General features: G+C 66.0%; 50 protein-coding genes and 3 pseudogenes (2 of these 53 running past the window's edge). 38 read left to right on the plus strand and 15 right to left on the minus strand.

Translation table 11 applies throughout. From position 1 onward, the window contains the following. Positions 1–148, plus strand: a pseudogene (locus EJO66_RS26160) (type 1 glutamine amidotransferase domain-containing protein) (it extends 409 nt beyond the left edge of the window). Between the two features lie 93 nt (positions 149–241). Here the strand turns inward: EJO66_RS26160 and EJO66_RS26170 are convergent. Next, positions 242–1,615, minus strand: coding sequence for a chloride channel protein (locus EJO66_RS26170; RefSeq protein WP_125966579.1), 1,374 nt, complete (start codon positions 1,613–1,615; stop codon positions 242–244). A 34-nt stretch (positions 1,616–1,649) separates the two neighbouring features. After that, a complete protein-coding gene (locus EJO66_RS26175; protein ID WP_124960985.1) occupies positions 1,650–2,195 on the minus strand; it encodes a peroxiredoxin-like family protein in 546 nt (181 codons plus the stop codon). Positions 2,196–2,206: 11 nt separating this feature from the next. Between EJO66_RS26175 and EJO66_RS26180 the strand changes: the two genes are divergently transcribed. Beyond that, entirely contained in the window at positions 2,207–3,055 is an 849-nt protein-coding gene (locus tag EJO66_RS26180) for an AraC family transcriptional regulator (protein ID WP_338067594.1), read from the plus strand. Between the two features lie 34 nt (positions 3,056–3,089). Here the strand turns inward: EJO66_RS26180 and EJO66_RS26185 are convergent, their stop codons facing one another. The 5 genes from EJO66_RS26185 to EJO66_RS26205 all read right to left on the minus strand — a co-directional run bounded on the left by EJO66_RS26185 (position 3,090) and on the right by EJO66_RS26205 (position 8,502). Beyond that, entirely contained in the window at positions 3,090–4,109 is a 1,020-nt protein-coding gene (locus EJO66_RS26185) for an alpha/beta fold hydrolase (protein WP_125966581.1), read from the minus strand. A gap of 51 nt (positions 4,110–4,160) precedes the next feature. Then, positions 4,161–6,464: a sensor histidine kinase gene (locus EJO66_RS26190; protein WP_125966582.1), complete on the minus strand. Its 2,304-nt coding sequence runs from the start codon at positions 6,462–6,464 to the stop codon at positions 4,161–4,163. Between the two features lie 6 nt (positions 6,465–6,470). Continuing rightward, positions 6,471–7,298, minus strand: a complete 828-nt coding sequence (locus tag EJO66_RS26195; protein WP_124960981.1) for a helix-turn-helix domain-containing protein — start codon at positions 7,296–7,298, stop codon at positions 6,471–6,473. Between the two features lie 273 nt (positions 7,299–7,571). Further along, the gene (locus EJO66_RS26200; protein WP_125966583.1) at positions 7,572–7,772 is read right to left on the minus strand and encodes a hypothetical protein; all 201 of its coding nucleotides are present in this window, start codon (positions 7,770–7,772) and stop codon (positions 7,572–7,574) included. 13 nt (positions 7,773–7,785) lie between these two features. Beyond that, positions 7,786–8,502: a response regulator transcription factor gene (locus EJO66_RS26205; protein WP_240648788.1), complete on the minus strand. Its 717-nt coding sequence runs from the start codon at positions 8,500–8,502 to the stop codon at positions 7,786–7,788. Between the two features lie 125 nt (positions 8,503–8,627). Here EJO66_RS26205 and EJO66_RS26210 point away from each other — a divergent pair, with 125 nt between their 5' ends. Both EJO66_RS26210 and EJO66_RS26215 read left to right on the plus strand, forming a co-directional pair. Beyond that, positions 8,628–10,694, plus strand: a complete 2,067-nt coding sequence (locus EJO66_RS26210) for a sensor histidine kinase (RefSeq protein ID WP_240648791.1) — start codon at positions 8,628–8,630, stop codon at positions 10,692–10,694. 98 nt (positions 10,695–10,792) lie between these two features. Beyond that, a complete protein-coding gene (locus EJO66_RS26215; protein WP_124960978.1) occupies positions 10,793–11,725 on the plus strand; it encodes a LysR family transcriptional regulator in 933 nt (310 codons plus the stop codon). Positions 11,726–11,756: 31 nt separating this feature from the next. Here the strand turns inward: EJO66_RS26215 and EJO66_RS26220 are convergent, their stop codons facing one another. Next, on the minus strand, positions 11,757–12,749 hold the full coding sequence (locus tag EJO66_RS26220) for a Bug family tripartite tricarboxylate transporter substrate binding protein (protein WP_124960977.1): 993 nt from the start codon (positions 12,747–12,749) through the stop codon (positions 11,757–11,759). 49 nt (positions 12,750–12,798) lie between these two features. Next, positions 12,799–14,637, minus strand: a complete 1,839-nt coding sequence (locus tag EJO66_RS26225) for a CocE/NonD family hydrolase (RefSeq protein WP_125966585.1) — start codon at positions 14,635–14,637, stop codon at positions 12,799–12,801. Between the two features lie 393 nt (positions 14,638–15,030). Between EJO66_RS26225 and EJO66_RS26230 the strand changes: the two genes are divergently transcribed. The 3 genes from EJO66_RS26230 to EJO66_RS26240 all read left to right on the plus strand — a co-directional run bounded on the left by EJO66_RS26230 (position 15,031) and on the right by EJO66_RS26240 (position 16,425). After that, positions 15,031–15,459, plus strand: coding sequence for an ESPR-type extended signal peptide-containing protein (locus EJO66_RS26230; protein WP_125966608.1), 429 nt, complete (start codon positions 15,031–15,033; stop codon positions 15,457–15,459). A gap of 343 nt (positions 15,460–15,802) precedes the next feature. Next, positions 15,803–16,009: a hypothetical protein gene (locus EJO66_RS26235; RefSeq protein ID WP_124961699.1), complete on the plus strand. Its 207-nt coding sequence runs from the start codon at positions 15,803–15,805 to the stop codon at positions 16,007–16,009. A gap of 140 nt (positions 16,010–16,149) precedes the next feature. Next, positions 16,150–16,425, plus strand: coding sequence for a hypothetical protein (locus EJO66_RS26240; RefSeq protein ID WP_124961698.1), 276 nt, complete (start codon positions 16,150–16,152; stop codon positions 16,423–16,425). A 10-nt stretch (positions 16,426–16,435) separates the two neighbouring features. Here EJO66_RS26240 and EJO66_RS26245 read toward each other — a convergent pair. Together EJO66_RS26245 and EJO66_RS26250 are read right to left on the minus strand one after the other, a co-directional pair. Beyond that, positions 16,436–17,290: pseudogene (locus tag EJO66_RS26245) on the minus strand (CBS domain-containing protein); the annotation flags it as partial. 142 nt (positions 17,291–17,432) lie between these two features. Beyond that, positions 17,433–17,849, minus strand: coding sequence for a MarR family winged helix-turn-helix transcriptional regulator (locus EJO66_RS26250; RefSeq protein WP_124961696.1), 417 nt, complete (start codon positions 17,847–17,849; stop codon positions 17,433–17,435). Between the two features lie 246 nt (positions 17,850–18,095). Between EJO66_RS26250 and EJO66_RS26255 the strand changes: the two genes are divergently transcribed. Next, the gene (locus EJO66_RS26255; RefSeq protein WP_124961695.1) at positions 18,096–18,584 is read left to right on the plus strand and encodes a tripartite tricarboxylate transporter TctB family protein; all 489 of its coding nucleotides are present in this window, start codon (positions 18,096–18,098) and stop codon (positions 18,582–18,584) included. Between the two features lie 19 nt (positions 18,585–18,603). Beyond that, on the plus strand, positions 18,604–20,121 hold the full coding sequence (locus EJO66_RS26260; protein ID WP_124961706.1) for a tripartite tricarboxylate transporter permease: 1,518 nt from the start codon (positions 18,604–18,606) through the stop codon (positions 20,119–20,121). 108 nt (positions 20,122–20,229) lie between these two features. Here EJO66_RS26260 and EJO66_RS26265 read toward each other — a convergent pair whose 3' ends face one another. Next, the gene (locus tag EJO66_RS26265) at positions 20,230–21,171 is read right to left on the minus strand and encodes a DMT family transporter (RefSeq protein ID WP_223262457.1); all 942 of its coding nucleotides are present in this window, start codon (positions 21,169–21,171) and stop codon (positions 20,230–20,232) included. Positions 21,172–21,253: 82 nt separating this feature from the next. Between EJO66_RS26265 and EJO66_RS26270 the strand changes: the two genes are divergently transcribed. Further along, positions 21,254–22,123, plus strand: coding sequence for a LysR family transcriptional regulator (locus EJO66_RS26270; protein WP_124961694.1), 870 nt, complete (start codon positions 21,254–21,256; stop codon positions 22,121–22,123). A gap of 30 nt (positions 22,124–22,153) precedes the next feature. Here the strand turns inward: EJO66_RS26270 and EJO66_RS26275 are convergent, their stop codons facing one another. Further along, on the minus strand, positions 22,154–22,429 hold the full coding sequence (locus EJO66_RS26275) for a hypothetical protein (protein WP_124961693.1): 276 nt from the start codon (positions 22,427–22,429) through the stop codon (positions 22,154–22,156). Between the two features lie 157 nt (positions 22,430–22,586). Between EJO66_RS26275 and EJO66_RS26280 the strand changes: the two genes are divergently transcribed. The 26 genes and pseudogenes from EJO66_RS26280 (at position 22,587) to EJO66_RS33415 (ending at position 53,607) form a co-directional block, all read left to right on the plus strand. Further along, a complete protein-coding gene (locus EJO66_RS26280; RefSeq protein WP_021004100.1) occupies positions 22,587–23,504 on the plus strand; it encodes a LysR family transcriptional regulator in 918 nt (305 codons plus the stop codon). A gap of 127 nt (positions 23,505–23,631) precedes the next feature. Further along, complete coding sequence (locus tag EJO66_RS32670) at positions 23,632–24,024, plus strand: cupin domain-containing protein (protein WP_164547914.1); 393 nt, start codon at positions 23,632–23,634, stop codon at positions 24,022–24,024. A gap of 43 nt (positions 24,025–24,067) precedes the next feature. Next, positions 24,068–25,141 (plus strand): TRAP transporter substrate-binding protein, encoded by a 1,074-nt coding sequence (locus tag EJO66_RS26285; protein WP_164547915.1) that lies wholly within the window; start codon positions 24,068–24,070, stop codon positions 25,139–25,141. Next, a complete protein-coding gene (locus EJO66_RS26290; protein WP_125966588.1) occupies positions 25,141–25,761 on the plus strand; it encodes a TRAP transporter small permease subunit in 621 nt (206 codons plus the stop codon). Before EJO66_RS26285 ends, EJO66_RS26290 begins: the two co-directional genes overlap by 1 nt. After that, positions 25,758–27,158: a TRAP transporter large permease gene (locus tag EJO66_RS26295; RefSeq protein ID WP_125966589.1), complete on the plus strand. Its 1,401-nt coding sequence runs from the start codon at positions 25,758–25,760 to the stop codon at positions 27,156–27,158. Before EJO66_RS26290 ends, EJO66_RS26295 begins: the two co-directional genes overlap by 4 nt. 23 nt (positions 27,159–27,181) lie before the next feature. Continuing rightward, positions 27,182–27,901, plus strand: coding sequence for a DUF2848 domain-containing protein (locus EJO66_RS26300; protein WP_125966590.1), 720 nt, complete (start codon positions 27,182–27,184; stop codon positions 27,899–27,901). A gap of 14 nt (positions 27,902–27,915) precedes the next feature. After that, a complete protein-coding gene (locus tag EJO66_RS26305; RefSeq protein ID WP_125966609.1) occupies positions 27,916–29,244 on the plus strand; it encodes an amidase in 1,329 nt (442 codons plus the stop codon). A 291-nt stretch (positions 29,245–29,535) separates the two neighbouring features. Beyond that, the gene (locus EJO66_RS26310) at positions 29,536–29,700 is read left to right on the plus strand and encodes an RHS repeat domain-containing protein (RefSeq protein ID WP_124961689.1); all 165 of its coding nucleotides are present in this window, start codon (positions 29,536–29,538) and stop codon (positions 29,698–29,700) included. 100 nt (positions 29,701–29,800) lie between these two features. Beyond that, entirely contained in the window at positions 29,801–36,082 is a 6,282-nt protein-coding gene (locus tag EJO66_RS26315) for an RHS repeat-associated core domain-containing protein (RefSeq protein ID WP_125966591.1), read from the plus strand. A 5-nt stretch (positions 36,083–36,087) separates the two neighbouring features. Then, complete coding sequence (locus EJO66_RS26320) at positions 36,088–36,717, plus strand: hypothetical protein (protein ID WP_124961687.1); 630 nt, start codon at positions 36,088–36,090, stop codon at positions 36,715–36,717. A gap of 365 nt (positions 36,718–37,082) precedes the next feature. Continuing rightward, positions 37,083–37,385: a hypothetical protein gene (locus EJO66_RS26325; RefSeq protein WP_124961686.1), complete on the plus strand. Its 303-nt coding sequence runs from the start codon at positions 37,083–37,085 to the stop codon at positions 37,383–37,385. Positions 37,386–37,698: 313 nt separating this feature from the next. After that, positions 37,699–37,980 carry a hypothetical protein gene (locus tag EJO66_RS26330; protein WP_125966592.1) on the plus strand — a complete coding sequence of 94 codons (282 nt, stop codon included), beginning with the start codon at positions 37,699–37,701 and terminating at the stop codon, positions 37,978–37,980. A gap of 116 nt (positions 37,981–38,096) precedes the next feature. Continuing rightward, positions 38,097–40,259, plus strand: coding sequence for a serine protease (locus tag EJO66_RS26335; RefSeq protein ID WP_124961684.1), 2,163 nt, complete (start codon positions 38,097–38,099; stop codon positions 40,257–40,259). Positions 40,260–40,314: 55 nt separating this feature from the next. Continuing rightward, the gene (gene gspG / locus EJO66_RS26340) at positions 40,315–40,746 is read left to right on the plus strand and encodes a type II secretion system major pseudopilin GspG (protein WP_124961683.1); all 432 of its coding nucleotides are present in this window, start codon (positions 40,315–40,317) and stop codon (positions 40,744–40,746) included. Between the two features lie 15 nt (positions 40,747–40,761). Beyond that, positions 40,762–41,961: a type II secretion system F family protein gene (locus EJO66_RS26345; protein ID WP_124961682.1), complete on the plus strand. Its 1,200-nt coding sequence runs from the start codon at positions 40,762–40,764 to the stop codon at positions 41,959–41,961. After that, positions 41,958–43,655, plus strand: a complete 1,698-nt coding sequence (locus EJO66_RS26350) for a GspE/PulE family protein (protein ID WP_124961681.1) — start codon at positions 41,958–41,960, stop codon at positions 43,653–43,655. The genes EJO66_RS26345 and EJO66_RS26350 overlap by 4 nt, the downstream gene beginning before the upstream one ends. Before the next feature lie 28 nt (positions 43,656–43,683). Then, on the plus strand, positions 43,684–44,424 hold the full coding sequence (locus EJO66_RS32675; RefSeq protein WP_164547916.1) for a hypothetical protein: 741 nt from the start codon (positions 43,684–43,686) through the stop codon (positions 44,422–44,424). A gap of 5 nt (positions 44,425–44,429) precedes the next feature. Continuing rightward, on the plus strand, positions 44,430–44,945 hold the full coding sequence (locus EJO66_RS32680; protein ID WP_164547917.1) for a PilN domain-containing protein: 516 nt from the start codon (positions 44,430–44,432) through the stop codon (positions 44,943–44,945). Next, a complete protein-coding gene (locus EJO66_RS26360) occupies positions 44,942–45,535 on the plus strand; it encodes a hypothetical protein (protein ID WP_125966593.1) in 594 nt (197 codons plus the stop codon). The genes EJO66_RS32680 and EJO66_RS26360 overlap by 4 nt, the downstream gene beginning before the upstream one ends. After that, positions 45,532–46,044: a hypothetical protein gene (locus EJO66_RS26365; RefSeq protein WP_124961678.1), complete on the plus strand. Its 513-nt coding sequence runs from the start codon at positions 45,532–45,534 to the stop codon at positions 46,042–46,044. The genes EJO66_RS26360 and EJO66_RS26365 overlap by 4 nt, the downstream gene beginning before the upstream one ends. Next, on the plus strand, positions 46,041–48,281 hold the full coding sequence (locus tag EJO66_RS26370; RefSeq protein ID WP_124961677.1) for a type IV pilus secretin PilQ: 2,241 nt from the start codon (positions 46,041–46,043) through the stop codon (positions 48,279–48,281). The genes EJO66_RS26365 and EJO66_RS26370 overlap by 4 nt, the downstream gene beginning before the upstream one ends. Then, positions 48,278–48,751 (plus strand): type II secretion system protein, encoded by a 474-nt coding sequence (locus tag EJO66_RS26375; protein WP_125966594.1) that lies wholly within the window; start codon positions 48,278–48,280, stop codon positions 48,749–48,751. Before EJO66_RS26370 ends, EJO66_RS26375 begins: the two co-directional genes overlap by 4 nt. Before the next feature lie 2 nt (positions 48,752–48,753). Then, entirely contained in the window at positions 48,754–49,137 is a 384-nt protein-coding gene (locus tag EJO66_RS26380) for a type II secretion system protein (RefSeq protein ID WP_125966595.1), read from the plus strand. Beyond that, positions 49,112–49,612: a type II secretion system protein gene (locus EJO66_RS26385; protein WP_125966596.1), complete on the plus strand. Its 501-nt coding sequence runs from the start codon at positions 49,112–49,114 to the stop codon at positions 49,610–49,612. The genes EJO66_RS26380 and EJO66_RS26385 overlap by 26 nt, the downstream gene beginning before the upstream one ends. Before the next feature lie 281 nt (positions 49,613–49,893). Further along, positions 49,894–50,805 (plus strand): annotated as a pseudogene (locus EJO66_RS33410) (hypothetical protein); the annotation flags it as partial. A gap of 627 nt (positions 50,806–51,432) precedes the next feature. Then, entirely contained in the window at positions 51,433–53,607 is a 2,175-nt protein-coding gene (locus EJO66_RS33415; protein ID WP_420856705.1) for a hypothetical protein, read from the plus strand. A gap of 105 nt (positions 53,608–53,712) precedes the next feature. Here the strand turns inward: EJO66_RS33415 and EJO66_RS26395 are convergent, their stop codons facing one another. Further along, positions 53,713–54,084, minus strand: coding sequence for a hypothetical protein (locus EJO66_RS26395; protein WP_240648795.1), 372 nt, complete (start codon positions 54,082–54,084; stop codon positions 53,713–53,715). A gap of 22 nt (positions 54,085–54,106) precedes the next feature. Further along, positions 54,107–55,000, minus strand: a complete 894-nt coding sequence (locus EJO66_RS26400; protein WP_125966599.1) for a LysR family transcriptional regulator — start codon at positions 54,998–55,000, stop codon at positions 54,107–54,109. Between the two features lie 109 nt (positions 55,001–55,109). On the opposite strand from EJO66_RS26400, the gene EJO66_RS26405 reads away from it, so the two are divergent. Continuing rightward, entirely contained in the window at positions 55,110–56,108 is a 999-nt protein-coding gene (locus tag EJO66_RS26405; protein ID WP_125966600.1) for a Bug family tripartite tricarboxylate transporter substrate binding protein, read from the plus strand. Beyond that, on the plus strand, positions 56,108–57,211 hold the 5' portion of the coding sequence (locus tag EJO66_RS26410) for an FAD-dependent oxidoreductase (protein WP_125966601.1). Its footprint extends 210 nt past the window's final position; 1,104 of the gene's 1,314 nt are visible here — the first part of the coding sequence; its start codon is at positions 56,108–56,110; the stop codon falls past the right edge of the window. The genes EJO66_RS26405 and EJO66_RS26410 overlap by 1 nt, the downstream gene beginning before the upstream one ends.

Consider the following 57,211-nt stretch of genomic DNA (forward strand, 5'->3'; position numbering starts at 1 on the left):
CACCGACCTGACGAATGCCGGCGCCAAGTGGGTGGACCGCGAGGTCGTGGTCGACGGCAACCTGATCACCAGCCGCAAGCCCCAGGACCTGCCGGCCTTCGACCGCGAGATGGTCAGGCTGTTTGCAGATGCGCGGGCGCACGCCTGAGACGACTGCTGGAGTTCGTGCGCACACGCCTGCCCATCACGACGTTGTCGCATGCGGTGAACGCCGCCATCGTGTTCCTCGCGCTCTGCCTGGTTACCGCGTCGGCGTTGTGCTGGCGGCGGGCATGACCTCCGCGGCAGCCTTCCCGGGCTGCGTCGAGTCGACGGCACGTCTCACCATGTGTTCGGCCAGCGTGTCGTACAGCGGCCGGCTGATCATGCGCGAGACCAGGCTGGACAGCATGGCGGCCGCCATCAGGCTCAGCACCATCGAATGGCCGTCGACCATTTCCATCACGATGATGAAGGCGGTGAGCGGCGCCTGCGTCACCGCGGCCAGGAAGCCGGCCATGCCCATCGCGATCAGCGCAGGGCCAAGATCGCCGCTGGCCAGCGTGGCCACCGCGTCGCCGATGCCCGCGCCGATGGACAGCGAAGGCGCGAAGATGCCGCCCGGCACGCCGCTCCAGGCCGTAAGCCAGGTGGCGACGAACTTGAGCACGGTGTTGAGCGGCGTGAGTTCGTCATGCCCCTGCAGCATCTGCTTCACCGCCTCCGACCCCGCGCCGAAGGTGACGCCGCCGGTGACGAGTCCGATGACCGCCACGGCCAGGCCGCAGGCGGCCGCGAAGCGCACCGGAAAGCGCGCGCGCCAGCGGTTGAGGCGCCCCGGCGCGCCTGTGAGCGAGGCGATCAGGAGCCGCGCAAACAGGCCGCCCGCAACGCCGCTGAGCAAGGTGACGAGCAGGCCCGGCCCAAGCGCGTCCCACCCCAGCCGCGGGACGCGGATCACGCCGAAATAGCTGCTGTTGCCAAACACGGAAACGGCCACCAGGCCCGCCAGCACGATGGCGGTGATGATCAGGCCGCTGGAGCGCGCCTCCAGGCGGCCCGAGAGTTCCTCGATCGCGAACACCACGCCCGCAAGCGGCGCATTGAAGGCGGCCGCGATGCCCGCCGCGCCGCCGGCCACCAGCAGTGCGCGCCCGTCGATGGTGGTGCGGGGCGAAAGCCACCGCCGCGCATGCTGCATCACCCCGGCCGCCACCTGCACCGAGGGGCCTTCCCGCCCGATCGAGAGCCCCGCCGCGAAGCCCGCCGCGCCGAGCCCGATCTTGGCGACCGTGAGCCGCAGCGATGCGAAGCTGAAGCGCCGTTCCTCCGGCAGGGTGGCATGCAGCGCCGCCTTGATCTGCGGAATGCCCGAGCCTCCCGCACCCGGGAAGAAGCGCAGCGTGAACCACACGATGGCGGCGGTGAGCAGCGGCGTCGTCAGCAGCACGGCCCAGGGCCATGCACCGTGGAAGCGCAGGAACGCGCCGAACACCCAGTCGCTCGCGAGCGTGAAGCCCACCACGAAGAGCCCGGCCGCAATCGCATAGCCCAGCACGATGGCACGGTCGAGCCAGATGCGGCCGCTCGAGAGTTCGGCCCGCAGATGCTCGAGGAAGTCTGGCTCGCGGTTCATGGTGCGAGCCAGTTTACGCAACCTCCGTGCCGCCTCAGGCCAGCGGCTGCTCCAGCAGCTGCTCGCCGCGCGCCGGGTAGTCGTTCTTGATGACGAAGTCCAGCGCCTGCACCATCTCGGCGAAGTTGGGGCGCACGAATGGCATCGATTGCACGGACAGGTAGTAGACAGTGTTGTCGGGCCTGACCAGGAACAGGCCGGGCTCGGAGAACAGTGCCGGTTCATCGATGCCGATGGAGGTTTTGCCCCGGCTCGCCGAGATGTACAGCCCCCACTTCCTGGCGTCCGCGAGCGACAGGCCATGGCCGATGCGCAGCTTCGCTGCGCCGATCTTGTCGGCCATGGCGCGGGCGCGCGCCTCGTCGTCGGAACTGATCGCGATGGTGGCTACGCCGCGTTCGGCGAAGGCCGGCGTCAGCCGCTCCAGTTCCTTCAGGTAGCTGGCGCAGATCGGGCAATGCAGCCCGCGGTAGAAGCACACCAGCGTCATGCGCTCGGGCTTCTCGTCGATCAGCCGGAACCGGCCGGCGACGAGAGTGTCGACACTCAGGTCCGGGGCTTGTTGGCGTGGAATCAGCATGAGAGTGCTCCTTGGAAAAAAAGTGGGGGTTGCAAAGAAGGCCCAAAGATCTCATGCTCTGCGCCATGAAACATCCGACTTTCATGATCCAAAGTCCAAATTCACCCAAGATGGACCGGCTCGCCGCCTTTGTCGAGGTGTTCAAGCTCCGCGTGGCGGTGCTTGCGCCGGGCGACACCGGCGTGGCAGCCCTGCTGCTGGCTGGCCCGGAAGACGGCAGCGAAGGCCGGGTGATCTTCCGGCCCGGCGGCTTTTCGGAGCTGCCGCCCGATGCGCGCGTCGCGGCCAGCGTCGACTTCGACAACGATGCCAATCCGCTGATGAGCGCGATGCCCGAGGAGGTGTCCGTGTCCCTGGACGGCTCGCCGTCGCTGCAGGCCACGGCCGCGGCATTCATGGCGGAAGCGGCGGGAAACCGCTGCGGCCGCAGCGCGGCGCTGAACCGGCTCGCCGAGGTGCTGGTGCTGATGGCGCTCCGGAGCGCGATCGATGCGGGCACGCAGAAGCCGGGCCTGTTCGCCGCGCTCGCGCATCCTTCACTGCACCGGGCCGTGGTGTCGATCCACGACATGCCGTCGCGACAGTGGACCGTCGACGACCTGGCGAGCCGATCGGCCATGTCCAGGAGCACCTTCATGTCGACCTTCCGCACGATCGTCGGCACCACACCCATGGCGTACCTCGGCGCGTGGCGCCTGACGCTGGCACGGCGCTACCTGATGGCCGGCGATCCGGTGAAGCTCGCGGCCCGCCGCACCGGGTTCGGTAGCGCCGAGGCATTTTCCAGGGCCTTTTCAAGAGCGTACGGCCACGCGCCCGCGGCCCTGAAGCCGGCGCGGGCCGGCCAGCCGACGGTCTGACGCGCAAGGCGTTGCCTCGCTGCCGGGCGAGGCATCAGCGGCTGTTCCTGCGAACCGCTTCGACGACGGACAGCACCGCATCGGCCACCACCTGCGGCTGGTCGAGCTGGATGTCGTGTCCGGCATCGGCCACGAGCAGGTGCCTGCCGCGCGAGGACCAGGCCGCCATCTCCTCGTGCATCTGCTTCCAGATCGCCTGGACCTGCCGGCCCTGCTCGGGCGTGATCTTCATTCCGCGCAATTCCGCGGCGGTGTACGGCGCCATCGCGGTCAGCACCACCAGCGGACGATCGCCCAGGTCGCGCAAGCCCCTGGCCTCGGCGAGCGAGGCGTCGGTCGCATCACTCTCCGCGAGCTGCGTGCGCAGCGACTTGGACGCGAAGGCGCGGATCGCCTGCATCTCGTGCGCGCTTCGATGCGGGGCCTGCGGCAGCAGCACCGGCGCGGCCGCGCGCAGCACGCCGAAGGGCGCAAGCGCCACGCCGAGGCGGGAGCGCATCGAACGCGATTCGGTCATGAAATGCGCGACGCGCTCGACCTGCTCCGGATGCGACGGATCGACCAGCACCAGCCCCGCCACCTCGGCGCCGAAGTCGCGCGTGAAGCCCACGCTGTAGAGCCCGCCCAGCGATTGCCCCACCAGCACGAAGGGTCCGCGCTCGCCCGCGCCGGCCAACGCGGCGCGCAGGTCCTGCACCGCCTGCCTTGCGCCGGGAGGATGTTCCGAAGGATCGCTCCACATCAGCCCCGCGCGGCTGTAGGCGCACGCGCGCGTGTGCGCGGCGACCTTCGGCTGCACGGCCGACCAGCTCAACGATCCGTCGACGCCCAGGCCCGCTTCGAACACGACGGTGGGGGAGCCGGCGCCCCGGCAATCCAGCTGGATCCTTCGCCCCCCGCCGATGTCGACCATTTTTCCGGGCGCAGGGAAGTCCCTCGCCGCGCGGTACCGGCCGATCTGCTCATAGGCGATGCCGCCCAGCACAGCCACGGCGGCAAGCGCCGTGCCCGCGGCAAGGCCGGTGCGCAGGGTTCGGTGTCTTGGCGTCTTCACTGTCCTGCTTTATGGCACGAAGATGCCGCCCGCGGGAACTGCCTCCTGCAATCAGGCGCTCGGCGTCACCCGCGCCAGGTGGAGGATGTGGTCGAAATCGAGGCTCTCCAGTGCCTGCCGCACCGCCTTCACGAGCGCCGTATGCTGCGGGTCTGCCGCGAGCCGGTCGGCCCATTCGTGCAGATCGGTCCATCGGCCGTCGCGCGCCAGCGTTTCGAGTTCATGGCGCAGGCCTGCGGGCAGCGGCGCGATCTCGGGCACCGGCAGGCTGCGCCGGGGCGGCCTGTCCGCTGGGGCGGGCGGCACCGGCGCCGCAGCGCCCGCGGCCGGAGGAAGCTCTTCGTCGGAAGCGGCATCCACCACCACCGAAAAGCGAAGCCGCGTGCCCAGGTGCAGGTGGCTTTCCAGCTGCAGCTCTCCGCCCATGCGCTCGACGATGCGGCGCGCAATCGCCAGCCCGAGGCCACTGCCGCCGGAGGCCGGATCGGCCTGCGTGAACGCGCGGAAGACGCGCCGCTGGTCCCGGATGTCGATGCCGATGCCGCTGTCCCAGACCTCCAGGTCCAGCCGCCACTGGCCGCCGGCGGGGTGCGGCTCCACGCGCAGGCCGATCTGGCCATCGTGCGTGAACTTGGCCGCGTTCGACAGCAGGTTCAGCAGCAGCTGCTGGAAACGCTTGCTGTCCAGACGCACGGCGGGCGGCAGCATACCGCGCACGTCGAGCACGAAACGGTTGTTCTGCCGCTGTGCCAGCGTGGCGGCGTACTGCGCGATGTCGTCGATCAGCAGTGGCAGGCGCAGGGGCCGCGGGTCCAGCGCCAGCGGCAGCAGCTCGCCCTTGGCGTATTCGAGCAGGTCGTCGACAAGGGCCAGCTGGTAGTTGGCGCTGCGCTCGATGGCCTGCAGCTGCGCAGGAGCCGACGCCAGCTCGGCGCGCAAGGCGCGGGCATGGCCGACGATGGTGGCGAGCGGTGCGCGCAGGTCGTGGCTGATGTAGGCCATGAGCCACGTCTGCTCACGCGCGCGGTGCTCGGCCTGCTCGAGCGCGGCGTTGAGCGCGCGCGTCTTGCGCGAGACCTCGTTCTGCAGCCTGTGCTGCTCGTGGGCCTGCCACTGGACCAGCTTGCGCTGCGCATCGTGGCGCTGGCGCGAAAGGTGGTGGGTCCATGCGGCCAGCGCCACCAGGCCGACCAGCAGGCCCGGAAAACCCAGCACGTAGGTATCGAAGCTCGGCACGGCATGCTCGGGCATCGCGAGTTCGCTGAGCCGCAGGCACACGCCCAGCGTGACGACCACCATCACGGGGAATGCCAGCCGCCCCCCGGGGCCGGCGCGGCGCATGTAGATGAAGCTGCTGATCGTCAGCGCCAGCACCAGAGCCAGCGCCGTGAGGATGCCGGCGCGTGCGAAGAACGCATAGCTGCCCGCCAGCGTGCCGATGACCACCAGCGCCTGCACCGCCGTCATCGCGACCAGCACGCGCAGCCCGGGCTGGCGCACCGGCGCGCCGCGCGAGAGCGCATGCAGGTAGAACACCATGTTCAGCACGCAGCAGCCCGCGATGACACCCGCCGCGCGGTAGCTCCACTCGGTGCTCTCGGGCCAGAACAGCAACCGGGCGTAGCCGCGGTAGGTGGCTTCGTAGAGTGCGACCAGCGCGAATCCCAGGCTCTGCGAGGCCAGGGCTGCGTTGCGCGCGATGGCCCAGACCGCCAGCGAATAGACCGCCAGCACGAGCAGCCCACCGATCAGCAGGCCGTCGATCAGCGCATGGCGGCCTTCGGTGGCACGCCAGGTTTCGGCGCTGTGCAGCAGGGGTGCCAGCTTGATGCTGCTGCGGCTTTGCACGCGCACCAGCACGCGCGCCTGTTCGCCCGGCCGCAGGTCGAGCGCGAGCACCGGCACGCGGTCGAGATTGCGCCCGGCGGGCGGCCTGGAGACGCCCGCGGCCTCGTGCATCCAGGCCGTTGCGGGCGCCATGCCCGGCGCGCTGCGCTGCACATGGAAATCAACGTACTGGAGCCAGGTGGTGTTCAGCACCAGGCGCAATGCCTGATCGGCGTTGGCGTTGTTCGCCAGCGTGAGCCGCAGCCAGAACGCTGAGTTCGAGAAGCCCGGCCGCATCCGGGCCTGGGTGCCCGGCACGAAGCCGCCCGGGGATCGACTGCCCAGCTTCTCGACGGCCTCGAAGCCGAGTTGTGCGCCGGGGTCCTCGAACACCTCGACCTTGTCATCCAGCGCGACGGGCAGTCGACCGGCGGCATCCAGATGCAGCGCCGCCGCCTGCACGGGCAGCATCGCGAACCCCAGGGTCGCCCACAGCAGCACGGCGGCCAGGCCGCGTCCGGGCGCCATGGCCGCCTAGACCTCGGAGGTGCGCAGGGAGGGCGCGGCCCTGCCCGCGAGCGTCTGGCGAAAACCGGTGGGCGTGGTGTCGAAACGCTCGCGAAACGCGGTCGAGAAATTGGCGGCGCTCGAGAACCCGACCGCCAGCGCCACCTCCTCGACGCTGAGGGCCGATTCGCCCAGCAGGCGCCGCGCCTGCGCGAGCCGCGCTTCGCGCACGAACTCGAACACCGTGCGGCCCATGTGCTCGCGAAAGATCCGCGACAGGCGCTTTTCGTGCGTGCCCACGCGCGCGGCCAGTTCCGCCAGCGCGGGCACGTTCACCAGGTCCGACATCACGAGGCGTTCGGCCGCCAGCGCCACCACGCGGTCCGGGCCGCACTTTCTCTCGTCGTCGGCCGCGGCATCTGTGCCGGAGGCAGCGGGCGACGCGCAGCACTTGCTGCCGGCCAGCACCAGGTGCACCGCGACGCGCGCCAGCACCTCCGCGGGTTCGCAGGGCTTGAGGATGTAGTCGACCGCACCTTCGCGCAGGCCCGTGAGCCTTTCTTCCACCGAGCTGGAAGCAGTCACGAAGATCACCGGGATGTGCGCCGTGGCGGGGTCGGCCTTCAGCAGGCGGCAGGTGGCAAAGCCGTCGGTGCCTCCCATGCGCACGTCCAGCAGGATCAGGTCCGGCTGCAGCGCGGTGGCACGGCGGTAGCCCTGCATCGCATCGAAGGCCAGGCTGATGCGGTGCTCCGCGCCCCGCAGCGCAGCGATGAGAAGCTGCAGTTCGTCGACGTTGTCATCGACGAGGAGGATGTGCGCGCGCCGTGGCGGCATGGTGGACCAGTAAGACATTCGCAAGCCGTTCGCTCCCCCGGTCGGGTTCGTGTTGGAGACCATCATCCCTTCGACCGGCTGGTTGTGCCGCTGGGCGTCCAGGTGTTCCGGCCGTTCCAGATTGACCGATATGCTTTATTCATGTAACTGACCAATCCCCTCAGATCGATGCAAGGCTGCGAGGCAGCGGTGCGCCGACGACCCGTCACGCTTGCGCGTCCTGGCTTGCACCAAAGGTCATGCGACGATCGGCATCGTGCAGACAAGCCTTGTTGCATTCATGCGCATTCCTCACCGATCCTCGCAATTTCTCATCGAATGCACGACGCTTCCGAGTGGCTTCTCGCTGTGGGAACGCGGCTTTATTGCCGTTCGGACCGACGGCGGCTGCTTGTGCAAATGCATGAAATCGATGCGCTGATTCGTGAAATGCTTCACAACCGCATCGTTGGAGGCGAGCAACGGCCGGCGGCGGCCGCTGGCCGCCTTCATGTCGCTCGGGCGGTCAGCTCACAAGCGCGTAGCCGGTGCCGCGCACAGAGTGCAGCGGCAGGGACATGCCGAGCTTCTCGGCCTTGCGCCGGATGCGGCTGGCGATGGCGTCGATGCGATGCCCGTCGAAGTCGAACACGTCGCCGCCGAGCGCACGGATCAGTTCGTCGCGGCTGACCGCTGTGCCCTGGCGGCGAAACAGGCATCCGACGAAGGCGCGCTCGCTGGTGGTGAGCTTCATGCGGCGGCCCTCGGGGTCGCTCAGGATCCACTCCCCCTCCAGCAGCCGCCACGCACCGGCTCGCGGCTTTTCCGCCGGCACCGGCGCGTTGGCCAACCGTGCGGCACGCAGGCGGCGGCCGATCGCGTTCAGGGTCTCGGCCAGTTCCTCCATGTGCACCGGCTTCACCATGTAGGCATCGGCGCCCTCGCGCAGGCCGACCAGTCGATCCTGGAGTTTGCCGCGAGCCGTGACAAGCACCATGCCGACGTGCGCCGCGCCACGCAGGTGGGAAACGATGGACAGCCCGCTCTCGCCAGGCAGGCCGATGTCGACCACGGCAATGTCGCATGGCGCAAGCGCAAAGGCCTTGTAGAACGCAGGCGCTGCGCAAAAGCCATGCATCTCGAAACCCAGTTCGCTCAGGACAAAGAGCATCTCCTCGCGAAAATCGCCGTCGTCCTCGACCACATAGACGCGCAGACGCGGCGTTGAACGTGTTGGTTGCATTGTGAATAGATTGTAAATTCGCACGCTTTGCAGTTGCTCGTTGCAACACCAGGCGAGCCATGTATCTCTTCTCCTTCTTCTCGTCCTCCCCCTCTCGCTTTCCTCACGCCGCTTCTTTCCTTGCCGTGCTGCGGCGCTGCCTGTTCGCGTGCGCGTGCCTGTTCGCGTTGAGCGCCGGCACGCCGGCCGCGGCCCTCGTGCTGATGCCTTCCGACGGGCTCGACGATGCCGTCGCCTTCTCCGGCACGCTTGGAATGCTGCGGGATCCGCAGGACCGATGGAGCGTCGCGGACGTGGCCGCCGAAACGCGGCGAGGCGACTTCGAGCAGCTGGAGGGGCCGCTGCAGGAGGGCTTCAGCCGCGACCCGGTGTGGCTGCGCTTCTCGCTTTCGCGCGCGCCCGAAGCGCCCGCGCGTTGGCTGTTGCGGGTGCGGCCCTCCGCGTTGAACGAACTCACCCTGTATGCGCCGGACGGGCAAGGCGGGTTCATCCAGACCGTGCTTGGCGACCGGCGTCCGTTCGCCGAGCGGGAAATTCCGGACCACAACTTCGTCTTTCCCATCGACGTGCCCACCACCGCCAGCGAATACTTCCTGCGGCTGCGCAACGACGGGCCTCCCCTGCGGGCCGAACTCGACTTCTGGCAACCCGAGGGCTTCGAGCGTCAGCGAACGAAGGACTACACCGTCGTCGGCCTTCTGCTCGGCGCGGCCGTGCTGTCGATCTGCATGAACCTGATCTTCATGGTGTGGCTGAAGGACAGTCTCTACGGCCACTATGCGCTCTATGTCCTGTGCAGCGCCGCGATGACGATGGCCCGGCAGGGTTTCATGGCGGAGTGGTTTCTGGACGACCACCCCGCGCGGGTCGCGCAGGCCGTGCTGGTCGTGAACTGCATCTCCAACGTCGTTGCCACGGCATTCATGGCGCGCATCTTCGGCTTCCGCCACCACTGGGTGCCGGCCGCACGCTTCTTCGATCTCGTCATCGTGTTCAACACGGCCGCGCTGCTGGTCGCGCTGACCGACCATCACACCGCGATTGCGCGCTGGGTCAGCGCTGGCAGCGCCGCATCCACGCTCTTCGGCGCCCTCTTCGTTTGCTACCTGCTGATCGTCCGGCGCCAATTCCAGTACCTGCTTGCGGCATCGGCATTCTCGGTCGGCACGGTTCTGGGCCTCTACGGCCTGCTGAAGCTGTGGCTCGGCGATCTCGTGCCGGGCGCACGGCCCGATCGGATCTACATGCTCGGCAGCCTGACGCACCTGATCCTCCTGAACATCGCCGTGGCCGACAGGACACGCCGTGCGGAACGCAACTACCGCGTCGAACGCGAGCGCGCGATGTCGATCCGGATCGAGGCCGAGCAAACCCTGGAGTCCACGGTGGTTCGGCGCACGGCCGAACTGGCGCGCACCAATGTCGCGCTGCGTGACGAGATTGCGCAGCGCGGCCGGCTGGAAACGCAACTGCTCGAGTCGCTCGACGTGCAGCGCAAGGCGGTCGAGCAGCAGAACGAATTCGTCTCGATGGTGTCGCACGAGTTCCGTGCGCCGCTGGCCGTCATCGACGCCGCTGCCCAGTCGCTCGACATCTCGAAGAGCGGGACGGATCCGGTGGTCAAGCTGCGCACCGGACGGATCCGCCGTTCGGTGCAGAGGCTGTCGATGCTGATCGAGAACGTGCTCACGGCCGACCGCTTTCAGATCGAGCAGCGGGCGCTGAGGCTGGAGCCGGTGGACCTGGCTGCCCTCGCGCGCGGATTGTGCGAAACCTTCAACCTTCCGGAGCCGGCGCGCCTGCAGCTCGACGCGCATCTGCCCATCGCCGAAATCCGCGGTGACCGGTTGCTCATCGAGATCGCACTGCAGAACCTGATGCACAACGCGCTGAAGTACTCCCCGTCCGAGAGCTGCGTGCGCGTGTCCCTGCGACAGGTCGGCGAGGGCGTGGAGATCGACGTGGTCGACCGGGGGGCCGGCATAGCACCCGCGGAAAGGGAACGCGTCTTCGAGAAGTACTTTCGGGCGGAAACGGCGACGGCCGCTTCCGGCTCGGGCTTGGGCCTTCATCTCTCGCGCGAGATCGCCCGTCGACACGGCGGCGACGTCACGCTCGTCGCCACCGGCATCGCCGGTTCGACGTTCCGGCTGGTTCTACCCACGTCTGAGCGCGTTGCCGCGGCGGCCTGAATGGCTCCGCATCCGCTTCCCGAGCACGTTGGGATGCCCGCGTCGCCGGCCGAAGACGACAATGTCTTCCTGGCTCCATCACACGCAATACCCTCCACATGGACATCCGCCAGCTGCGCTATTTCGTCAAGGTCGTCGAACTCAAGAACATCACGACCGCGGCGGAGGCGCTTTTCATTGCCCAGCCTTCCTTGAGCCAGCACATGGCCAATCTGGAGTCGGAACTCGGCGTCACCTTGCTGGAGCGCAGCGTTCACGGCACGCGGGCCACGGCCATCGGCGAGCTGCTCTACCGCCATGCGAAGACGATCCTGCGGCAGTTCGAAGACACCCGCTCGGCCATCCGGCAGGAGAGCGAATCGCCATCCGGCCGGGTGGCCATCGGATTCCCGACCAGCACCTCGCGCATCCTGGCCGCACCGCTGCTGGCGCGGCTGCAGGAGCGCTATCCGCTGATCGAACTGGAACTGGTGGAAGCCTCCAGCGGAGACCTGACGGGCCAGGTGGCGGCCGACCGGCTGGCGCTGGCGGTCACGATGGATGCGCGGGCCGATTCACGCCTGCGCATCGAGCCGATCCTCGAGGAAGAACTGTTCGTGGTGGTGGCCTCGTCGCAAAGGGCACCGCGCGCCTTCGGCATCGAGGCCTTTGCCAGGCTGCCGCTGCTGCTGCCCACGCACCCGAACTCGGTGCGCGTGGCCACCGAGCGGCTCCTGCGCGATCGCCAACTGAAGTTCCGCCTGGTGGCCGAAACCAGCGCGGTGGAAATCCTGATCCTGGCCGTCGAGCGCGGGCTCGGCGCCACGGTGCTGCCGACCGCGGCCTTTGCGCTCGCGCAACAGCATGGCCGCGTGCGCGGCGTTCCCATCAAGGGGCGACCGCTGCTGCGCGAGCTGTCGCTGAGCCTGTCGGTCCCGGCGGCGCACAGCCCCGCCGTGCAATGCGTGCGCGAACTGCTGCTGCAGGTGATCGACGAGGAGATTGCAAGCAAGCGCTGGAAGGGCGTGCGGCGGTTCAGCGACGCAGGGTAGGGCGGTGCGCTCCTTCGCGAGCGCCTCATGCTCATTCCACGCGGATGTTGTTCCTGCTGATGAAGGCACTCCAGAAGGCCTGGTCGTCGACCGCGCGGCGGCGGATCTCGGCTTCGCCGCCGCTCATGGCCGGCAGCGAGAGTTCGGCCAGCCGGGCCTTGACGGCGGGGTCCGCCATCACCTTCTGCAGCGCGGCGTTGAAGCTGGCAACGATCTTCGGATCCAGGCGCGCCGGGCCGGCAATGGCGTACCAGCCGGGCATCGGCGGCACGTTCAGCCCCGCTTCCTTCACCGTCGGCACCTGGGGCCACTGCGGCACGCGGGTGGCGCCGAGCACCGCCACCGCCTGCACCTTGCCCGACTGCACCTGCGGCAGGGCCGGACCGACCACGCTCACCATGGCGTCGACCTCGCCGGCCAGCACCGCCGTGAGCGCCGCGGCCGAACCCTTGTAGGGCACGTGCATCAGCTTGACGCCCGCGGTCGCGGCGATCAGTTCCATCGCGATGTGGGTGGAGTTGCCGATGCCGGCGCTGCCGAAGGTCAGTTCGCCGCTCTTCGCCTTCGCCTGCTCGAGAAACTGCGCGAAGGTCTTGATGCCGCTCCTGTTGCTCGTCACCAGCACGAAGGGCGTGTCGGCCACGGGCGCAAGAAAGGTGAAGTCCTTCAGCGGGTCGTAGGGCAGGCTCTTGTACAGGGCCGGGTTGAAGGCGATCTGCGACACGCCTGCGAGCACCAGCGTGTAGCCGTCGGCGGGCGCCTTGGCCACGGCGCCCAGGGCCACAAGGCCGTTGGCCGCCGGATTGTTTTCCACCACCACGGCCTGGCCCAGCTGCTGGGCGAGCCGGTCGCTGAGCAGTCGCGCGATCACGTCCGAGCCCGAGCCCGCCCCCTGCGGCACCACCAGCTTGACCGGCCGCGCAGGCCAGGGCGATTGGGCCTGCACCGCGAGGGGCATGGACAGGAGCGGCGTGCCGGCCAGCGCCAGCATGGGAACGAACGAGCGACGGGTGATGGGGGCCATGATGTGCCTCTCTCTTGGCAGGTTGAAGGAAGAACGGGGAAGCGAAGTGCTACTGCGGCGCGGCGCGCAGCGGAAGGTCGAACCAGCTGGCATCGGCACCACGCAGGATTTCCAGCCGCGGCGGCCGTCCGTGCGGCACCTGCGGGCCGTGGCCTTCGTCGCTGCCGCCGATGGACAGCCGTATGCGGCTGCCCGCGGCAAAGGTCCACGACACCGGCAGCAGCGCGAAGTTCAGGCGTGCGGGCTCGCGGGGCACGAGCAGGCGGGCCGAGGCGCGGTCACAGGTGTTCACGGGCCAGCTCGCCACGTAGTCCGGCGACTGCGACAGGCCTTCGCGGTGCAGGGCCCGCAGCAGGCCTTCGGTGACGTAGCGGCAGCTGCCGTCGGCCAGCACTTCGCTCAGATAGACATAGACGGCCGCGTCGGTCTCCGACGATGCGAGCAGCAGGCTCGCGCTCACGTGGCCCGTCAGTTCGGCGGATGCGGCCAGCGGTGCGCTGGTGTAGTGCAGGTACTGCGCCTGGCGCTCGGTCCAGTCGGGGTAGTAGTGCTCGATGCCGATGGCGCCCAGCCGTTCCAGCCGCGTCTGGCGGCCGGTGGAGACGGAGAAGTCGACCTGGTAGCTGTCGCGGCCCGGGGCGGCGGGCGCGTGCAATGCCAGCACGCCATCCGCATCGGGATGGACGCGGCGGGTTCCCGCGACTGGCGGCCATGCATCGGCGGCCTGCCACTTCTCGTCGTGGATGGTGAAGTAGTGCACCGGCTGCTCCCTGTCGAGCCCCGTGTCGATGCCGCGCAGATGGTGGTCGAAGAAGCGCAGCACTTCGGCCAGCAGCGGAAAGTCGGAGCCGGTCTGCTCGCGCCAGGGCGAGACGTTGCTGCGCGCGCCATGGTCCCAGGGGCCGAGCAGCAGGCGGTGCTGGTGCCTGGGCAGCGTCAGGAAGCGCGTGATCGCCGAGTTGCTGTAGCCGGCACCGTCGTACCAGCCCGAGACGGAGTAGATCGCCACGTCCTCGGGGATCTGGCGCGCATAGTGGCCGGGGCTGCACACGTCCAGCGTCAATGCGGGGTCGTGCAGCGTTGCGTCGTGCCGAAACGGCAGCTCGCGGGCCATGTCGTTCAGCCGGCAGTTGCTGCGGTGCTGGTGCAGCGCCTGGGCCAGCAGGCGGCCATCGGCATCGGCGTCCACCGGCTGCGGCCCCGCGAACAGCGGGTTGCCGTAGTACGCGAACTTGGCAAGGGCAGGGCGGTCGTCCTGGTCGAGCGCGACCATGAGTTCGTCGTAGCGGCCGGTCCAGATGGTGGAGAGCACGCCGCCCACGTAGAGCTGGTCGGTATAGATGTCGGTCACGGCAAACAGCGGTGCGATGGCCTTGACGGCGGGGTGCCGCGTGCTTGCGAGAAACACCGCCGCCGCGCCCAGGTACGAAATGCCGGTCGAGCCGATGCGCCCATCGCTCCAGGGCTGCTGCACGATCCACTCGGCGATCTCGTGGTAGTCGTCGCGCTCCTTCGGCGAGCGCAATGCGTCGCGCGTGCCGAAGCTCGCGCCGGTGCCCCGCACGTCCACCACCACCACGGCGTAGCCATGCGGCACGAAGAAGTCGCGGTAGCGGCCGCAGTTGGGGCTGGCCTCCACCGTGGGGTCGGTGGTCACGAAGCGCCGGTAGTAGGGCGTGAAGACGACGATGGTGGGCAGGCGGGCGGGCGGCTGCGCGCCGTCGCGCGCCTGGGGCAGGTAGTAGTCGAGCGCGATGCGACAGCCGTCGCGCATCGTGACGTAGAGCGACGCCGGCCGCCCGGGCAGGCCGAAGGCTGGCTTGCGGCTGGCGAGGTAGGCGCTGGGCGGCAGGTGCCAGGCGCCTGGCGTGCTATCGCGGTCCGACATGGGGCAAGGTACTTTCCTGAAGACAGATGGAGATGGATGGCGTTGTCACCGTCCTGTCATTCTGGGAATGCGGGCCCGCGTTGAAAAATGCGAAATCCCGATCGATCCATAGGTTGAGCCTATGGAAGGAGGCGGTGCTCGTGGCCGCTGATCAAGGAAAGACCGATGCCGTCGGCACCGCTTGTCGAGCTCAATCCGTTGTACTCGCCCGACGCCAAGCGGCAAAAGTAATGCGCATGAATTACTTGCTGCGGCTGTGATTGTGAAGTGCGCAGCATTCGTGAATAAGTACCGCGCAGATGAGAACGTGCCCCTCCCATAATTGGCCCGCCGAAGCATCCTGTCACAGAAATAACGATGCCCGGCAACAGGTCCTAGAGGGAGTACCAGAACATGAATCGCCATTTGCACCGCATCGTCTTCAACGCCAGGCGCGGCCTGCGCATGGTGGTCCAGGAGACGGCGAAGAGCACCGGCAAGGGTTCGTCCAAGGCGACCACGGTGGCAAGCGCGGCCGTCGCCGGCGCGGCCGCCTTTGCGCCGATGCTCGTGGGTGCGGCGCTCGCGGGCATGCTGTGGGCGCCGCCGGTTCAAGCCCAGATCGTCGGCGCCCCCAACGTTCCGGCCAACCTACGCCCCACGGTGCTGGTGGCGCCCAACGGCGTGCCGCTCATCAACATCCAGACGCCCAGCGCCGCCGGCGTCTCGCGCAACGTCTTCAACCAGTTCAACGTGGCGCCCAACGGCGCCATCCTCAACAACAGCCGCACGAACGTGCAGATCGAAGCCGTTGAGCTGCAACTGGCTGGGCTTCACGACTGAAGTCTTGAAGCGCTGGCACCTGGTCCAACCAGAGCGCGCTTCATCCGGGCCATGACATTCCGACGTTTCATGTTGGCGCAAACCGCATGGAGATATGGCCACAGATGAAGGTGGAGAAACGCCTGAGGAATGGGCCGGAGGACAACGTCTGGCACTATTTTCAGTTCACGGTTCAGAAGCTCGATGCGCAGTGATGGCAACAAAACATCCTCAGTTCCGGCCTCCGCGCGGCAGCGCGAGCTGGCAACCCAGGGTGTTCGGCCCGATGCGACTGGTTATAAGAAGTAATCATTAAAACGAAACTGCGTATTGTTTTTGCGCGTTTCTTGGGCATCATTTCCGCATGGAGAAGACAAAAGCCCTGGTGACCGTGATCGAGATGGCACGCGCCGGCCTCGGCTTTACGCCCGCCGATGCCCTCGATCACATCGCCACTCTCATCGCCCAGGAGGATGCGCAAAGCCCGTTCCACGACCGCAGGGTCGAGGAGTTGCTTCGCCTGGGGGCCTGCATCTGGAGCCTCAGGCGCGATATCGTGACGCCCGGGTAAGCGTCGCCCGATCCTCCCTGTCAGCCCGCCGAGCTATGCCGAGTGGCCAGGTGCAACAAGGCGTACTTAAGGCTACATTTCTTGAACCAAGAAAGGCCGGCATTTTTGGATTGGACAAGCGCCGGCAATCGGAGGATCGAATGCCGCTCTTGTTCCTGCTGAGGCTGCAGCACACGCTGCTGCCTGTCCGAGTCGCCCTTCCGGAGGAGGTGCGGATCGTCTCGGTGCTCGTGGCCACGGGATTGATCGAGGCCGAGTTCGCACCCGTCAGGCCGGCGGGCCGGGATACCGCTTCGCGCATCGCGACGGTGAAGCGCATCACCGAGGAAGGCCTGGCCGAAATCGCGAAGATGAGCGATGCGCCCAGGTTCGTGAAGACCTCGATGCAGTTCGCGCGGGGACTGCGATTGATGTAGAGCGCGCGGCTCAGGCCTGCCACGGCAGCCCGCGCATCCGCTCACGCTTTTCTTCCTCGTCGACGTGCGCGAGCGACGGCTTGATCAGGTCGCTGCGCGCCACGATGCCCACCAGCACGAGCAACTGCGCGTCCTTCACGACGGGCAGCCGTTCGAGCCGATGGTGCGCGAGCCGTGTCGCCACTGCGCGGCAGTTCTCGCCCGGCAGCGCAAAGAACAGCGGCAGGTCGGCGCACGCGTCGCCCACGGTGGCAATGGGATCGCGCGTGCCGCACGCGGCCAGCATCGCGCGGTCGGCCACGCCGATCACGGCGCCGTTGCGCACCACCAGGAAGGCGCGGTGGACCTGGCCATCGCCGAAATGCTCGAACAGCGCCCGCGCCACCGGCAGTGCCGCGTCGATGCTGCGCACCTCGCGCGCCATGACTTCCTCCACGGCGTGCCGCTCGAGCGGATCGATGCCGTATTCGCGGTAGATGTGATAGCCGCGGCGCGCGATCTTCTTGGTGGGGATCGCACGGCGCATGGTCAGCACCGTGAAGCCATAGGCCACGGCCGACGTGGCCAGCAGCGGCAGCAGCGCGTTGCTGTCGTGCGTGAGCCCGAAGGCGAGGATGGTGGCGATCAGCGAGCCGATGGCGCCGCCCGTCATGATGATCGGCCCTTCGGCGCCGAACGGCCCGCCGCTTCCGACCACGATGCCCGAGGACAGCGGCTTGAGCAGCGCCACCTTGGGCGACATCCTGCTCTTGCCGAACAGGATCGCCTCGATGGACTCGGGAATGCCATGGCCGCGGATCTTGTCGGAGCCGTAGCGCGCGGCCACGGTGCTGACCGCCCCGATGACGATGGCCAGGACCGTGATGCGCAGCAGCCGCGCATGAGGGCGAACTCGCCGCGGGGCGGGTGGGGGGCTGGGGTCATGGCTGTTCAGGGAGGTCGATCTGCCTCATCCGAGGCCAGCCCGCGAATATGTCATTTCATGATATATTCGGCCTGGCGGCCTGCTATGCCCCGGCCTTGCTGACGAGCGCCACCACCTCGGCCAGTTCGGCCACCTGGTCCGCGTGCAGCATCGCGAGCCGCTCCAGCTTCCTGCGCCCCGCGGCCAGCAGATGGACCTCGACCTGACGCCGGTCCGCATGGCTGGGCTTGCGCCTGACGAGGCCGGCCTCCTCGCAGCGCGACACCAGGGCGACCACGCCGTGGTGCTGGGCCTGCAGGCGCTCGGCGATCTCGCTGATGGTGGCCCATTCGCGGCCGGGGAAGCCCTGGGTGTGAAGCATCAGCTGGTACTGGAGGACGGTGATGCCTTCCGCGCGCGCGGCGTCTTCGCTGAAGCGCAGGAAGCTGCGCAGCCTGAATCTGAAGTCGGACAGTGCCTCGAATTGCTGCTTCTCGATGGATCCCCGTTGGCTGGCCATGAACTTTCCAAGAATGATTGTGCGAACGGAATGCAATGTAGCAGCCGACATGGATCCGATGCAGGGTAATTACTCACAATGTGATGCAATAAACCTCATAACATGATGCATCTGACCTGAACCTGACCTGTGCGATGCCGTCTGCCTTCTCGGCATGCCGCGCGCATTTCCCCGTTGTCCGCTGCCGTTGCCCGTGCATCAGTGCGGGTTGCCGTATCCATTCCATTCGAGAGAGAAAGATTGCCTATGCAGATCAAGAGCCAGAAGACCTTCTTCTCGGGCATCATGTTCACCTGCGTCGGGGCGGCGTTCGCGCTGGGCGCCTCCAACTACAACGTCGGGAGTGCGGCCCGCATGGGGCCGGGCTACTTTCCGCTGATCGTCGGCGTACTGCTGGCCTTGCTGGGCCTGGTGGTGATCGCCACGGCGTTCACGGGCCAGGCCGCCGGTGGCGACCCCGTCGGAAAGATCGCGTGGAAGCCACTCGGCCTCATCATCGGCGCCAACCTGCTGTTCGGCATCCTGCTGGCTGGCCTGCGCAGCATCGGCCTGCCGGCCATGGGCCTGATCCTCGCCATCTATGCGCTCGTGATCGTGGCCAGCATGGCCGGTGCCAATTTCTCGATGAAGCTGTCGCTGGTGCTTGCGACCGTGCTGGCCATCGGCAGCTACCTGACCTTCATCGTGGGACTCAAGCTGCAGTTCCAGGTGTGGCCGACCTTCATCACCGGCTGAGCGCGAGGCACCACCCATGATGGATCTGATCAACCACCTGTCGCTCGGCTTCTCCACCGCAGTGACGCTGCAGAACCTGGTCTACGCCTTCATCGGCTGCCTGCTGGGCACGCTGATCGGCGTGCTGCCGGGCATCGGCCCGACGGCCACCATTGCGATGCTGCTGCCGGCCACCTACGCGCTGCCGCCCGTGGCCGCGCTGATCATGCTCGCGGGCATCTACTACGGCTCGCAATACGGTGGCTCGACCACCGCCATCCTGGTCAACCTGCCGGGCGAGTCCTCGTCCGTGGTGACGGTGATCGACGGCCACCAGATGGCCAAGCGGGGACGCGGAGGGCCGGCGCTCGCGGCCGCCGGCCTGGGCTCGTTCTTCGCGGGCTGCGTGGGCACGCTGATCCTTGCCGCGTTCGCGCCGCCGCTGACCGAGATCGCCTTCAAGTTCGGCCCGGCCGAGTATTTCTCGCTCATGGTGCTGGGCCTGATCGGCGCGGTGGTGATGGCCTCGGGCTCGCTGCTCAAGGCCATCTGCATGATCATGGTGGGCCTGCTGCTGGGCCTGGTCGGCACCGACGTGAACTCCGGCGTGGCGCGCTACAGCTTCGACATTCCGGAACTCACCGACGGCCTGGGGTTCATCGCGATCGCCATGGGCGTGTTCGGCTACGGCGAGATCATTGCCAACCTGGCCCGGCCCGAGGACGAACGCGAGGTGTTCACCGCCAGCGTCACGGGCCTCATGCCCACCAAGGAGGACTTCAAGCGCATGCTCCCGGCCGTGCTGCGCGGCACCGCGCTGGGCTCGTCGCTGGGCATCCTGCCGGGCGGCGGCGCCACGCTGTCGGCCTTTGCGGCCTACACGCTCGAAAAGAAGATCAAGCTGGGGGCGGGCGAAGTGCCCTTCGGCAAGGGCAACATCCGCGGCGTGGCTGGCCCGGAAGCCGCGAACAACGCAGGCGCGCAGACTTCCTTCATCCCGATGCTGACACTGGGCATTCCGCCCAACCCGGTCATGGCCCTCATGGTCGGCGCCATGACGATCCACAACATCCAGCCGGGCCCGCAGGTGATGACGAGCAACCCGGAGCTGTTCTGGGGGCTGATCGCCTCGATGTGGATCGGCAACCTGATGCTCGTGATCCTGAACCTGCCGCTCATCGGCCTGTGGATCAAGCTGCTGACCATTCCCTACCGGTGGCTGTTCCCCGCGATCGTGCTGTTCTGCGCCATCGGCGTGTACTCGACCAACAACAACGTGTTCGACATCTGGCTGGTGGCGATCTTCGGTGTCGTGGGGTATTCCTTCATCAAGCTCGGGTGCGAGCCGGCGCCGCTGCTGCTCGGCCTCATCCTGGGGCCGATGATGGAAGAGAACCTGCGCCGGGCGCTGCTGCTCTCGCGCGGCGACTGGGGCGTGTTCGTCTCGCGGCCGATCTCCGCGGGGCTCCTTGCCGGGGCGGTCGTGCTGTTGCTGATCGTGCTCCTGCCCTCGATCAGGTCGAAGCGCGAAGAGGCGTTTGTCGAGGAAGCGGGTTAGCCTCGCGTGCGCAGAAGGGCGAGGGGGCCTTGCTCGCCGAATCGCCTGCAGAAGAACCGGCCGGGCTTCGGCTGCACGCACCTGTTCGCCAAGGCGCGCCACGGCCCATCAACCGACGCCCGCCGCATCCCGCTTCGGCTGTTTGATCGTCCACAGCGCTGCGGCCATCAGCGCGACGCCCGCAAGCTGGACGGCATTCAAGGTTCGCCCGTACACCCCCCAGTCCACCAGCACGGCGGTCAGCGGGTACACGAACTGCAGCACGGCGATCCTGCCGAGCGAAAGCCGGGCCATGCCCGCGAAAAGAATCGCATAGGCCAGGCCGGTGTGCAGCACGCCCAGCCCCGCGAGCCACGCCCATGCCAATGCCGAATCCGGCCAGCCGAACACAAAAGGCACCCACGCCAGAACGGCGACCCCGGTCACGCACTGCCACCAGGCCAGCGCGTAGGGCGTGATTGTTTTTTCCGTATTGGCGAGGATGGTCACTGCGGCATAGCAGAGCGAGCCGCCCAGGCACATGAGCAGGCCGAGCGCATAGTCGCTCCCCCATGAGGCCTGCGATGCGGCGCCACCCACCAGGCCGGTCGTCAGCACCAGCCCGCACAGCGCGGCCAGGGTGGCCGCCCACTGGCGCGGCGACACGGCTTCACGCAGCACCAGTGCGCCGAAGAGAATGATCCACACCGGCTGGATGTGAAAAACAATGGTGGCCACCGCAATCGAGATGCGCGGGATGGCCGCGAAGAACAGCGCCCAGTTCACCACCATCAGGCAGCCCGTCGCGCAGGCGATCCACCAGCCCTTGCCACGCAGCCGCAGCTCGTTCATTCGACCGGTTGCCAAGCCCCATGCGAGCAAGGCCAATGCACCGAAGGCGCAGCGAAACAGGACCGTGACCAGCGGATGCTGGTTCGCCTCTTCAACGAAGACGCCGACGGTGCCGAGCAGCATGCCGCCGGCTATCAGCAGCCATTGGCCCGTGCTTTCCCGGTTCGATTGCTGCTGCGCCGCCCGGAACGCGGGGAGCACCTGGGCCTTCTTTTGCATGAGGCGATCGTCCGCCGGCTCATCGACCTCGTAAAGCGCATAGTTCGAACGCCTATCATTCGAATATCGAATGAGGCTGACGATGAAATATCCCGATTTCCAGATCGACTGGCTGCGCGCCCTGGTGGCGGTGGTGGATGCCGGCTCGCTGTCGGCCGCGGCGCCCCTGGTCCACCGCTCCCAGTCCGCTGTGAGCATGCAGATCAAGAAGCTGGAGAACGCGCTCGGCCAGGCCGTGCTGCTGCGCGGCCCGCGGCACCTGGAAGTGACGCCGGCGGGCGCGCAGCTGCTGGTGTATGCGCGCCGCATGCTCGAACTGCAGTCGGAAACGCAGAACGCGATGTTCGGACCGGAACTGGCCGGCCGCGTGCGGCTCGGCGTGCCGGACGACTATGCCTCCACCTACCTGACGCCGGTGCTGCGCAGCTTTGCCGGCCGCTACAAGGGCGTGGAGATCGAGCTGACCTGCGAGCAGTCGACCTCCCTCATCCCCAAGATCGCGCGGGGCGAGCTCGACCTGGCCCTGGTCTCCCGCGACAAGCCGCAACGCGGACAGCTCCTGTTCCATGAACCCCTGGTCTGGGTGGGCACGGCGCAGCATGAAGCCTGGCGCCGCAATCCATTGCCGATTGCGGTCTACGAGGCGGGCAGCATGGCCCGAACCGCCGCGCTCTCGAGCCTGGCTGCCAGGCGGCGCGCCTATCGCATCGTCTATCACAGCTCCAGCCTCGCCGGCCAGTTGGCGGCCGTGGAGAGCGGCCTGGCCGTGGCCGTGTTCACGCGCTGCAGCGTTCCGGCCCACCTGCAGATACTGCAGAACCTGCCCACCGGCTTCGATCTGCCGAAACTCAAGTCGATGGATGTGGCGGCGCTGCGCAGCAAGGTGTCGCTGCGCTCGCCTGCGGTGGATGCCATGTACGAGCAGATGGTGCGGACCTTGAGCCCGGCATAGCTTGGTCGCTTGCAGCCAAGCTGCCCGCACCTATCCGCGCGGATCGGCTTCCGCAAGCGGGCGCGTCAACGCCGCCGCCGTATCCAGCAGGACGACGGCGCGGTCCGGGTCGTGTCCCATATAGGGGCTGACCAGCAATTGGCCAATCAGCCGGTCGAAGCCGTGCCGCACCCTGGCCGGCTCGGGGTGCGCCGCGTACATGGCCCGCAGCATCGATACCACCGCACTGACCTGCGTTCCCAGGACCTCCATGGCGCCCAGGCGGCCGCTCGCCTCGAAGACTGCTTGTGGATCTGTGGTGGTCATGTGGCGCTCCCGTCTCGGTGTTGAAGCGCCAGAACGTAAAAAGAGGCCTAATGGATTACATTTCAGCCTCAAATACCCAGAACTGGTGAGATTTCGGCTCGACAGTGTGAAATATGTCACGCACGGCGCGGCCTGCAACTCCTCATAGACTCGTCCGATGAACGTGCGTTTTCTCGAAGCCTTCGTCTGGGTCGCCAAGCTGGGCAGCTTCAAGGCGGCCGCCGAGAAGATGCACACCACGCAGGCCGGCATCTCCAGCCGCATCGCCACGCTGGAAGAGCAGTTCGGCGTGCGCCTGTTCGACCGCGAGCACCGCGGCGTGATGCTCACCTACCAGGGCACCGAGCTCCTGCCCCATGCCGAACGCATGATCGAGATGCAGGCGCGCATGGTTGCGGCCATGGGCCAGGCCGATGCCTTCTCGGGCATGCTGCGCATCGGCGTGATCGAGACGGTGGCCCACACCTGGCTGCCCGACCTGTTCTCGCGCTTTGCCGAGAAATACCCCAACGCCACGCTGGAGCTGATCTCCGACATCACGCCGAGGCTGCGCGACGACCTGCTGCGCGGCACGCTCGACTGCGCCATCCTGTCGGAAGAGATCACGCCGGGCTTCATCGACAACCGGCGCATCGCCAACCTCGCGATGCGCTGGGTCACGAGCCCGTCGCTCGCGCTCAAGTTCCCGTCGCGCCGGCTGCTGTCCTTTGCCGACATCGCCACGCAGCCCATCATCTCGTTCAACCGCGAATCGAGCGTCTACCGCAACATCGCCCAGAACGCGAGCGGCTGCACCAACCTGCGCGTGAGCTACTTCTCGTCGCTGGGCGCGATGATCGACCTGGCGCGCACGGGCTTCGGCACGGCGCTGCTGCCGCTGGCCGTGATCCAGCAGGACCTGCTGCACGGCAAGCTGGTGGTGCTGGACGTCGACCCGGTGCCCATTGCGCTGCCGCTGGTCGCGAGCATGCGGCTGGAGCCGGCGTCGCCCTTGGCCGAGGCGCTGGTCGGCATGGCGCAGACATCGTGCGATCAGTTCATCGCCACCTGCCAGGGCGACGTGCTCGCGCCCTGATCCGGCCCACGCCGCGCCCGGAGCTGGGGCGCTTCGATGCGCCAGGGCTGTGCATCACGAAATCCTATCGCCCGCCCAAAGAATTTCCCGTTTGACCCTGCAGGGGCGCGCGACAACACTGCGCGCCATGCACAAGCTCATGACCGGAAAAAGACATCGCGAGTTCTTCGCGATCCGCCCCGATGCAGATGCCACCGAATGGTCGACGGTGCCTTGCACCGCAGGACGCATCGAGGAACTGCTGCTGGCCGACAACCTCGACACCGCCGCGCGCACCGGCTCGCGCACCCGCCTGGCCCGCTGGTCGGCCGGCGCGCTGATCGACCGGCCCGTGGTGCACGACTTCCATGAAGAGGTCTTCATCGTCGAAGGCGAACTGGTGGTCGGCTGCGACGCGCAAGGCGAGGGCGGCGAGGCCTTCGGTCCCTACACCTTCGCCTGCCGCCCGCCGGGCGCGGTGCACGGTCCCTTCGTGTCGCGCACCGGCTGCGTGCTGTTCGAGATCCAGTACTACGAATGAACACCCGTTCCCGATCCCGCCCTTTTTTTTCCAGGAGTTCCCGATGAAGCGTTCGCTGTCTTCCCTCGCATCCGTCGCCGTGGCCGCCGCGCTGCTGGCCGGCGCCGCCGCCGCCCAGGTGCCGGCCGGCCCGAAGCTCGCCGTGCAGGCCATCACGCAGGTGGCGCCCAACCTGCCGCAGTACACCAAGGTCGACCAGCCGCTGCTGCGCGACGGCATCGCCAAGGCGACCGGCGGGCGCGTGGAAGTCACGCTCTCGTCCTGGCCCGAGCGCAACGTGAACGGTCCCGAAGTCCTGCGCCTGGTGCGCTCGGGCCAGGTCGACATTGCCGCCGCGCCGCTGACCACCGTCTCGGGCGACGTGCCGATGCTCGACGGCGTCGACCTCGCGGGCATGAACGCCGACATCGCCCAGGCCCGCAAGGTGGCCGATGCGATGGTGCCGGTGGCCAACAAGGAACTGCAGCGCCTGGGCATCAGGCTGGTCGCGACCTATCCGTTCTCGGGCCAGATGCTGTTCTGCCGCAAACCCGTGGCGAGCCTGGCCGACCTCAAGGGCCTGAAGGTGCGCACCAACGGCCCGTCGGCCTCGGACCTGATCAAGTCGCTCGGCGGCCAGCCGGTGTCGCTGGCTTTCGGCGAGGTCTACACCGCGCTGGAACGCGGCACGGTCGACTGCGGCATCACCGGCGCCGGTTCGGGCAACGGCGTGAAGTGGCCCGAGGTCACGACGCACCTCTACACGCTGCCGCTGTCGTGGTCGACCTCCGGCTACTTCGTGAACCTGGCGTGGTGGAACAAGCTCGACCCGGCGATCCGCGCACAGTTCGAGAAGACGATGGGCGAGGTGCAGGAAGCGCAGTGGAAGCTGGGTGTGGAAGCCACCAACGACGGCATCGCCTGCAACGTCGGCCGCGCCGCCGACTGCAAGCTGCACACGCTGATGAAGAAGCCCATGGTCGAAGCCAAGGCCGAGGCCAGCGTCGGCGCGTCATTGCAGAAGCACCTGGCCGACGACGTGCTGCCCGGCTGGATCAAGCGCTGCGGCGAGCGCTGCGCGGCGGTCTACTCGGAGGTGATTGCGCCCATCACCGGCATCAAGTACGCGGCCAAGTGATGTTCCGCGCACTCGAATGGGTGAGCGCCAAGGCGATGACCATCGCCGGCTGGTGCTACCTCGTGATCACCCTGCTGATCTGCTTCGACATCGCAGCCCGGCGCCTGCTGGGCTTCTCGACCGAGGCGACGACCGAAGTCACCGGCTACCTGATGGCCATCGGCATGAGCTGGGGCCTGGCGGGCACGCTGTTCGAACGCGGCCACGTGCGCATCGACGTGCTGGTGCAGAAGATGCCGCTGAAGCTGCGCGTCTGGCTGCACCTGGCGTCGCTCGTCGCGCTCATGGTCGCTTCGGGCTTCTTCGCCTGGGGCGCCTTCTCGCTGACCAGGGATTCGTGGGACTTCAGCGCCACCGACCTGTCGGCGCTGCACACGCCGCTGGCGCTGCCGCAGGGCCTGTGGGCCGCGGGCCTGGGCCTGCTGCTGCTGGCCGTGGTCGCATTGGCCGCGCGTGCCGTGCGCCAGCTTGCCACCGGCGACGCCGACGGCATGGACCGCATGCTGATGTCGCGCACCTACGTCGATGAGGCCGCCGAGACGCTGGAGGCCGTGGCCGAAGCGCAGCAGGGCATGCAGCAACCCGCCATGCCCGCGGCGGCCGCAGGAGTCTCCCGATGATCGCCATCGTCTTCATCGTCGCCATCGGCATCCTGATTGCCGGTGCGTCGCTCTTCGGCGTGCAGGGCCAGGCGGCCGCGGCCGCCTCGGCCAGCGTGCCGTGGTGGGCGCTGGCCGCGGTGCTGACGGCCTTCGTCGGCTTCTTTGCCGGCGGCATCTACGTGGGCGCGGCGCTGGCCGTGCTCTCGCTGCTGGCGGGCTTCGGCCTGTCGGACCGGCCGTTCTGGAACTTCATCGGCGAGATGATCTGGAGCCCCTCGACCAACTTCGTGCTGGTGTCGGTGCCGCTCTTTTTGCTGATGGGCGAAGTGATGCTGCGCGCCGGCCTCTCGGAGCGGCTGTACCGCGCGCTCAACATCTGGATGGGCCGGCTGCCCGGCGGACTGCTGCACACCAACATCGTCTCGTGCGGCGTGTTCTCGGCCGTGGCCGGCTCCAGCGTGGCCACTGCCGCGACCATGGGCTCGGTGGCGCTGCCGTACTTCGAGAAGAGCCACTACCCGCCCAAGCTGGTGTTGGGCTCGCTTGCCGCCGGCGGCGCGCTGGGCAACCTGATCCCGCCGGGCATCACCTTCATCATCTACGGACTGATCACCGAGACCTCGGTGGGCGCGCTGTACTTGGCGGCGGTGGGGCCGAGCATCCTGGTGGTGCTGCTGTTCACCGCGGTCATCCTGTACTACAGCTACCGGCTGAAGCTGCATGGCGACGAGGCATCGAAGGCGATCGGCTGGAAGCACCGCATCGCGAGCCTGTCGGACCTGGTGCCCACGGCCCTGCTCATCGCGCTGGTGCTGGGCACCATCTACGCCGGCTGGGCCACGCCCACCGAGTCGGCCGCGCTCGGCGTGGCGGGCAGCCTGCTGCTGGCGCTGGCGGACCGCAAGCTCAAGTGGAAGATGCTGGCCGAGTCGATGCGCGCCACCGCGCGCACCACCTCGATGATCGCGCTGATCCTGTTCGGCGCGTACTTCCTGAACTACATCCTGTCGTCGCTGGGCATTCCGCAGATGCTCGCGAAGTTCCTGACCGGGCTGCCGTTCCCGGGCTGGGTGATCATGCTGGTGATCATCGGCTTCTACCTGGCGCTGGGCACCTTCATGGAAGGCATGTCGATGGTGATCACCACCATCCCGCTGCTGTTCCCGGTGGTCACGGCGCTCGGCTACGACCCGATCTGGTTCGGCGTGGTCATCACCATGCTGGTCGAGATCGCCATGATCAGCCCGCCCGACGGCACCGTGCTCTATGTGCTGCAGGGCATGCGGCGGCAGCCCGGGCCCATCACCGACGTCTTTGCCGGCGTGCTGCCCTTCATGTTCGTCTACATGCTCGCGATCATCGTGCTGATGGTGTTCCCCGCCATCGCGCTGTGGCTGCCGGCCCATCTCATGTGACCCCCTGTTCGCGGAGCTATTCCATGTCATTGACCCTTTCCTTCGCCTGCGAAAGCGTGGCGGCCGACGGCACGCGCTCGTCGCAACTGCTCGCGGTGCCGCCGCGCCAACTCGTGATTGCCGGCTGGACCGGCCGCGACGCCGCGGCCATTGCCCACCACATCGAAGAGCTCGAAGCCATCGGCGTGCCGCGGCCGTCGAGCGTGCCGCTGTACTACCGCGTGAGCGCCGGGCTGCTCACGCAATCGGCCGCCATCGAGGCGCTGGGCGCGCAGAGCTCCGGCGAAGCCGAGCCGATGCTCTTCTGCGCCGCCGGCGAGTGGTGGCTCACCGTGGCCTCCGACCACACCGACCGCCGCGTCGAGACCTACTCGGTCGCGGTGTCCAAGCAGATGTGCGCCAAGCCGGTCGCAACCACCGCCTGGCGCTGGCGCGACGTGGCGCCCTACCAGGACGAGCTGCAGCTGCGCTCGCGCATCCTGGAGGAGGGCCGGTGGATCGACTACCAGCAGGGCACCTTCGCCTCGATCCGCCCGCTGGCGGCGCTGCGCGACGGCATCTACCAGGCAGAAGGCGGCGACGAAGGCCGCTTCATGACCTGCGGCACGCTCGGCGCCATTCCCAACGGCAAGGGCGAGGGCATCCGCCCGGCCACCGAGATGGAGCTCGAGATCCACGACCCGCGCCTGAAGCGCAGCATCGTGCACCGCTACGCCGTGCAGGCACTCGAGGTGGTCGCGTGACGGCCGCCGCCGGCATGGACATCGCCACGCTGCGCGGGCGCATCGCGCGCGGCGAGGTGTCGCACGAGGCGGTGGTGGCGCAGGCGCTCGAAGACTCCGAGCTGCCTTCAGCGCAGCACGTCTTCACGAAGCGCTACGCGCAAGCGGCGCTGGCCGCCGCGCGCCATGCCGATGCGGCGCAGCGCGCCGGCGTCGTGCTGCCCATGCTCGCCGGACTGCCCGTCACGGTGAAGGACCTCTACGACGTCGCTGGCGAAACCACCATGGCCGGCTCGGTCGTGTGCGAAGGCGAACCCGCGGCCGCCGCGGACGCCGTGGCCGTGGCCCGCCTGCGCAGCACCGGCGCGGCCATCATCGGCAAGACCAACATGACCGAGTTCGCCTTTTCCGGCGTCGGCATCAACCCGCACCACGGCACACCGCGCAATCCCGCGGATGCCGCCGTCGCGCGCATCCCCGGCGGTTCGTCGTCGGGTGCCGCGGTGTCGGTGGCGCTGGGCCTTGCCGTGGCGGGCCTGGGCTCCGACACCGGCGGCTCCATCCGCATTCCCGCTGCGCTGTGCGGGCTCGTCGGCTTCAAGAGCACCCAGGCCCGGGTGCCGCGCACCGGCGCCTTCGAACTCGCGCGTTCGCTCGACACCGTGTGCGCCATGACGCGCAGCGTGGCCGATTGCCTCGTCGTCGATGCCGCCATGGCCGGCACGCCGCTCGCAGTGCGCCGGCGTCCATTGCAGGGCCTGCGCCTGGCGGTGCCGCGCACGCTGATGTTCGACGGCATCGAGCCGGCCGTGGCGCAGGCCTTCGACCGCGCGGTGAGTGCGCTGTCGGCGGCGGGCGCCATCGTGGTCGATGTCACGCTGGGTGAGCTGGCCGAGATCGCCCGGATCAACGCGCCGGGCGGCTTCTCGCCCATCGAGGCATCGGCCGTGCATCGCTCGCGCATCGGTGCGCAGCGCGAGCGCTTCGACCCGCGGGTCGCGGCCCGCGTGGACCTTGGCATGTCGGTCGGCGCCGCCGACTACATCCTCATGCAGGACCACCGCCGCGAATGGATCGGCCGCGTCGAAGCCGCGCTCGAAGGCTTCGACGCCTTGCTCTGCCCGACCGTGCCGATCGTCGCGCCGGCCATCGACGCGCTCGCGGCCGACGCCGAATTCTTCAAGGCCAATGGCCTGCTGCTGCGCAATACCTTCGCCATCAACTTCCTCGATGGCTGCGCGTTCAGCCTGCCGTGCCATCGCGCGGGGGAGCTGCCGGTGGGGCTGATGCTCTCTTCGGTTTGTGGAGACGATGCGCGGCTGGCGGCTGTTGCGCTGGCGGTGGAGGAGACGTTGGGCGACTGATCCGGCGAATGAATTCTTTTATCTATCAGGGTTTTTATTTCTGATTTTTCGGTTCTCAATTCCTCCAGTTCTCATTAGAGTTGCGGACAAGAAACGGCATGTAAGTCGTTCGCGAAAGTGTCAAATATTTGCAACTTTGCTCACATTGGTCACTACATCGTTTTCGGTGTTGATTGACATCTGAGTGGGGAGGGAACCATGAACAATTGGGAAATTGGACGGGTGCGTTCTCGCGCGCCTGGCTGGAACAGGGCCCGGCTTTTCGCTAGAGGGGCATGCGTTGGCCTTCTCATGCTGGGTGGCCTCGCAGCCCATGCGGGCTCCGTGAGCTACAGCTACGACGCGCTCGGCCGTCTGGCCACCGTCATCTACAACAACGGCACCGCCACCACCACGATCAGCTACAGCTACGACGCTGCTGGCAATCGAACGTCGGTGGCAACCACCTCGCCCTAACCAATTCCTCGCGGTATTCAACTGCTCGACGCCCGCGCGCTCAATGCGCCGCGGGCGGCGATGGTGATCGCGCGCGCCAAAACAAAGCTCAGGAAGAAACATGCACAAGACAACACGGCTGCTGGTGAAAGGCATTTGCATCGGAACGCTGGCCGCAAGCGGCTGGGTCCATGCGCAGATTCAGAGCGGCGGGGCCCGCAAGGTCACCGAGCCAGCGACAACCGCCGAGGGTGTCGCACTGGGCGTGCCGGTTGCCTTGCCGCGCGGTGCGGCAACCTCCACCGGCCTGGCATCCAGAGCCGCTCCCGTCGCGGGCAGCCCGGTCACATTCGCCAGCGGCAAGCCCGCCATCAATTACCGGCCCGAAGACCTGCATGGCGCCAACGACCCCATCCAGCGCGAGGCCAGCCCTTCTGCCAACGCTGCGCGCAGCGCCGCTGCACCCGGCCGGGAATTCGCCCCCGCGCCCGGCACCCTGAGAGCCAACTTGCCGCCCGTGAGCGCGCAAGAGTGGAAGCGCGTCACCGGCAGCAGAACATGGCCGGCCAACCTCAATCAGGGGGTTTCCGCCTCCGGGACGAGCACCACCGGTTCAAAGACCCTCAGCACATCGAGCGGCGATGTCTCGGCGATGCGCATCAGCGGAGACGCCAACGCACTCGGCCCCGCATCCATTGCCGAGCTTGCCAGGTCGCTGCGCAACAACCCCGACCTGATCTACCAGTACGTGCGCAACAACGTCGAGTACTACCCCAACTTCGGCGTGCAGAAGGGCGCGCTGGGTGCGGTGCTCGACAACCAGGGCACGGCACATGACCAGGCAATGCTCATGGTCCAGCTGCTGCGCGCCTCGGGCTACACCGCCAACTACGTGCTCGGCGTTGCCAAGATCACCGGCGCGCAAATGACCGAATGGTGGGGTGTCGACACCTCGAGTGTGTGCGGCGTGCTCGGCCTGCTTGGCCAGACGCAAACCCCGATCTACGAGATCAACGCCACCAGCGGCGGCAGCTGCCCGGGTCTGTCGGCCGCCATGACCGATGTCTCGTTCGATCATGTCTGGGTCAAGGTCAACATCGGCGGCACCGACTACGTCTTCGATCCCAGCTACAAGCCGCATACCTTCAAGACCGGCATCGACCTGGCCAGCGCCAGCACCACCGGCTACAACGCGGCAACCTACCTCAGCTCCGCCCAGAGCGGCGCAACCATCACCGCCGACTACGTGCAGAACATCAACCGCACGAACATCCGCAACAACCTGACCACCTACGCCAACAACCTGGCCAACTACCTGCGTGCCAACAAGCCGGCCGCAACGCTCGACGACGTCATCGGCGGCAAGACCATCGTGCCGTTCTACAACGCCTTGCGGCAGACAGCGCTGCCCTACCAGAACACGGCCTGGTCCTCGCAGGTGGTGGCCGAGCTCCCGAACACCTTGAAACCCACGGTGCGCCTTCAGTACCTGGGCATCGACCAGACCTACACCTCCGACGCCATCTACGGCAAGCGGCTGACCCTCACCTACAACGCGTCGAACCAGCCCGTGCTCAAGCTCGATGGCGTGGCCGTTGGCAGCCCCGGCACCGCGGCCACGCCCGGCAGCTCGACCACCATCAACTTCACGGTCACGCACAACGCCTACGCCGCCACCTTCGCCAACCACAGCTTCAGCCAGCAGTTGAAGGCCGGCGGCACCAACACCTACCTGGTCGCCAACGGCTGGGGCCCCACGGGGCGCGGCCTTGCGGAGAACTACAGAAGAGTGCAGGGCGACCTGCGCGCCTCGGGCGCGGCGGACGCCTCCGAGCCCCTGCTGGGATCGACCCTGGGCGTGATCGGCGCGCAATGGATTGCCCAGAACACCCATGCCGGCTACGTTACCGAACGCCTCGCGGATACCACGCTGGTGCAGCAGCACCAGGTGGGCATCGTGGGCTATGTGACCAATGCCTATGTCGATCTGCCGAGCAACGTGCTGTCGGTGGCCAGCCTCGCGGGCAACGCCGACAAGGAAAGCGCCGCGTTCACCACGTGGGCCATGCACCTGAGCATCCTGGAGTCGACTGCGGTGCAGCAGACCACGGGGGTCTCGGCGGTTTCCACGGTGAAGCTGATGGACATTGCGTCGGCAGCGGGCCAGCGCATCTACAACGCCACGTCGGCCAACTATGCGAGTGCCGTGCAGCCCAATCTGGTGGGATGCAGCGCGCACCTGGGCAACTTCAACAGCTACCTGGCATCGGGCCTGCGACTGATTCTCCCGGCGCGCTGCGACAACGGGGAGGGCAGCTGGCACGGCGCGGGGTACTTCACCGTGGGCTCCGGGCTTTACCTCGGGTCGATCATCAGTGACGGGTTGTCAGGGGGCTATGGCACCGTGCCATTGGCGCCCGTGTTCACGAACTACAACGTCGGCTTCAACATGCCTTCGGCGCCTTCCATCGAGAACTATTCGGGCTCTGCCTATGGCGATCCCATCGACATGGTGGCGGGCAATTTCCTCTACGACCACGAAGACATCAATGTCGGCGTGGGCGGCTTCCCCCAGAGTCTTGCATTCCAGCGCCTGTACAGCTCCGGCATGCGCAACCAGAACGGCTCGGTGGGCAAAGGCTGGACGCATAACTTCAATGCCAATGTAGCCACCAGTTCCGATGGCTTCCAGGCTATGGGCGAAGACTCCGCGCTCGACGCGGTCGGCACCCTGGTGGAACAGAAAGCCTCGTTCGATCTGTTGATGAACCCGGCCCGTCCACTCGCCAATCTGGTGATCGGGGCACTGGGGCAGCGCTGGTTCGGCGACCAGTTGACCGACAACACCGTGATCGTGACCCAGGGCCTCAACGGCGAAGTCTTTGTCAAGCTGCCTGACGGCACCTACAACCCGCCCCCGGGCAAGCCGATCAAGCTGACCAAGAACGCCGATAGCACCTACAGCTACCAGACGCTCAACAAGGCGGTGCTCAAGTTCAATACCGCCGGCAAGGCCGAGAGCTTTACCGATGCGAGCGGCCTGCAGGTCAAGTACGCCTACACAGGCACCGATCTCACGAGCGTGACCAACAGCCTCGGGCGCACGCTGACATTCACCAACACCAGCGGCAAGATCACCCAGGTGGGCGACGGCACCCGCACGGTCAAGTTCGTCTACGACGCCAACTCGAACCTCACCACCTTCACCGACACGCTGAACCAGAACACCACCTATGAGTATGGGGTGCTGCCTGGACAGATGACCAAGCTCTTCTACCCGAGCTTCCCGACGGTGGCGGCTGCGACCAATGTCTACGACACCCTCGGCAGGGTCAAGACGCAGACCAATGCGCGCGGAAAGCTCTACGACTACTACTTTGCCGGCTCCCGCACCGAAGAGATCGGCCCGGGCGGCGTGGCGAGAACCAACTACATCGACGGCTCGGGCAACACCATCCAGTCGAGAACGCCGACCGGCAACTACACGATCAACACCTATGACGGCCATTCACGGCTGCTGACCAAGCTGCTGCCCGAGGGCAACTACACGCAGTACGCCTACGACGACGCAACCTGCGCCAGCGCAGACAAGCGCTGCACCCACAACGTCAAGACCATCACCAGCGTCGGCAAGCCCGGCTCGGGCCTGGCGAACCGGGTCCAGAGCTTCACCTACGAAAGCGCCTTCAACAAGGTGGCCACGGCCACCGATGCGCGCGGCAAGGTCACGAGCTATACGTACACCGCACAAGGGCTGCCGTTGACGGTCACGTCTCCGGTGGACACCGCCGGCGTGGCACCGCAGACCAGCTACACCTATGTGGCCTACACCCCCAGCGGCTTTCCCACCTTCTACCTGCCCGCGACGCAGACGGTGAAGACCACCGCCACCAACTCGGTCATCACGGCCACCACCTACAACACCGCCAACAAGTACGTGCCCGCCACCAGCGTGGCCGACTCCGGCACCGGCACGCTCAACCTCACGTCGACCTTCACCTACGACGCGACCGGCAATCTGACCGTAGCCAACGGCCCACGCACCGATGTCACGGACACCGTCACCACGGCCTACGACAGCGCGCGCCGCGCCATCCAGGTCACCGATGCCGCCGGCAAGCTGACCAAGACCACCTACGACAAGGATGGCCGCCCGACCATCGCGGCCGCGCAGTTCGGCACCCAATGGCTGGTCACCTGCAGCCGCTACAGCGAGACAGGCAAGGTCACGCGCGCCTGGGGTCCGGCCCTGACCGCCGCGGCCACCACCTGCCCGACCGAGGCCGCACCGGTGCCCATCACCGACACCGCCTACGACGACCTGGACCGTGCCTTCCGAATCACGCAGTTCGTGCCGGCCGCCGACGGTGGCAACCGCATCACCGAGACCGTCTACAACGCCGACGACACCGTGCAGATCGTCAAGAAGGCCGTGGGCACCGCGCTGGCGCAGAACTACGCCACCTACACCTACACGCCCAACGGCAGCGTCGACACCAGCAAGGACGCCAAGAACAACCTGACCGTCTACCTGTACGACGGCTTCGACCGGCTGGGCCGCACGCACTACCCGCTGCCGGCCACGCCCAACCTGGCCAACGCGAACGACTACGAAGAGAACACCTACGACGCCAACGGCAACGTCACGGCCATCCGCAAGCGCAGCGCCCAGACCATCACACAGACCTGGGACAACCTCAACCGCCTGACAGCGCGCACCTATCCGGTGGCGGCCGACAACCTGACCTTCGGCTACGACCTGCGCGGCCTGCGCACAGCCGCGCAGTACGCCAACGGCAGTCACACCATCACCTATGCGTGGGACAACGCCGGGCGCCAACTCAGTACGACCGCGGGCGGCAAGACCGTGGCCTACCAGTACGACCCGGCCGGCAACCGCACGCGCATCACTTGGCCGGGCACCTTCTACGTCGCCACCAGCTACGACGCGCTGAACCGTCCCACCGCCCTCACGGAGAACGGCAGCGTCAGCCTGGCCAGCTATGCGTACGACGACCTGAGCCGGCGCACCACGGTCACGCTGGGCAACGGCACCACCGTCCAGCGCACCTACGACAACCAGGGCGCGATGGCCACCTTGAAGAACTTCCTGGCCTCCACGGCGCAGGAGGTGCAATACACCTACGTGCGCAACCAGATCCGCGAGCTCAAGAGCGTGACCTGGAGCAACAACATCTACCAGTGGGCCGGTGCCGCACCCGGCACGCAGAGCTACACGGCCAACGGCCTGAACCAGTACACCGCGGCCGCCGGCGCCACCCTGGGCTACGACACCAACGGCAACCTCACAGGGGACGGGACCTGGACCTACACCTACGACGCCGACAACCGGCTGAAGACCGCCAACAAGACGGGCACGGCCGCGACGCTGGGCTATGACCCCGAAGGCCGCCTGCGCACGACAACGATCAACGGCACGACCCTGGGCTTGCTGTACGACGGCACCAATCTGATAACGGAATACGACGCGGCGGGAACCACGGTGCTGCGCCGCTACGTGCATGGCCCGGGCACGGACGAGCCGATCGTCTGGTACGAAGGGGCGGGCACCACAGCCAAGAACTGGCTCTATGCGGATCACCTGGGCAGCATCGTCGCAACGGCGAACAGCGCAGGCGCGAGCACGGCCACCTACACCTACGGGCCCTTTGGCGAGCCCAATGTGACCACAGGGCTCCGGTTCCGCTACACGGGCCAGCAGCTCATTGGCGAACTGGGTCTGTACTACTACAAGGCGCGGTTCTACTCACCGAAACTGGGCAGGTTCCTGCAGACGGATCCGATTGGGTACAAGGACGATCAGAACCTGTATGCGTATGTGGGGAACAACTCGGCCAATCGAATTGATCCGACTGGGTTGGCATCCTTGGGGGCATGGGCTAATAGCGCGAACTCTCTAGGTCGGCCGGACTGGACTCAAAGCCCCGTGTTTACCGACCAGGGATGGAGCACGGGGGGTTCTGGCTTAAGTAGCGCAAGTACTGCGGGAGACCAAATGGCTTGGATATCCCCGCAGGACATGATCAACAGGACCAGACTTATTCCATTCGAAGGTGGAGGCGGTACTGGAGGCGGAGGTGGAGGCCCACCGCCAGCCAACTACTCTCCTCCAGGGGCCGGCCGCAATGGAGCGCTCAATGAAGCCCAACGAATGAATGGCGTTCCGACCAGTCAGCAACCGAGAGCGGTGGTGCCAAATACCGATCTTCGTGGAAACCCGCAGCCGGGGCGTCAATATATATATGAGGTGCCCGCCCCGGGCGGAGGTACTCAACGGGTAATCATCAGAGATGATGCAGGCGGTCACAATTATGGCCCGGGGAATATTCAAAATAGAGGACCGCACTTCAATGATCCGAGTGGTAGACATTTTGACTATTAAGAACCATGCAATACCGCACTTTTAAAGACGCTGGATGGAATCAAAGCCTGATTGAAAATCTTTCCTCTCAGGGGTGCAGTGGAATCGAAATTTCTGGCCGAGATACGACAGAATTCCGCGCAAAAGAAGCAGCATTTACAGACATCCTCAAAGGCTTCGAAGATACTTTCCAGCATCCAAATTACTGGATCCTTTCAGGACACGAAACAGCGCAACCCAACACTAAAGTGGTTGCATATAAAAAATTCTGGCAATCTACCGGAATTCTTATTTCGGCACAATCGACAGCCACAAGAGAATGGTGCGTTCAAACGGAAAATGGCCCAAAATTTTTCGGAGTGGCAAGCAAAACCCTAGTTACCGACGGGGATTTGTTTCGTCTTTGGGAGTCTCTAAAAACGACCTGGCTAGTTGCTTCTCCGAGTCTCATTGATATTGACTCACTTTCGGAGAGGCTGAGCGCCGGGTGGGATGCCGACCCTATTTCTTGTCCTTCAATATTATTGAAGATGGCGGTCGATTTAGACTCGGTACTGGTGCGGAGTTTTGGTCCAACCGCCGAAAATCAAAGAGGCGTTGTCGCAATAGGAAAAGATACATTAATTGATGCCCTGATAAATTGGAATTCCAATTGACCGGAGCGGTGCGTGGCCCTCTCTTCAGAATTTCTGAATTGCAATAACAAAAGAATCAAAACTTCTCTTGCGGCAATTTCTTTCGCGATGATGGGCGATATCGGTGATCAAGACCCGTGAATAGTCAGAAACAAGTGCAAGAAAAAGATTTTATTTCGAGACCGAATTGTTTTTCTAACATTTCTATAAAAAATCCTCGCAAACAGCGCTCGGTATTGTTTTTTACATAGCTGCCTCTGGATCTTTCGGAAAAAGAGTATTTTGAGCGGCGGGGCGAATGGATTTGGAATGGGATGCAACGCCTGAGATCGGAGCGGGGCTGGACGGCTTTTTTCGATTAGATCAGTTGCCAAAGTAATAAGTGCATGTCCGAGTACATGGAAGTAGAAGGTGAAGCCTTGTCAGAAATTACTATGATGCTCCCGCTGCAAAATGAAAGCTCAAATTCGCTCAAAGTATATCTCGAACCAATGCCTGAGTATTTCATTTTGAAGCCCGGGCAGAAGGTGGAAATTTATGCCATCTTCGACGAGCAAACAAAAAATACAAACTTTACCGTCGCACCGAATGATGATTTTCTGACCGTTTATATGCCGGGAGAAATTTCTGGCTACGTAGATAGTTTTGTGATGTGCAATGGAGTTCACTTGACCCCAGACGGAAATTAATCATCAATCCGCTTGCAACACACGAATAATTTAGATACGATTTCGGAGAATTCACTCAATAACCCGCGACCGCGATTGTTGAAATCGAAAGTATTTTCCCTCAAATTCGTTCAACCCAATAGGAGAGCAAGGTGATGGAATGGGCTCAACTCTCTTGCCCTGATTAGCAGGCGATTACTTTATTCAAAAGGGGGTCGCAACTTTAGCTCAGAGTTGAAGGCTGTGGATCACCATTTGCCGCAACCGGACACGCTTTCATTAACTTTCATTGTGCACTACGGGCAGCTCAGCACTCCTTTTAGAGGGAAAAGTCGTGCCAATTGCCATAATTGAATTTTTTGACTCCAACAATGGAGGCCGAATTACCCCTCCATACTCTGGATTTAGGCCAAAAATTAATGTGGGCGGGATACATACATCCTGTTTTGTTGAAAGCAAGGAAGGCGAGGAAGTATTTAATTTTGGACTCAAGCACAAGGTCTCGCTGAGGTTGATTTTTCCTGAGATTCATACAAAGACCTTTGTCGTTGGAGAGGATGTTGAGCTTTTTGAAGGAAGCAAGTTGGTAGGCAAAGGCGTGATCGTTGACGTCTAGGAGTTCGTCCGATGGGATGCAAATGAGCTGATCGATCTACAGTGGAGCACATTGGAGCTATGCCTCTGAAATAGAGTCATTGACCTAACGCCAAAGAGAATCAGGGAGTCAATTCAGTGCAACGCTATTTTTTACGGAAAGCTTCAGCACGTCGGCCGGCGGCACATCGACTGGCCATCTACGTGCTGGGCGCAACAAGCTGCGGCCTCCTGGCACCCGCATCCGCGCAGGAAAAGACGCCTCGTCTCGAAGATCTGGTCCGCAGCGAAGTCGTCGTCGTGGCCGGACCGGCCGTGTTCGCAGGCGTAGTCACCGCGCCGGGCAAGGTCGCAACCCTTTGCCATCGCCTGGCGGGTGCTGCTTCCTACGAGGTGCAGGCCATCGATGGGCCTCGTTATCCAGCACGCCTTGTCGCTTCGGACCAGGACCGCGACGTGTGCATCCTGCAAGCCGACAACTTGCCCGCGCGCGCCGCGGACATTGCCAACGCACAAAGCTCGGACCAGACGAGGGTGGCGCGCGTGCTGATCAACAAGGATGGCCATTACCGCTTCGGTGACCTGCAGGTCGCCTACCAGGGAAGGGTCGTGGATGGGATTTACCTCGAACTCAAGCCTCCGATTCTCTCGAGCGAATCGTTCGTCGTGCGCGACGGGGCCGGTGTCTACGATTGGCAGGGCCGCTTGGTCGGCATGGCTTCGGTGGACACGTCGGGGCCGTCCTCGCTGACCATGGCGCTGCCGGTGGAGTGGATCGCGCACGTCGATGCAAGGATGCCCCCGCCCGAACTGCCGCTGACGGCCACTGCCTGGATGAACCAGGCGCGCGCGCTCGAAGCCCGCGGCAACAGGGACGGCCTCTTGCGGAACAACCTGCGCTGGACCGAAGACCGTCCGCAAAGTGCCTGGGCCTGGAACAACCTGGGCAACGCATACATGTTCAGCAGGGAAGCGGACAAGCTCCCCCGGGGCATGGCGGCGTACCAGCGCGCGGTGGAGCTCGATCCACGGCTGGCAGCGGCATGGAGCAACCTCGGTAACGCCTATGTGGAAACCCGCGACGTCCCGCGCGCGATCGATGCCTACCGCAATGCCACCCGCATCGATCCCGCCTACAGCCTCGCATGGAAGAACCTGGCCAACCTGTACATCAAGACAGACCAGCGTTCGGAGGCCATCTCCACGCTGAAGCTGGCCGCCAGCGCCGGCAAGGGCCAAAGCCGGGCACAGGCGCTCAATGACCTTGCACTGATGCAGACCGATCCGCGGGAGGCCGCGGAAACGCTTCGCCAGGCAGTGGCCGAAACGCCCGGCGATCCGCTCCTCTGGAACAGCCTGGGTGCCACATGGCAGAAAGCCGGCGATCTGGACAAGGCGATCCGGGCCTATGAAGTGGCCGTGCAGGCGGGGCCGCGCTTTCTTGCTCCGTGGGTCAATCTGGGCAATGCCTATGCGCATGCGAGGCAGCCGGCGCCGGCCTTGCAGGCATTCCGCATGGCAACGGCCATCGACCCCAAGTATGGATTGGCGTGGAAGTGGCAGGGCGTTCTGCTTGCCGGGCATGAACGGGACTACAAGCGCGCCATCGCCGCATTCATCGAGGCGTCGAAGAATGGCGAGAACGGCGCGGACCTTTGGAGCGAGCTCGGTGCGTCCTACCAGCAGGACGGGCAGTTGGACAAGGCGCAAGAAGCCTACGGCAAGGCCATCGAACGCGAGCCGAAGGCAGCGCTTCACCGCGCGCGCCTGAGTTGGCTCTATCTCGCACAGAGGCGATTGGCCGATGCCTCGCAAGCTGCGGAGGAGGCGGTCAGGCTGGGTCCGCTCGAAGCCATACCCTGGGATACCTTGGGCTCCGTGAGGACTCACCAGGGCCAGTGGCCACAGGCTGTTGCAGCGCACCGAAGGGCGACCGAGCTCGACCCCAGGATGACCAGCGCGTGGATCAACCTAGGGACCGCCCTGAACGAAGCCGGGCAGTTCGCAGAAGCCAAGGAAGCCTCGACGCAGGCCTTGCGCCTTGAGCCGGGCAACCGTGCGGCACAGACCACGCTCGGCGTGTCCTATATCCGCAGCAAGGAATTTGCCCCCGCAGTGGACCTGTTCGAGAAGCTGAACCGCGAGAACCCCAACGATGCGCTGGTCCTGGCCAACCTGACGTCGGTCTATCGGCGCACCGGAAAAACGGAGGAAGCGCTGAACGCGCACGCCCGCTTGCAGAAGCTGGACGTCGGACTCGCTCAACGCGTCTATGACCTGGAACTCAAGGCGCTGCCATGACAAAGCCGTTTTGGACAACCTTGACTTTTAACTCAGACCTTTCGGCTCCCGCTCTATGAACAATTGCAGGTGGAGAAAACGCCGAAGCCGAGGTTTCACCTTGCTGGAACTCCTCGTCGTGCTGGTCATCATCGGCCTTCTCGTCGGCATCGTCGGCCCGCGCCTCTTCGGCAACGTCAGCAAATCTGAAATCACCACAGCCAGGGCCCAGATCGACGTCTTGAGCAAGGCACTGGATCAGTTCCGGCTGGACGTGGGGCGCTATCCCAGCAGCCAGGAAGGATTGGCGGTCTTGTTTGCGCCGGTTCCTGGCGAGGTCCGTTGGCGCGGCCCCTACCTCCGCAAAGACGTTCCCTCGGATCCCTGGGGCCAGCCCTACCAATACAAGTACCCCGGCAACAAGCAGACCGACGACTTCGACCTCTACTCCTTCGGCCCGGACAAGGCCCCCGGCGGCAGCGGCGACAACGCGGACATCGGGCGCTGAGGCGGCAGGCATTGCATGGCAACCTTCAAGGTGCGCGGACTGACCGCCCAGGGCGAATTGCAGCTGCGCCTGGTCACGGCCGGCAGCCGCATCGAGGCCGAGCAATCGGCCCGCCAGGGCGGCTTGATGCGTGTGCTCGACGTACAGGGGGAAGGCTTCCGCTTGTCGTTGGCCTCGCAGAGAAGCGGCTTTGATCTTTCCCTGTTCGCCCATGAACTTGTCGCCCTGCTGGGGGCCGGCCTGTCGCTGATCGAAACCCTGGAGACCCTGGCGGAGCGCCAGGAGCATGCGGCGGCACGCGCCGGCTCGGTGCTGAACGACCTGGTGCGCCACATGCAGGAAGGGCAGTCCTTCTCGAGCGCACTCAAGAGCTTTCCGGCCATCTTTCCTGAGCTCTTCATTGCCTCCATTGCGGCCAGCGAGCACACCGGCGAGATGGTGCCGGCCTTGCAGCGCTATCTGCGCTACCACGAGCAGCTGGGCATCATCCGGCAGAAGATCATCAGCGCCTCGCTCTATCCGGCCATGCTCTGCGCAGTGGGCTCGGCCGTCGCCCTGTTCCTGCTGTGCTTTCTGGTGCCGCGCTTCAGCCACGTTTATGAAGGCATGGAGGACAAGCTTCCGCTGGCCTCGCGCTGGCTCATGCATTGGGGCACTTTTGCCAGCGAGCACTGGGTGCTGATCGCCGGGCTCCTCATCGCCCTGGCCGTTGCCTTGCCCATCATGCTGGCCCGCCCAGGCGCGCGCGCCTGGATGGGCGCGGCCCTGCAGAGCAACCGATGGCTCGGCGGGCGCATCAAGCTGATGCAGCTGTCGCGTTTCTACCGTTCGCTCGGCCTCTTGCTGGGCGGCGGCATCCCCGTGATCAAGGCCATGCACATGGCGCAGGGGCTGTTGCCGTTGCGGCTGCAAGCTGCGGCCCTGTCCGCCACGCTGGAAGTCACCCAGGGCCGCAGCCTCAGCGACAGCCTTCACACGGTGGCGTTGACCACACCGGTTGCGCTGCGCTTGCTTCGAGCGGGAGAGCGCAATGGCCAGATGGCTGAAATGCTCGAACAGGCCGCCGCCTTTCACGACAAGGAAATCGCGCACTGGATCGATCGCTTCGCGCGCCTTTTCGAACCCGTGCTGATGCTTGTCATCGGGCTGGCGATCGGCGGCATCGTGATCCTGCTGTACCTGCCGATCTTCGAACTGGCGGGGAGCCTGGGATGAACGCCATCGTCCAACCCCCGGCCGACTGGCTGACGCCAACCCTGCTGAATGATGCCGCGGCCGCGGCATCGGCCGAAGGAGAGTCCGTGCTGGTGTCGCTCCAGCGCTTGAGCTCGCGTTCCCCGGAAGAGGTACTGGATGCCGTGGGGCGCCATGCCGGCCTGCCGGTGGTTTCGCTGCCAGAGCTGGAGGCGATGACACCGGATTTCTCGCTGGTGAGCTACGGGGAGTGCCTGGAGCGCGAATGCCTCCAGATGACCGATGCGCAGGGCGTGCGCCACTTCGTGAGCGGGAACCCGCTCGACAGTGCGCTCTACACCTGGGCCACGCACCGGATCCCGGGTTACTTCCGGCTCGCGTTCTCCCACCCGCTCGAGCTCAAGGCCATGCTGTCGCGCCTGGAGGCGCACCAGCAGGCGATCTCCCAGGTCATTCGCCTCGAGCAAGGCGCCATCTCCCGAGGGAACGGGGCCGAGAGCGAAGAGATTTCGCTGCGCTCGATTGCCCGCGACGAAAGCCAGGTGGTCCGGCTCGTCAACTCGACGCTCTACGACGCGCACAAGAGCGGCGCCAGCGACATCCACTTCGAGAACACGCCGCTGGGCTTGGTCATCAAGTACCGCATCGACGGCGTGCTGGGCGCAGCGCGGCAGCTGCCCGACGTCAGCCTGGCCGAGCAGGTGATCTCCCGCCTGAAGGTGATGGCGGAGCTCGACATCGGCGAGAAACGCATTCCCCAGGATGGCCGCTTCGCCGTGAACATTGCCGGACGTGAGATCGATTTCCGTGTGTCGGTGATGCCCGGCCTCTTCGGCGAAGACGCCGTGCTGCGGATTCTCGACAAGCAATCGCTGACCGCCGAGCTGGCGCAGCTGAGCCTCGATCTGCTGGGCATCGAAGCCAGCGCGCAGCAGACCATTCGCAGGCTGGCGAGCCAGCCCTACGGCATGTTGCTGGTCACGGGCCCCACCGGCTCGGGCAAGACCACGACGCTCTACGCCACGCTCAGCGAAATCAACCACGGCGACGACAAGATCATCACGATCGAGGACCCGGTGGAGTACCAGTTGCCGGGCGTGCTCCAGATCCCGGTCAACGAGCGCAAGGGGCTCACCTTCGCCAAGGGCTTGCGCTCGATCTTGCGTCATGACCCCGACCGCATCCTCGTGGGCGAGATCCGCGACCGGGAAACCGCCGAGATCGCGGTGCAGGCGGCGCTCACGGGGCACCTGGTCTTCACGACCGTGCATGCCAACAACGTCTTCGACGTGCTGAGCCGCTTCCGGCACATGGGTGTCGACGCCTACAGCTTCGTCACAGCATTGAACGGTGTCGTTGCGCAGCGGCTGGTGCGCCTGAATTGCTCGCACTGCCTCGAAGCCTATGAGCCCGGCGACGAGTTGCTGCAGGCGTCCGGCATCGCGCGCCAGGTGCTTGCGGGGCATCTGCTGCAACGGGGCAGGGGCTGCGCCCATTGCCGCGGCACTGGCTACAAGGGGCGCCGTGCCTTGACCGAGGTTCTGGTACTGAACGACGAACTGAGGGAACTGATCCTTCAGCAGGCACCTATCGCCCGCCTCAAGGAGGTGGCACGGGTCCACGGAATGGCCTCGATGCGGCAGGAGGCACTGGAGGCCGTCAAGCAGGGGCAGACCACCTTGCAGGAGATCAATCGTGTCACGTTCGTGGAGTAGTGCGTGGAGCGCTCGCCGCCGGTACAGGGTGCATCTGGCCGCCGACGCGCTGATGGCCTGCGAGGTTCAGGTACAGCGCGGCACGCGCCGTGTCGTCCGCAAGGAACGGTTCGCCTTTGCCGCCGGTGAGCGGGCAGCCGCCCTGCAGTCGCTACGTGAATGGATGGGCGCGGGCGGATGGCGCGCGTCGCAGGAATGGGTGCTGGGGGTATCCGACGCCCGCTACCTGCTTCTCCAATGGACGCCCGACCTGGCCGACAGGAAGCTGCGGGAGGCATTTGCCGCGGCCCTGTTCGAGCAGCAGTTCAAGCAAGACCCTGGCGCCTACGCCATGCGCTTCGCCAAGAGCGCTTATGGCCGCGCGCAGCTGGTCGCGTTCGTTTCCAACGAGCTGCTCGCAGAGCTCGCGGTGCATGCGCAAACGTCGGCGATCCGTCTGGCAAGCGTGGCTCCCAGCGTTTCGGCGGTCTGGGACCGATTCCGTTCCGTGCTCGAGAAGGAAAGCGGCGCACTGTGCGTGATCGACGGCGACCGGCAAGTCGTGCTTCATCACGCGCAAGGCGATGTAGAGGCAGTGGCACTGCGGCCCTTCGATGCAGCGCGCATCGAGGCGGTGCCCGCGATGCGCGCAGGCGAGGACCGGTGGCGGCTTTTCTCGTCCACCTCGATGCGGGGCGGCGCGGGCGGCGGCCTTTCGCTTGCAGATGGCGAGGGTTTCCTCACAGCCCGGGACACGGCCTACGCCTTTGCCCTGTGCGGGGTGTTCTGATGGAGATGAAACTGGAATTCGCATCGAGGTCGCCTTGGCGAAAGACCACCGTGGTGCTTCTCGTGATCGGCGCGGCTTGCAGCGGCTATGCGCTGGCAACGCGCCATAAGCTGCTCGAACGCCGGGAGGCCCTCGTGGCGCAGTTCGACACACAGCAGCGAGCGAGCGATAGGACACGGCCGGTGCGACAGTCACCGGTCCGCAGAGAAGCCGTGGACGAGACGGAGCGATTGGTGTCCGGCCTGCAGCGCCCGTGGGAGCCGATGCTGAATGCGCTGCAAGCCTCGGTGAGGGATGACGTGGTGGTCAACCGCGTGCAGCCGGAAACCGATGCGTTCCGGCTGCGCATATCCGGCCAGGCGGACAGCAGCCAGGCCTTCGTCGAGTTCGTGCAGCGCTTGCGCGGCGATGCCTCTTGGCGCGCCGTGGAGCCGTTGTCCGAGGCAAAGCAGGCGGACAACGCGGTTCCCGGCGGCAAGCCGGTGGCGTTCCAACTGGCGGCCGAATGGAATCGGCCATGACCGTCCGCGGGATTCGCTTCGACGAGTTCATCGCGCGCTTGCGCTGGGGTGCGCGCCTCGCGTGGGAAGAAATCGCCTGGCCTGAATTCCTTGCGGTCGCCGTCCTGGTTCTGGGCGTTGGCGTCGAGTTCTGGGTGAACAAGCCGTTGCGCCAGGAGCTGCGCGAACTCCGCGCTTACACGGCAATGGCAACGGTGGATTCCCCGGCGGAACTGGCGGTGGCTCCGGAGCGGGGAGGCGCAGACCTGGTCGCAGGGTTCATGGCCTTTCTCCCGGCGACGGAAATGCGGGAGCAGCAGATGCAGACGCTGCACAGCCTGGCAAGCGAAAGCGGTGTCGCGCTCTCCCGCGTGGAGTACGGACACGGCAGGCTGGAACATCTGCCCGGCCAGCGGATGACGATGCAGCTTTCCGTGTCCGCCGAGTACGGGCCATATCGGAAGTTTCTGCACAACCTGCTGCTCGGCATGCCCAACCTGGGCATCGATCGCGTGACGATGGAAAGAACGCCCGGGCCAGGGGACAGGCTCAACATCCGTCTGGAGACCAGTCTCTATTACCGAGTGGCGGACCCAGGGAGCGCGCGATGAAGGCGCTGTCTTTGTCCAAGCCGTTGCAGGCCGCCTTGCTGTTGACGGCCGCATTGACGGCGATTGCCTTGCTGAAACCCGACGCGCTGGACACTCCGGCCGCGCCCCCATCGCAGGTGCATGCCTCGCAGGATCGAACGAGCACCTCGCCAGGTTCAGGAGCACCCTGGATGCGCCCGGCGGGCGAGGAATGGCGGCCCTCGGACGCCGAACAGCGGCGTGCGGCCGAAGCGGCAGTCGCTGCGGCTGCTCCCGTGGTGCCTCTGGCGCCGCCCATACCGCCTCCAAAGCCCACGGCACCCGACCCCGGGCTGACCTACCTCGGCCGCATCGACCAGGACGGGCGCAGCTACGTCTTCCTGGGCAAAGGGGCTGATCCGCAGGTGGTCGAGATCGGCAGCCTGGTCGATCCGCAGTGGAGAGTCGAAAAGGCCAGCGCCACGCAGATCGAGCTTCGCTACCTTCCCCTGAATGAGATTCGCATGATCCCTGTGACTGCGGCGCAATGAAAAAGAACATGTCGGCTCCCTTCGTATCGCCCAGGCTGTTTGTGCTCCCGCTGCTGATCGGGCTCCTGTCGGGATGCGCCGCCTACCTGGAGGAGCGGCGCGCCGACCAGCTTCTGGCCGAAGGCAACAACGATGCCGCGCTGGTCATGCTGGGCCAACTGGCGAAGACCGACCCGACCGGGTACCGCTTGAAATACCTCCAGGTCCGAGATGGCGTCTTGCGCGACATGCTGCAGAAAGCGCGCCGCCTTGCCGCGGAGAGAAAGAGCGCGGGTGCTGAAGAGGGGTACCGGGCGATGCTCCGCATCGATCCTCAGAACGAGGCGGCGCTCGCCGGCCTGGCCGCACTCGAGCGCGATACCCGTGAATCGCAACAGATGGGCCAGGCGAGTGCGGCCCTCAGGAATGGCGATTCCGCGGCGGCGATGCGCTCCCTCCGATCCGTCTTGTCCGAGAACTCGTCGCAGCCCGAGGCGCAAAGGCTGCTCCAAGGCATCGAGCTGGAGAGGAACCGCGGCCTCACCGCCGATCCCGTGCTGTCCGAGGCCCTCAAGAAGCCCGTGACCCTGGAGCTCAGGGATGTCGGCATCCAGATGGTGCTCGAGATCCTGTCGCGCACGTCGGGCGTCAACTTTGTGGTCGACAAGGACGTGAAGAGCGACATCAAGACCACGATCTTCGCGAAGAACACCTCGGTGGAAGACGCACTGAACCTCGTGCTGCGCACCAGCCAGCTCAACAAGAAGATCCTCAACGAGTCGACCCTGCTGATCTACGCCGACACCGACGAAAAGAAGAGGCGCTATGAAGACTTGGTGATGCGCACGTTCTACCTGAAGAACGCCGACCCCAAGAAGATGCAGGAGATGGTGAAGACGCTGATCAATCCGAAGTCGCTCTATGTAGACGACCGGTTCAAGATGATGGTGGTGCGCGACAACCTCGACGTCATCGCGGCCATCGAGCGCCTCGTGGCCACTTATGACATTGCCGATCCCGAGGTGCTGCTGGAAGTGGAGATCCTGGAGGTCAACTCCAATGGCCTGCTCAACGCGGGCGTTCAGTATCCGGACCGGCTGGGCGTCAGCGTTTTTGGCAAGGCCGGGCTGGCGGGGCAGCTGACGGTCAATGAAATCAGAAACCTCAACCGCGACAATTTCCAGCTGTTCCTGCCTGATCCGTTGCTGGTACTCAACCTCAAGCAGACCAGCAGCGATGCGAAAACGCTCGCGAACCCTCGGATCCGCGTCACCAACCGGCAGAAGGCCAAGGTCCTGATCGGCGACAAGGTGCCCGTGATCACCACCACGATCAACCAGACCTCCAGCGCGTCGACGGAGTCGATCAGCTACCTTGACGTGGGCCTGAAGCTCGAGGTGGTGCCGGAGATCCACGTGAACAGCGAGGTGACGATTGCGATCGACCTCGAGGTGAGCAATGTCGTCAAGGAAATCCGCTCGACCACCGGACTGCTGGCCTATCAGATCGGCACGCGCAATGCGAGCACGATGCTGCGCCTGCGCGATGGCGAAACCCAGGTGCTGGCAGGTCTCTTGAAGGACGAGCAGAACAACAATTCGGCGGGCATTCCCGGCCTTGGAACGGTGCCGGGTGTGGGCCGGCTGTTCTCGAACCAGACCAACACCAATGGCCGCTCGGAAATCGTCCTGCTGATCACGCCGCGCATCGTGCGGGCCATGCCGACGCCGCCGGCCCATGTCGTCGAATTCCCGTCCGGCACGGCGGACAACGCCTCCGTCAGGCCCATGCGGCTGACGCCCACTGGCCAATACAGTGGCAGTGACACGCAGTTGACGCAGGGCTCCGGCCTGTCCGGAATGCCTGGGGGAATCCCGGCGATTCCTGCCGTGGATTTGCGTGTTCCCGACCGCGTGCAATTGGGCGTCGATTTCAATGTCACGGTCAACCATGACGCGCCCTACGAATCGATCGAATTCGACCTGGTTCTGGACCAGCCGGGCGTCGAGCTGGCGCGGCCTGCCAAGGAAGCGGAGGGTGCCCAGGTGCAAACGGCGCAAGCCGGCCAGATCATCCACGTGAGCGGAGGAAAGCGAACACAGCCAGGCGCGGTGGTTGCCGTGATTACGATGAAGGCAGCCAGAATGCCAGCGTCGCCCGTCAGCATTTCCGTGCAGAACCTTCGGGTGAAGGGGGCGGACGGCGCCGATCTCCCTGCCGCAGTCACTTTGCCCAAGCAGTTCACGGTGCATCGATGAACGCGGCCCGCGGATTCACGCTGATCGAAATGATGGTCACCGTGGTGCTGGTGGGCATCCTGGCGTCCGTTGTGGTGCCGCTCACCGAGATGTCGATCCAGCGGGGAAAGGAGCAGGAGCTGCGCATCGCGCTGCGCGAAGTGCGCAGTGCCATCGACGCGTACAAGCGTGCGGGAGACGAGGGGCGCATCTACCGCTCGGCAACGACCACGGGCTATCCGGAAACGCTCGATGTGCTCGTTCAGGGAACGCCCGACCTCAAGGACCCGGGGCACCGGAAGATCTTCTTCCTGCGCCGCGTACCGCGCGATCCCATGAACGCGGACATGAAGCTGGCGCCGGCCGCCACCTGGGGCAAACGCGCGTATTCAAGCGAGGCCGATCGCCCCAAGGAAGGCGAGGACGTGTACGACATCTATTCGCTCAGCAGGCGAGCGGGCCTGAACGGCGTGCCGTACACGCAATGGTGAGCATGGTGAACAACAGAAGCCGCGGCTTCACGCTGATCGAGTTGCTGGTGGTGATGGCCATTGTTTCAGCGTTGCTCAGCATCGTGGTGCCGCGCTACATGCACAAGGTCGACGTTGCGAAGGAGGCGGCGCTCAAGGAGAACCTGGTCGCGCTTCGCGTCGCGCTCGACCAGCACTACAGCGACAAAGGCGCTTACCCCGAGAAGCTCGCCGACCTGGTCGCCCAGCGCTATTTGAGAGCGCTCCCGCTGGATCCGGTGACCGAGCGCCGGGATTCCTGGGTTCCTTCCATCCGCGAGGAAGAGGGCGGCAAGAAGGTTGTTCACGACGTGCACAGCGGCGCCGCCGGAACTGCGTTGGATGGCACAGCGTTCAAGTCCTGGTAGCCGCGCCGGCCCGCGGCACCGGCGGCGCCGTCAGCAAGGGGTGGGCTACCTCTTCATGCTGCTGGCGGTGTTCTTGTTGTCGCTGGGCGTTGGCAAGGCGATGGATGTCTATTCGGCGAGTGCGCAAAGAGAGCGCGAGGCCGAACTCGTGCATGTGGCCTCTCTGTACCGCGAGGCCATCAAGGACTACTACCTGAGCGCACCCAGCGGGCAGCGTCGCTATCCCGTGCAGCTCGAAGACCTCCTGAAGGATTCACGGCACCTGGTGACGCGCCGCTATCTGCGGCAGCTCTATCGGGACCCGATGACCGCCAAGGCGTTTACGCCGCTCCTGGCGCCCCAGGGCGGCATCTGGGGCGTGGCGAGCACTTCCTCGGGCCAGCCAATCCGCTCGGTGGTGCCGGCCGGCATTACCTTGAAGCAGTCACCGGCGCAGCATTATTCGGACTGGCAGTTTGTCTACGATGGGACTTGAAATGCAGGGGCGTGGCCAGTCGCGGCAAGGAAGCGCAGCTCAAAGGCGCGGCCGGATTCCAGGCCGTGTTACGTGGTACGCGATCCCCCACGTAACGTAGCAACAGCCAAAAGCTTGGGTGCCTGTGACGAACGGCGCTGCCTCCGCCGCACGCATGAACAGACAAAAATCCTTTCAAATCAACGGCTTGCGATAAATCGCACGAGGATTCTCCGGAGCGGAAGGGCAGTGGCACGCATGTTGCCCCTTGTGACCATCCAACCAACGAGGAGGCCTCTCACATGACCGCGTCGCAGACATCGATTCCATCCACTTCCGGAGCCGTCAACAACGACGTTGCACCGGTGGTCATCGCCCAAGCCACGGTGACCCCCATCGCTCCGATGGGATCGTCCACAGTGCCGCCGGTCGCCGCCTCCGGGCCGTCCAGCATCGGGTCGCTTTCCAATGCCACTCCCGGCACCGCGCTGATTCGCGACGGCGTCCGGATTCCCGTGGACGGCAGCCACGCCCTTCTCACCGGCGACCGCGTGCTGGTACCCGAAGGTGGCCAGGCCAACGTGTTGTTTCCTGGCTCGCCTTCCAATAAGGCGCCGTTGGCCGGCGTCTTTACCGGCGGCACCGACGCAACGCTCGGATCGACCAAGCTGCCGGGCGGCCTCGAGCAGGTGAACGTCGACGTCGCCACGGGCGACCTCAAGATCACACCGCCCGACAACGATGCCGACGCAGCAGCTGTCGCCGTCACGAAGGCGCACACCGGCGCAGCCGGTATCGGCCTGGGTGAATTCGCCCTCGGCGCGCTCGGAGCAGTCGCGCTCGGCGCGGCATTGGGCGGCGGTGGCGGCAGCGACGGTGGAACGGTTCCGTTCTTCCTTGGCAGCGGGGGCGGTACGGGCGGCGGTCTCGACGATGGAGACAGCGACAGCGACAGTGATGCTGACGCCGACGCCGATGCCGATGCCGACGCCGATGCCGATGCCGATGCCGATGCCGATGCCGATGCCGATGCCGATGCCGATGCCGATGCCGATGCCGATGCCGATGCTGATGCTGATGCTGATGCTGATGCTGATGCTGATGCTGATGCTGATGCTGATGCTGATGCTGATGCTGATGCTGATGCTGATGCTGATGCGGACGCTGATGCCGATGCCGATGCTGATGCTGATGCTGATGCTGATGCTGATGCTGATGCTGATGCTGATGCTGATGCTGATGCTGATGCTGATGCTGATGCTGATGCTGATGCTGATGCCGATGCGGACGCTGATGCCGATGCCGATGCCGATGCCGATGCCGATGCCGATGCCGATGCCGATGCCGATGCCGATGCCGATGCGGATGCGGACGCTGATGCCGATGCGGACGCTGATGCCGATGCGGACGCCGACGCCGACGCCGATGCCGATGCCGATGCCGATGCCGATGCCGATGCGGACGCCGACGCCGATGCCGATGCCGATGCCGATGCCGATGCCGATGCCGATGCTGATGCTGATGCCGATGCTGACGCTGACGCTGACGCCGATGCGGACGCCGATGCCGACGCTGACGCCGATGCCGATGCCGATGCCGACGCCGACGCCGATGCCGATGCCGACGCCGACGCCGACGCTGACGCCGATGCCGATGCCGATGCCGACGCCGACGCCGACGCCGACGCTGACGCTGACGCTGACGCTGACGCTGACGCTGACGCCGATGCCGATGCCGATGCCGATGCCGATGCCGATGCCGATGCCGATGCCGATGCCGATGCCGATGCCGACGCAGACGGCGATCACCTCCTCGACCCGGGCGATGACCTCACCGGCGGCTTGATCGGCTCGACCGATGACAACCTGGGCCTGGGTGGTTCACTCACGCCGGTGCCGGGCGTCATCGATGGCGCGACCGACCTGATCGATGACATCGTGTCTCCGATCCTGGGCGAGGAGTTCACACGGGACGATCCGAACCAGTTCGATCCGGTGGACGATTTCACCGAAACCGTGGTCGACAGCGTGGACGGCGTGGCAGCGCCCATCGTCGATGCCCTGCTAGGCGAAGGCGCCACCGATGCACTGGTCGGCCAGGTCGACCACGTCACCGACGCGCTTCAGAACGGCCTGGACAACCTCGTGGGCGAAAACGGCATCCTGGGCGGCGCGACCACGGCCCTCGGCCTTGACGGTGTCCTGGAAGACCTCGTGGGCGATGGCGGCGTCGTCGAGAACGTGGTCGAAGGCGTGCTGGGCGAGAACAGCCTGCTGAGCGGCCTGATGGAAGAAGAAGGCCTCGTAGGCGGTCTGCTCGCCGAAGACGGCCTGGTCGGCAACCTGCTGGGTGAAGACAGCGCGGTCGGCGGCCTGCTGGGCAACGTGCTGAGCGACGAAGGCGTCGTCGGCGGCCTCCTGGGTGAAGACGGCGTGCTGGGCGGCCTGCTCGGCGGGCCGCTGGGCCAAGAGGGCCTGCTTGGAGGCCTGCTCGGCGGCGACGGCGCACTCGGCGGCCTGCTGGGCGACGACGGCCTGGTCGGTGGCCTGCTGGGCGGAGAAGGCACGCTCGCCGGCGTGCTGGGCAGCGAAGGCCTGACCGGCAGCCTGCTCGGCCAGGACGGCGTGGTGGACAACCTGCTCGGCGTGAACGGCGTCGTCGGCGGCTTGATCGAAGGCAGCCCGCTCGGTGGCCTGCTGGGCGGCGAGGACGGCCTGCTCGGCGGCCTGACCGATGGCGTGCTGGGTGACGATGGCCTGCTGGGCGGCCTGTTGGGCGAAGACGGCGTGGTCGGCGGCTTGCTGTCCGAGGACGGCGTGCTGGGCAACCTGCTCGGTGGCGATCTCCTGGGCGGTGATCTGCTCGGCGGCGACCTGCTGGATGGCGTGCTGGGTGAAGACGGCCTCGTTGGCAACCTGCTCGGCGGCGATCTCCTGGGTGGTGATCTTCTCGGCGGCGACCTGCTGGACGGCGTGCTGGGCGAGGACGGCCTTCTCGGCAACCTGCTCGGTGGCGATCTTCTGGGTGGTGATCTTCTCGGCGGCGACCTGCTGGACGGCGTGCTGGGCGAGGACGGCCTTCTCGGCAACCTGCTCGGTGGCGATCTTCTGGGCGGTGATCTGCTCGGCGGTGACCTGCTGGACGGCGTGCTGGGCGAGGACGGCCTTCTCGGCAACCTGCTCGGTGGCGATCTTCTGGGCGGTGATCTGCTCGGCGGTGACCTGCTGGGTGGCGTGCTGGGCGAGGACGGCCTTCTCGGCAACCTGCTCGGTGGCGACCTGCTGGACGGCGTGCTGGGTGAGGACGGCCTCGTTGGCAACCTGCTTGGTGGAGACCTCTTGGGCGGTGACTTGCTTGGCGGCGATCTGCTCGATGGCGTCCTCGGTGAGGACGGCCTGGTCGGCAATCTGCTCGGTGGTGACCTCTTGGGCGGTGATCTGCTCGGCGGCGACCTGCTGGGAGGCGTGCTCGGCGAAGACGGCATCGTCGACAACCTCCTCGGTGGCGACCTCTTGGGTGGCGACCTGCTCGACGGTGTGCTGGGCGAGGATGGCCTGGTCGGCAACTTGCTCGGTGGCGATCTCCTGGGTGGCGACTTGCTCGGCGGTGATTTGCTGGACGGCGTGCTGGGCGAAGACGGCCTGGTCGGCAACCTGCTCGGCGGCGACCTCCTGGGTGGTGATCTTCTCGGTGGTGACCTGCTGGACGGCGTGCTGGGCGAGGACGGCCTTCTCGGCAACCTGCTGGGTGGCGATCTGCTTGGCGGAGACCTGCTCGACGGCGTGCTGGGTGAAGACGGCCTGGTCGGCAACGTGCTCGGTGGCGACCTCCTGGGCGGTGACCTGCTCGGTGGCGACCTGTTGGGTGGCGTGCTCGGCGAAGACGGCCTGGTCGGCAACCTGCTTGGTGGCGACCTCCTGGGAGGGACCATCGCTCCGATCACCAGCCAGGTCGATCAAGGGCTTGGCGGCAGCGGAACGCCGGTTGCCAGCATCCTGGACAGCCTGCTGGGCTGATCGACGATCCGGCCACCGTCCTTCTTCGAGAGGAGCGGTGGTGGATGCTTCTGAAAAGGGACGGGCCTTCGCGGCCTGTCCCGGACAAGCCCGCGCCGATCCGGCTCAGCGCAACGCTGCCGGATCGGCGCGGCGTACTTCCATCACGCCATGCGCGGTGGCCTGCTCGTAGACGGATGGCACGCGCGTGGCCAGGTGCAGCAGGATGCGCGGCGCGCGGGTCTTGACAGACCATCGGAGCAGAATGCCGCCCGCCACCAGCGGCCCGCCTATCCATGGATGGCCGGCCAGCGCCAGGGCGATGCCCGGGCCGATGAGGGCAATCGCCAGCGGCAAGGCGTACGTCCGGTGGGACACGAAGGCCACTGCCAGCGCCGGATTGACGATCACGCGAAAACGCCCTTGCGGCAGGCCTTGGCGGAATTCCTCGAAAGGGACGTATTCGGCCGTGTCCCGCATTTCGCTCTGATTGTTCATGCGCTGCATTCTGACGCGGTGTTCATCCGCGCCCCGCCTGCTTCAGCGAGGCCGCCGCCAGTTCGATCATCCGCTTGCCGAGCACCGAAGGCGCGAAGCCCTCGTGCGCGAGCGCGAAGATGCCGAGCGTCGGACTGCCGACGATCGGCCGGAAGTCCAACTCGTCGCTTCGACAGGCGCGCGCCGTCAGATCGTCCACGATCGCAATGCCCGCGCCGCAGGCTGCCAGCGCACAAGCCATCTGGCCGGACCGCACCTCGACCGATGACGCCGCCTCCACCTGGCTGCTGGCGCACCAGTCGGCAATGATGCGGCCCTGCGGCGTGTCCCGGCTGAACGAGATCAGGCGCTCGTTCAGCACGTCGCGGGGGCGCAGCAAACGTTTCGACGACAGTGCATGGCCCCTGGGGAACACGCAGACAAGGCGCCACTGTCCGATCGCTTTCGATGCCAGCAGCGCGTTGTCGGTCGGGATGGTCGAGATCGCGAGGTCTGCTTCGCGGCGGATCAGGCGGCCGAGCATTTCGCGGGTCGGCAGTGTCTCCAGGTAGATCCTGGCCGCGGGATATTCGCTTGCCAGCGCCGCCACGGCGCGCGGCACGGCGACCAGCGCGGTGCTCGGGCTGGCCAGCACGCGCAGCGACAGCCGCGCGCCCGACTTGAGCTCCTCGGCGCGTTCCGTCACCCGCCGGATGCCGCCATACACCTCGGACACTTCTTCGTGGAGGGCCTGCGCTTCCGGGGTCGGCAGCAGCCGGCCCTTCTTGCGCTCGAACAGGCGCAGGCCCAGCTGCAGCTCGATGTGCGCCAGCATGCGGCTGATGCCCGGCTGCGACACGTGGAGCAGGCGCGCGGCGTCCGTGACGGAGCCGGCCAGCATCACCGCGCGAAATACCTCGATCTGTCTCAGGTTCATCTGGCCTCCGGATAACACGATGTTATGGGAACGCCAGATCTTGGTATTGGCTGGCAAAGGCGCCGCTTCCTATGATCGATCGCATGGCCCCCAGATGAGAGACAAGCGAATGACCGAACACCTTCCAACAATGAACCGGCGCGCGGTGCTTTCCACCGTCGCACTTGCCCTTGCCGCCGCCCATGCAGGACGCGGCCTGGCTGCACAGGCCTGGCCGAGCAGGACGGTGCGCATCATCGTGCCGTTCGCGCCGGGCGGCGGCGCCGACAGCTCGGCGCGCGTGCTGGCCGAAGTGCTGGCGACTCCGCTGGGGCAGAGCGTCATCGTGGAGAACCGGCCGGGCGCCGGCAGCGCCATCGGCGTGATGGCCGCCGCGCAGAGCAGGGACGGTCACACGCTGCTCATGGGCAGCAACAGCATGGTGATCAATCCGGTGCTGAATCCGTCGATCAGCTACGACGTGGCGCGCGACTTCGACCCGGTCGGCATGGTGTCGGCGCAGCCGCTGGTCCTGGTCGTGCCTGCGTCCTCGAAGATCGCCAGTTTTGCCGATCTGGTCGCCGAAGCCAAGGCACAGCCCGGCACGCTCACCGCCGGCAACAGCGGCAACGGCACGCTGGCGCACCTGACGGCCGAGCTGTTCGCGATCCAGACGCAAACAACGATCACCAGTGTTCCCTACAAGGGCGAGAGCGCGCTGGTGCCTGACCTGATCGGCGGGCTGGTGTCCTGCGGGTTCCTGAACCTGCCCAGCGTGATCGCGCACATCCGCTCGGGCCGCCTGCGTGCGCTGGCCGTGTCCTCGCCAGCGCCGGTGGCCGCGCTGCCGGGCGTGCCGACACTGCGGTCGCTCGGGCAGCCCAGCCTCGAAGTGCAGGGTTGGGCAGCGCTGCTCGCGCCGAAGGGCACGATTCCCCAGGAAGGCCTCGCCCGCCTGGAAACGCTGCTGACGCAGGCCCTGGCGACCGATACCGTGAAGACTCGCTTCGCGTCCTTGAGCGTGGAGCCCGTCGCGAGCGGCCGAGAGGCCACGGCGCAGTACCTGAAAGCCGAGGGTGCGCGCTGGCAGCAGGTGATCAAGGCACGCGGCATCAAGGCGGATTCGTGATGGAAGACAAAAGCTACGGCTATCGCATCGCATCGGTGATCGACGCAGATGTAGTGGTCTGCGGCGGGGGCGTTGCCGGTGCGATGGCGGCGGTTGCGGCCGCACGCGCCGGTGCTTCGGTGGTGCTGGTCGAACGCCACGGCTTTCTCGGCGGCAATGCCACGGCCGGTGCCGTGGCGCAGTTCAACAGCTGGCAGACGGCCAACGGCCGCCGGGTGATCGGGGGCCTGGCCGACGAAGTCGTAATGCGGCTCGGCCGTTACGGCGGCGCCGGCGAGCACGCGAGCTTCGTGATGTCGACGGGCCACAGGATGGACCGCGTCGAATACGCGCCCGAGGTACTCAAGCTGGTACTGGACGACATGGTCCAGGAAGCCGGCGTGCGCCCGCTGCTGCACGCCAGCGTGCTCGACGTCCGGGTGACAGGGCGGCGCATCGATGCCGTGCATGTGCTGACCAAGAGCGGCGTGGTCGAATTGCGCGCACAGGTGCTGATCGACGCGTCCGGAGACATCGATGCACTGAAGCGCGCGGACGCTGCTTTCCTCGAACTCGATGATGGCGAGGCGCTGCAGCCGGCCACGATGATGTTCCGCTTCGGACCGATCGACTTCGCACGCTTCGAAGCCCTTTCGAAGACCGAGATCGCGGTCCTGGCGCGGCGCGGCTACGACGAGGGGCAGCTGGCGCGCGCCGCGCTGCACGCGAGCCGCGATCCGTTCAGCACCGACGCCTGGTTCAACATCGGCCGCCTCGGCATCGACGCCACGGATGCGATGGCGCTGGGCGCCGCCGAGATCGATGGCCGGCGCCAGGCCTGGAAAGCGGCCCAGTACCTGCGGCGATGCGTGCCGGGCTGCGAAGCAGGCCAGCTGCGCGCTTTCGGCACGCAGGTCGGCGTTCGCGAAACGCGCCGCATCGTCGGCGACCATGTCCTGACCAGCGAGGAACTGCTGCGCCCGGAGCAGTTCCCCGATGCGATTGCCGCCGGTGCATATCCGATCGACATCCATCCGGCTGCCGGCGGAGAACTGCGCTACGAAGGGCTCGGCGGCGACCACGCTTACCAGATTCCTTACCGCAGCCTGGTTCCGGTCGGTTTC

The organism is Variovorax beijingensis, assembly GCF_003951285.1.
In the GTDB taxonomy this organism is placed as follows: Bacteria; Pseudomonadota; Gammaproteobacteria; order Burkholderiales; family Burkholderiaceae_C; genus Variovorax; species Variovorax beijingensis.

Excerpts from the sequence above, each read along its gene's own strand:
- EJO66_RS26385 (WP_125966596.1), top strand. The coding sequence starts at position 49,112 with ATGGCACAGCGTTCAAGTCCTGGTAGCCGCGCCGGCCCGCGGCACCGG.
- EJO66_RS26235 (WP_124961699.1), top strand. The coding sequence starts at position 15,803 with ATGGAGAAGACAAAAGCCCTGGTGACCGTGATCGAGATGGCACGCGCC.
- EJO66_RS26380 (WP_125966595.1), top strand. The coding sequence starts at position 48,754 with ATGGTGAACAACAGAAGCCGCGGCTTCACGCTGATCGAGTTGCTGGTG.
- EJO66_RS26405 (WP_125966600.1), top strand. The coding sequence starts at position 55,110 with ATGACCGAACACCTTCCAACAATGAACCGGCGCGCGGTGCTTTCCACC.
- EJO66_RS26260 (WP_124961706.1), top strand. The coding sequence starts at position 18,604 with ATGGATCTGATCAACCACCTGTCGCTCGGCTTCTCCACCGCAGTGACG.
- EJO66_RS26265 (WP_223262457.1), bottom strand. The coding sequence starts at position 21,171 with ATGCAAAAGAAGGCCCAGGTGCTCCCCGCGTTCCGGGCGGCGCAGCAG.
- EJO66_RS26170 (WP_125966579.1), bottom strand. The coding sequence starts at position 1,615 with ATGAACCGCGAGCCAGACTTCCTCGAGCATCTGCGGGCCGAACTCTCG.
- EJO66_RS26250 (WP_124961696.1), bottom strand. The coding sequence starts at position 17,849 with ATGGCCAGCCAACGGGGATCCATCGAGAAGCAGCAATTCGAGGCACTG.
- EJO66_RS26200 (WP_125966583.1), bottom strand. The coding sequence starts at position 7,772 with ATGAAGGCGGCCAGCGGCCGCCGCCGGCCGTTGCTCGCCTCCAACGAT.
- EJO66_RS26290 (WP_125966588.1), top strand. The coding sequence starts at position 25,141 with ATGTTCCGCGCACTCGAATGGGTGAGCGCCAAGGCGATGACCATCGCC.
- EJO66_RS26240 (WP_124961698.1), top strand. The coding sequence starts at position 16,150 with ATGCCGCTCTTGTTCCTGCTGAGGCTGCAGCACACGCTGCTGCCTGTC.
- EJO66_RS26175 (WP_124960985.1), bottom strand. The coding sequence starts at position 2,195 with ATGCTGATTCCACGCCAACAAGCCCCGGACCTGAGTGTCGACACTCTC.
- EJO66_RS26325 (WP_124961686.1), top strand. The coding sequence starts at position 37,083 with ATGTCCGAGTACATGGAAGTAGAAGGTGAAGCCTTGTCAGAAATTACT.
- EJO66_RS26225 (WP_125966585.1), bottom strand. The coding sequence starts at position 14,637 with ATGTCGGACCGCGATAGCACGCCAGGCGCCTGGCACCTGCCGCCCAGC.
- EJO66_RS32670 (WP_164547914.1), top strand. The coding sequence starts at position 23,632 with ATGCACAAGCTCATGACCGGAAAAAGACATCGCGAGTTCTTCGCGATC.
- EJO66_RS26370 (WP_124961677.1), top strand. The coding sequence starts at position 46,041 with ATGAAAAAGAACATGTCGGCTCCCTTCGTATCGCCCAGGCTGTTTGTG.
- EJO66_RS26255 (WP_124961695.1), top strand. The coding sequence starts at position 18,096 with ATGCAGATCAAGAGCCAGAAGACCTTCTTCTCGGGCATCATGTTCACC.
- EJO66_RS26375 (WP_125966594.1), top strand. The coding sequence starts at position 48,278 with ATGAACGCGGCCCGCGGATTCACGCTGATCGAAATGATGGTCACCGTG.
- EJO66_RS26285 (WP_164547915.1), top strand. The coding sequence starts at position 24,068 with ATGAAGCGTTCGCTGTCTTCCCTCGCATCCGTCGCCGTGGCCGCCGCG.
- EJO66_RS26365 (WP_124961678.1), top strand. The coding sequence starts at position 45,532 with ATGAAGGCGCTGTCTTTGTCCAAGCCGTTGCAGGCCGCCTTGCTGTTG.
- EJO66_RS26230 (WP_125966608.1), top strand. The coding sequence starts at position 15,031 with ATGAATCGCCATTTGCACCGCATCGTCTTCAACGCCAGGCGCGGCCTG.
- EJO66_RS26195 (WP_124960981.1), bottom strand. The coding sequence starts at position 7,298 with ATGTCTTACTGGTCCACCATGCCGCCACGGCGCGCGCACATCCTCCTC.
- EJO66_RS26395 (WP_240648795.1), bottom strand. The coding sequence starts at position 54,084 with ATGAACAATCAGAGCGAAATGCGGGACACGGCCGAATACGTCCCTTTC.
- EJO66_RS26270 (WP_124961694.1), top strand. The coding sequence starts at position 21,254 with ATGAAATATCCCGATTTCCAGATCGACTGGCTGCGCGCCCTGGTGGCG.
- EJO66_RS32680 (WP_164547917.1), top strand. The coding sequence starts at position 44,430 with ATGAAACTGGAATTCGCATCGAGGTCGCCTTGGCGAAAGACCACCGTG.
- EJO66_RS26305 (WP_125966609.1), top strand. The coding sequence starts at position 27,916 with ATGGACATCGCCACGCTGCGCGGGCGCATCGCGCGCGGCGAGGTGTCG.
- EJO66_RS26310 (WP_124961689.1), top strand. The coding sequence starts at position 29,536 with ATGCTGGGTGGCCTCGCAGCCCATGCGGGCTCCGTGAGCTACAGCTAC.
- EJO66_RS26295 (WP_125966589.1), top strand. The coding sequence starts at position 25,758 with ATGATCGCCATCGTCTTCATCGTCGCCATCGGCATCCTGATTGCCGGT.
- EJO66_RS26220 (WP_124960977.1), bottom strand. The coding sequence starts at position 12,749 with ATGGCCCCCATCACCCGTCGCTCGTTCGTTCCCATGCTGGCGCTGGCC.
- EJO66_RS26275 (WP_124961693.1), bottom strand. The coding sequence starts at position 22,429 with ATGACCACCACAGATCCACAAGCAGTCTTCGAGGCGAGCGGCCGCCTG.
- EJO66_RS26360 (WP_125966593.1), top strand. The coding sequence starts at position 44,942 with ATGACCGTCCGCGGGATTCGCTTCGACGAGTTCATCGCGCGCTTGCGC.
- EJO66_RS26205 (WP_240648788.1), bottom strand. The coding sequence starts at position 8,502 with ATGCAACCAACACGTTCAACGCCGCGTCTGCGCGTCTATGTGGTCGAG.
- EJO66_RS26300 (WP_125966590.1), top strand. The coding sequence starts at position 27,182 with ATGTCATTGACCCTTTCCTTCGCCTGCGAAAGCGTGGCGGCCGACGGC.
- EJO66_RS26350 (WP_124961681.1), top strand. The coding sequence starts at position 41,958 with ATGAACGCCATCGTCCAACCCCCGGCCGACTGGCTGACGCCAACCCTG.
- EJO66_RS26345 (WP_124961682.1), top strand. The coding sequence starts at position 40,762 with ATGGCAACCTTCAAGGTGCGCGGACTGACCGCCCAGGGCGAATTGCAG.
- EJO66_RS26280 (WP_021004100.1), top strand. The coding sequence starts at position 22,587 with ATGAACGTGCGTTTTCTCGAAGCCTTCGTCTGGGTCGCCAAGCTGGGC.
- EJO66_RS26320 (WP_124961687.1), top strand. The coding sequence starts at position 36,088 with ATGCAATACCGCACTTTTAAAGACGCTGGATGGAATCAAAGCCTGATT.
- gspG (WP_124961683.1), top strand. The coding sequence starts at position 40,315 with ATGAACAATTGCAGGTGGAGAAAACGCCGAAGCCGAGGTTTCACCTTG.
- EJO66_RS26215 (WP_124960978.1), top strand. The coding sequence starts at position 10,793 with ATGGACATCCGCCAGCTGCGCTATTTCGTCAAGGTCGTCGAACTCAAG.
- EJO66_RS26190 (WP_125966582.1), bottom strand. The coding sequence starts at position 6,464 with ATGGCGCCCGGACGCGGCCTGGCCGCCGTGCTGCTGTGGGCGACCCTG.
- EJO66_RS26400 (WP_125966599.1), bottom strand. The coding sequence starts at position 55,000 with ATGAACCTGAGACAGATCGAGGTATTTCGCGCGGTGATGCTGGCCGGC.
- EJO66_RS26315 (WP_125966591.1), top strand. The coding sequence starts at position 29,801 with ATGCACAAGACAACACGGCTGCTGGTGAAAGGCATTTGCATCGGAACG.